Source organism: Epibacterium sp. ABZ3_068 (assembly GCF_056159265.1).
This window is the reverse complement of sequence record NZ_JBSWUV010000001.1, coordinates 1,770,254-1,825,608: the sequence shown is the minus strand read 5'-3', so window position 1 is coordinate 1,825,608 and position 55,355 is coordinate 1,770,254. Positions and strand designations below refer to the sequence as shown.

58 protein-coding genes, 2 tRNA genes, 1 pseudogene and 1 riboswitch (1 of these 62 cut by a window edge) are annotated in these 55,355 nt (G+C 57.2%); of the genes and pseudogenes, 28 read left to right on the top strand and 33 right to left on the bottom strand.

Features of this window, described 5'->3' with window-relative positions:
• The 9 genes and pseudogenes from ACXAEW_RS08760 to nrdF form a co-directional block, all read left to right on the top strand.
• Positions 1-284 carry the 3' portion of a LysR family transcriptional regulator gene (locus ACXAEW_RS08760; RefSeq protein ID WP_474940957.1) on the top strand. Its footprint begins 589 nt before the window's first position, so 284 of the gene's 873 nt are visible here — the last part of the coding sequence; its start codon lies beyond the left edge, outside the window; the stop codon is at positions 282-284.
• A 170-nt stretch (positions 285-454) separates the two neighbouring features.
• Positions 455-1,435, top strand: coding sequence for a DUF1852 domain-containing protein (locus ACXAEW_RS08755; RefSeq protein WP_474940956.1), 981 nt, complete (start codon positions 455-457; stop codon positions 1,433-1,435).
• A 36-nt stretch (positions 1,436-1,471) separates the two neighbouring features.
• Positions 1,472-2,515: a methionine synthase gene (locus ACXAEW_RS08750; protein WP_474940955.1), complete on the top strand. Its 1,044-nt coding sequence runs from the start codon at positions 1,472-1,474 to the stop codon at positions 2,513-2,515.
• A gap of 90 nt (positions 2,516-2,605) precedes the next feature.
• Complete coding sequence (locus ACXAEW_RS08745) at positions 2,606-3,094, top strand: flavin reductase family protein (protein WP_474940954.1); 489 nt, start codon at positions 2,606-2,608, stop codon at positions 3,092-3,094.
• Between the two features lie 265 nt (positions 3,095-3,359).
• Positions 3,360-3,755 (top strand): annotated as a pseudogene (locus ACXAEW_RS08740) (transposase); the annotation flags it as partial.
• Between the two features lie 377 nt (positions 3,756-4,132).
• Positions 4,133-4,324, top strand: a riboswitch (cobalamin riboswitch).
• An 85-nt stretch (positions 4,325-4,409) separates the two neighbouring features.
• Positions 4,410-4,634, top strand: coding sequence for a glutaredoxin-like protein NrdH (gene nrdH / locus ACXAEW_RS08735; RefSeq protein WP_474940953.1), 225 nt, complete (start codon positions 4,410-4,412; stop codon positions 4,632-4,634).
• 1 nt (position 4,635) lies between these two features.
• Positions 4,636-5,064, top strand: coding sequence for a class Ib ribonucleoside-diphosphate reductase assembly flavoprotein NrdI (nrdI, locus tag ACXAEW_RS08730; protein WP_474940952.1), 429 nt, complete (start codon positions 4,636-4,638; stop codon positions 5,062-5,064).
• Positions 5,046-7,169, top strand: coding sequence for a class 1b ribonucleoside-diphosphate reductase subunit alpha (gene nrdE / locus ACXAEW_RS08725; protein ID WP_474940951.1), 2,124 nt, complete (start codon positions 5,046-5,048; stop codon positions 7,167-7,169). The genes nrdI and nrdE overlap by 19 nt, the downstream gene beginning before the upstream one ends.
• Before the next feature lie 12 nt (positions 7,170-7,181).
• Positions 7,182-8,153: a class 1b ribonucleoside-diphosphate reductase subunit beta gene (gene nrdF, locus ACXAEW_RS08720; RefSeq protein WP_474940950.1), complete on the top strand. Its 972-nt coding sequence runs from the start codon at positions 7,182-7,184 to the stop codon at positions 8,151-8,153.
• Between the two features lie 315 nt (positions 8,154-8,468).
• Here the strand turns inward: nrdF and ACXAEW_RS08715 are convergent, their stop codons facing one another.
• From ACXAEW_RS08715 to hisI, 3 genes are read right to left on the bottom strand one after another with little or no spacing between them, the layout of a single operon-like run.
• Positions 8,469-9,806, bottom strand: coding sequence for a dihydroorotase (locus ACXAEW_RS08715; RefSeq protein WP_474940949.1), 1,338 nt, complete (start codon positions 9,804-9,806; stop codon positions 8,469-8,471).
• 14 nt (positions 9,807-9,820) lie between these two features.
• Positions 9,821-10,543 carry a bifunctional diaminohydroxyphosphoribosylaminopyrimidine deaminase/5-amino-6-(5-phosphoribosylamino)uracil reductase RibD gene (ribD, locus tag ACXAEW_RS08710; RefSeq protein ID WP_474940948.1) on the bottom strand — a complete coding sequence of 241 codons (723 nt, stop codon included), beginning with the start codon at positions 10,541-10,543 and terminating at the stop codon, positions 9,821-9,823.
• On the bottom strand, positions 10,518-10,991 hold the full coding sequence (gene hisI / locus ACXAEW_RS08705; RefSeq protein WP_474940947.1) for a phosphoribosyl-AMP cyclohydrolase: 474 nt from the start codon (positions 10,989-10,991) through the stop codon (positions 10,518-10,520). The genes ribD and hisI overlap by 26 nt, the downstream gene beginning before the upstream one ends.
• Before the next feature lie 154 nt (positions 10,992-11,145).
• Here hisI and cysS point away from each other — a divergent pair, with 154 nt between their 5' ends.
• Together cysS and yidD (ACXAEW_RS08695) are read left to right on the top strand one after the other, a co-directional pair.
• Positions 11,146-12,486, top strand: a complete 1,341-nt coding sequence (cysS, locus tag ACXAEW_RS08700) for a cysteine--tRNA ligase (RefSeq protein WP_474940946.1) — start codon at positions 11,146-11,148, stop codon at positions 12,484-12,486.
• Positions 12,483-12,737 (top strand): membrane protein insertion efficiency factor YidD, encoded by a 255-nt coding sequence (gene yidD / locus ACXAEW_RS08695; protein ID WP_474940945.1) that lies wholly within the window; start codon positions 12,483-12,485, stop codon positions 12,735-12,737. The genes cysS and yidD (ACXAEW_RS08695) overlap by 4 nt, the downstream gene beginning before the upstream one ends.
• Positions 12,738-13,000: 263 nt before the next feature.
• Here yidD (ACXAEW_RS08695) and ACXAEW_RS08690 read toward each other — a convergent pair.
• The 5 genes from ACXAEW_RS08690 to ACXAEW_RS08670 all read right to left on the bottom strand — a co-directional run bounded on the left by ACXAEW_RS08690 (position 13,001) and on the right by ACXAEW_RS08670 (position 17,006).
• Positions 13,001-13,077: transfer RNA gene (locus ACXAEW_RS08690), tRNA-Arg, on the bottom strand.
• A gap of 95 nt (positions 13,078-13,172) precedes the next feature.
• Positions 13,173-13,249: transfer RNA gene (locus tag ACXAEW_RS08685), tRNA-Arg, on the bottom strand.
• 113 nt (positions 13,250-13,362) lie between these two features.
• Positions 13,363-14,760 (bottom strand): sensor histidine kinase, encoded by a 1,398-nt coding sequence (locus ACXAEW_RS08680; protein WP_474940944.1) that lies wholly within the window; start codon positions 14,758-14,760, stop codon positions 13,363-13,365.
• 28 nt (positions 14,761-14,788) lie between these two features.
• The gene (locus tag ACXAEW_RS08675; protein ID WP_474940943.1) at positions 14,789-16,207 is read right to left on the bottom strand and encodes a dihydrolipoyl dehydrogenase family protein; all 1,419 of its coding nucleotides are present in this window, start codon (positions 16,205-16,207) and stop codon (positions 14,789-14,791) included.
• Positions 16,208-16,211: 4 nt separating this feature from the next.
• A complete protein-coding gene (locus tag ACXAEW_RS08670) occupies positions 16,212-17,006 on the bottom strand; it encodes a TVP38/TMEM64 family protein (RefSeq protein WP_474940942.1) in 795 nt (264 codons plus the stop codon).
• 366 nt (positions 17,007-17,372) lie between these two features.
• Here ACXAEW_RS08670 and rpmH point away from each other — a divergent pair, with 366 nt between their 5' ends.
• The 3 genes from rpmH (at position 17,373) to yidD (ACXAEW_RS08655) (ending at position 18,401) form a co-directional block, all read left to right on the top strand.
• The gene (gene rpmH, locus ACXAEW_RS08665; protein WP_005980833.1) at positions 17,373-17,507 is read left to right on the top strand and encodes a 50S ribosomal protein L34; all 135 of its coding nucleotides are present in this window, start codon (positions 17,373-17,375) and stop codon (positions 17,505-17,507) included.
• A gap of 35 nt (positions 17,508-17,542) precedes the next feature.
• On the top strand, positions 17,543-17,980 hold the full coding sequence (gene rnpA, locus ACXAEW_RS08660) for a ribonuclease P protein component (RefSeq protein WP_474940941.1): 438 nt from the start codon (positions 17,543-17,545) through the stop codon (positions 17,978-17,980).
• A gap of 142 nt (positions 17,981-18,122) precedes the next feature.
• Positions 18,123-18,401 carry a membrane protein insertion efficiency factor YidD gene (gene yidD / locus ACXAEW_RS08655; RefSeq protein ID WP_474940940.1) on the top strand — a complete coding sequence of 93 codons (279 nt, stop codon included), beginning with the start codon at positions 18,123-18,125 and terminating at the stop codon, positions 18,399-18,401.
• Between the two features lies 1 nt (position 18,402).
• Here yidD (ACXAEW_RS08655) and ACXAEW_RS08650 read toward each other — a convergent pair whose 3' ends face one another.
• A complete protein-coding gene (locus ACXAEW_RS08650) occupies positions 18,403-18,951 on the bottom strand; it encodes a DUF3833 domain-containing protein (protein WP_474940939.1) in 549 nt (182 codons plus the stop codon).
• Positions 18,952-19,087: 136 nt separating this feature from the next.
• On the opposite strand from ACXAEW_RS08650, the gene ttcA reads away from it, so the two are divergent.
• The 7 genes from ttcA to ACXAEW_RS08615 all read left to right on the top strand — a co-directional run bounded on the left by ttcA (position 19,088) and on the right by ACXAEW_RS08615 (position 26,812).
• Positions 19,088-19,975: a tRNA 2-thiocytidine(32) synthetase TtcA gene (gene ttcA, locus ACXAEW_RS08645; protein ID WP_474940938.1), complete on the top strand. Its 888-nt coding sequence runs from the start codon at positions 19,088-19,090 to the stop codon at positions 19,973-19,975.
• 85 nt (positions 19,976-20,060) lie between these two features.
• Positions 20,061-21,575, top strand: coding sequence for a putative bifunctional diguanylate cyclase/phosphodiesterase (locus ACXAEW_RS08640; protein WP_474940937.1), 1,515 nt, complete (start codon positions 20,061-20,063; stop codon positions 21,573-21,575).
• A gap of 145 nt (positions 21,576-21,720) precedes the next feature.
• Positions 21,721-23,541, top strand: coding sequence for a membrane protein insertase YidC (yidC, locus tag ACXAEW_RS08635; protein WP_474940936.1), 1,821 nt, complete (start codon positions 21,721-21,723; stop codon positions 23,539-23,541).
• Positions 23,538-24,287, top strand: a complete 750-nt coding sequence (locus ACXAEW_RS08630; protein ID WP_474940935.1) for an MOSC domain-containing protein — start codon at positions 23,538-23,540, stop codon at positions 24,285-24,287. Before yidC ends, ACXAEW_RS08630 begins: the two co-directional genes overlap by 4 nt.
• Positions 24,287-24,937, top strand: coding sequence for a ribosome biogenesis GTP-binding protein YihA/YsxC (gene yihA / locus ACXAEW_RS08625; protein WP_474940934.1), 651 nt, complete (start codon positions 24,287-24,289; stop codon positions 24,935-24,937). Before ACXAEW_RS08630 ends, yihA begins: the two co-directional genes overlap by 1 nt.
• A gap of 2 nt (positions 24,938-24,939) precedes the next feature.
• Positions 24,940-25,305, top strand: a complete 366-nt coding sequence (locus tag ACXAEW_RS08620; RefSeq protein ID WP_474940933.1) for a DUF2946 family protein — start codon at positions 24,940-24,942, stop codon at positions 25,303-25,305.
• A 79-nt stretch (positions 25,306-25,384) separates the two neighbouring features.
• Entirely contained in the window at positions 25,385-26,812 is a 1,428-nt protein-coding gene (locus ACXAEW_RS08615) for a PepSY-associated TM helix domain-containing protein (protein ID WP_474940932.1), read from the top strand.
• A gap of 337 nt (positions 26,813-27,149) precedes the next feature.
• Here ACXAEW_RS08615 and ACXAEW_RS08610 read toward each other — a convergent pair whose 3' ends face one another.
• Positions 27,150-27,878 carry an SDR family NAD(P)-dependent oxidoreductase gene (locus tag ACXAEW_RS08610; RefSeq protein ID WP_474940931.1) on the bottom strand — a complete coding sequence of 243 codons (729 nt, stop codon included), beginning with the start codon at positions 27,876-27,878 and terminating at the stop codon, positions 27,150-27,152.
• A 130-nt stretch (positions 27,879-28,008) separates the two neighbouring features.
• Here ACXAEW_RS08610 and argB point away from each other — a divergent pair, with 130 nt between their 5' ends.
• The 4 genes from argB to ACXAEW_RS08590 all read left to right on the top strand — a co-directional run bounded on the left by argB (position 28,009) and on the right by ACXAEW_RS08590 (position 31,873).
• Positions 28,009-28,869 (top strand): acetylglutamate kinase, encoded by an 861-nt coding sequence (argB, locus tag ACXAEW_RS08605; protein WP_474940930.1) that lies wholly within the window; start codon positions 28,009-28,011, stop codon positions 28,867-28,869.
• 88 nt (positions 28,870-28,957) lie between these two features.
• On the top strand, positions 28,958-29,617 hold the full coding sequence (locus ACXAEW_RS08600; RefSeq protein ID WP_474940929.1) for a ferredoxin: 660 nt from the start codon (positions 28,958-28,960) through the stop codon (positions 29,615-29,617).
• Positions 29,614-30,111, top strand: a complete 498-nt coding sequence (locus tag ACXAEW_RS08595; RefSeq protein WP_474940928.1) for a SixA phosphatase family protein — start codon at positions 29,614-29,616, stop codon at positions 30,109-30,111. Before ACXAEW_RS08600 ends, ACXAEW_RS08595 begins: the two co-directional genes overlap by 4 nt.
• 238 nt (positions 30,112-30,349) lie before the next feature.
• Positions 30,350-31,873, top strand: a complete 1,524-nt coding sequence (locus tag ACXAEW_RS08590) for an ABC-F family ATP-binding cassette domain-containing protein (RefSeq protein WP_474940927.1) — start codon at positions 30,350-30,352, stop codon at positions 31,871-31,873.
• 106 nt (positions 31,874-31,979) lie between these two features.
• On the opposite strand, the gene ACXAEW_RS08585 is transcribed toward ACXAEW_RS08590, so the two are convergent.
• The 14 genes from ACXAEW_RS08585 to ACXAEW_RS08520 all read right to left on the bottom strand — a co-directional run bounded on the left by ACXAEW_RS08585 (position 31,980) and on the right by ACXAEW_RS08520 (position 45,882).
• Complete coding sequence (locus tag ACXAEW_RS08585; protein WP_474940926.1) at positions 31,980-32,771, bottom strand: amino acid ABC transporter ATP-binding protein; 792 nt, start codon at positions 32,769-32,771, stop codon at positions 31,980-31,982.
• A 12-nt stretch (positions 32,772-32,783) separates the two neighbouring features.
• Positions 32,784-34,082 carry an amino acid ABC transporter permease gene (locus ACXAEW_RS08580; protein WP_474940925.1) on the bottom strand — a complete coding sequence of 433 codons (1,299 nt, stop codon included), beginning with the start codon at positions 34,080-34,082 and terminating at the stop codon, positions 32,784-32,786.
• Between the two features lie 2 nt (positions 34,083-34,084).
• Positions 34,085-35,320 carry an amino acid ABC transporter permease gene (locus tag ACXAEW_RS08575; RefSeq protein ID WP_474940924.1) on the bottom strand — a complete coding sequence of 412 codons (1,236 nt, stop codon included), beginning with the start codon at positions 35,318-35,320 and terminating at the stop codon, positions 34,085-34,087.
• A 128-nt stretch (positions 35,321-35,448) separates the two neighbouring features.
• Positions 35,449-36,465: an amino acid ABC transporter substrate-binding protein gene (locus ACXAEW_RS08570; RefSeq protein ID WP_474940923.1), complete on the bottom strand. Its 1,017-nt coding sequence runs from the start codon at positions 36,463-36,465 to the stop codon at positions 35,449-35,451.
• Between the two features lie 229 nt (positions 36,466-36,694).
• Positions 36,695-37,402, bottom strand: a complete 708-nt coding sequence (locus ACXAEW_RS08565; protein ID WP_474940922.1) for an ATP12 family chaperone protein — start codon at positions 37,400-37,402, stop codon at positions 36,695-36,697.
• 4 nt (positions 37,403-37,406) lie between these two features.
• Positions 37,407-38,069 (bottom strand): HAD-IA family hydrolase, encoded by a 663-nt coding sequence (locus ACXAEW_RS08560; RefSeq protein WP_474940921.1) that lies wholly within the window; start codon positions 38,067-38,069, stop codon positions 37,407-37,409.
• The gene (locus ACXAEW_RS08555) at positions 38,069-39,115 is read right to left on the bottom strand and encodes an RluA family pseudouridine synthase (protein WP_474940920.1); all 1,047 of its coding nucleotides are present in this window, start codon (positions 39,113-39,115) and stop codon (positions 38,069-38,071) included. The genes ACXAEW_RS08560 and ACXAEW_RS08555 overlap by 1 nt, the downstream gene beginning before the upstream one ends.
• 1 nt (position 39,116) lies before the next feature.
• Entirely contained in the window at positions 39,117-39,494 is a 378-nt protein-coding gene (gene crcB, locus ACXAEW_RS08550) for a fluoride efflux transporter CrcB (RefSeq protein WP_153215389.1), read from the bottom strand.
• Between the two features lie 139 nt (positions 39,495-39,633).
• A complete protein-coding gene (locus ACXAEW_RS08545; RefSeq protein ID WP_474940919.1) occupies positions 39,634-40,962 on the bottom strand; it encodes a replication-associated recombination protein A in 1,329 nt (442 codons plus the stop codon).
• A 15-nt stretch (positions 40,963-40,977) separates the two neighbouring features.
• On the bottom strand, positions 40,978-42,384 hold the full coding sequence (locus ACXAEW_RS08540; protein ID WP_474940918.1) for a trypsin-like peptidase domain-containing protein: 1,407 nt from the start codon (positions 42,382-42,384) through the stop codon (positions 40,978-40,980).
• A gap of 13 nt (positions 42,385-42,397) precedes the next feature.
• Positions 42,398-43,030, bottom strand: coding sequence for a hypothetical protein (locus tag ACXAEW_RS08535; protein WP_474940917.1), 633 nt, complete (start codon positions 43,028-43,030; stop codon positions 42,398-42,400).
• A gap of 150 nt (positions 43,031-43,180) precedes the next feature.
• A complete protein-coding gene (locus tag ACXAEW_RS08530) occupies positions 43,181-44,263 on the bottom strand; it encodes a 3-deoxy-7-phosphoheptulonate synthase (protein WP_474940916.1) in 1,083 nt (360 codons plus the stop codon).
• 263 nt (positions 44,264-44,526) lie between these two features.
• Positions 44,527-45,129, bottom strand: a complete 603-nt coding sequence (locus tag ACXAEW_RS08525) for a YitT family protein (RefSeq protein WP_474940915.1) — start codon at positions 45,127-45,129, stop codon at positions 44,527-44,529.
• Between the two features lie 129 nt (positions 45,130-45,258).
• Complete coding sequence (locus ACXAEW_RS08520) at positions 45,259-45,882, bottom strand: YitT family protein (protein ID WP_474940914.1); 624 nt, start codon at positions 45,880-45,882, stop codon at positions 45,259-45,261.
• Between the two features lie 269 nt (positions 45,883-46,151).
• Here ACXAEW_RS08520 and ACXAEW_RS08515 point away from each other — a divergent pair, with 269 nt between their 5' ends.
• Positions 46,152-47,261, top strand: a complete 1,110-nt coding sequence (locus ACXAEW_RS08515; protein ID WP_474940913.1) for a glycine cleavage T C-terminal barrel domain-containing protein — start codon at positions 46,152-46,154, stop codon at positions 47,259-47,261.
• Positions 47,262-47,279: 18 nt separating this feature from the next.
• Here the strand turns inward: ACXAEW_RS08515 and ACXAEW_RS08510 are convergent, their stop codons facing one another.
• The 5 genes from ACXAEW_RS08510 to rpsM form a co-directional block, all read right to left on the bottom strand.
• On the bottom strand, positions 47,280-47,687 hold the full coding sequence (locus ACXAEW_RS08510; protein WP_474940912.1) for a hypothetical protein: 408 nt from the start codon (positions 47,685-47,687) through the stop codon (positions 47,280-47,282).
• 178 nt (positions 47,688-47,865) lie between these two features.
• The gene (gene rplQ, locus ACXAEW_RS08505) at positions 47,866-48,288 is read right to left on the bottom strand and encodes a 50S ribosomal protein L17 (RefSeq protein ID WP_474940911.1); all 423 of its coding nucleotides are present in this window, start codon (positions 48,286-48,288) and stop codon (positions 47,866-47,868) included.
• Positions 48,289-48,429: 141 nt separating this feature from the next.
• The gene (locus ACXAEW_RS08500; RefSeq protein WP_474940910.1) at positions 48,430-49,446 is read right to left on the bottom strand and encodes a DNA-directed RNA polymerase subunit alpha; all 1,017 of its coding nucleotides are present in this window, start codon (positions 49,444-49,446) and stop codon (positions 48,430-48,432) included.
• Positions 49,447-49,560: 114 nt separating this feature from the next.
• On the bottom strand, positions 49,561-49,950 hold the full coding sequence (gene rpsK / locus ACXAEW_RS08495; RefSeq protein WP_474940909.1) for a 30S ribosomal protein S11: 390 nt from the start codon (positions 49,948-49,950) through the stop codon (positions 49,561-49,563).
• A gap of 15 nt (positions 49,951-49,965) precedes the next feature.
• Positions 49,966-50,334 (bottom strand): 30S ribosomal protein S13, encoded by a 369-nt coding sequence (gene rpsM / locus ACXAEW_RS08490; RefSeq protein WP_474940908.1) that lies wholly within the window; start codon positions 50,332-50,334, stop codon positions 49,966-49,968.
• A gap of 396 nt (positions 50,335-50,730) precedes the next feature.
• Between rpsM and ACXAEW_RS08485 the strand changes: the two genes are divergently transcribed.
• Both ACXAEW_RS08485 and ACXAEW_RS08480 read left to right on the top strand, forming a co-directional pair.
• Entirely contained in the window at positions 50,731-51,180 is a 450-nt protein-coding gene (locus tag ACXAEW_RS08485) for a BLUF domain-containing protein (RefSeq protein WP_474940907.1), read from the top strand.
• Positions 51,181-51,343: 163 nt separating this feature from the next.
• The gene (locus ACXAEW_RS08480; protein WP_474940906.1) at positions 51,344-51,775 is read left to right on the top strand and encodes a BLUF domain-containing protein; all 432 of its coding nucleotides are present in this window, start codon (positions 51,344-51,346) and stop codon (positions 51,773-51,775) included.
• A 27-nt stretch (positions 51,776-51,802) separates the two neighbouring features.
• Here ACXAEW_RS08480 and ACXAEW_RS08475 read toward each other — a convergent pair whose 3' ends face one another.
• The 4 genes from ACXAEW_RS08475 to ACXAEW_RS08460 all read right to left on the bottom strand — a co-directional run bounded on the left by ACXAEW_RS08475 (position 51,803) and on the right by ACXAEW_RS08460 (position 55,321).
• A complete protein-coding gene (locus ACXAEW_RS08475) occupies positions 51,803-52,387 on the bottom strand; it encodes an adenylate kinase (protein ID WP_474940905.1) in 585 nt (194 codons plus the stop codon).
• On the bottom strand, positions 52,384-53,748 hold the full coding sequence (gene secY, locus ACXAEW_RS08470) for a preprotein translocase subunit SecY (protein ID WP_474940904.1): 1,365 nt from the start codon (positions 53,746-53,748) through the stop codon (positions 52,384-52,386). The genes ACXAEW_RS08475 and secY overlap by 4 nt, the downstream gene beginning before the upstream one ends.
• Before the next feature lie 122 nt (positions 53,749-53,870).
• Positions 53,871-54,341: a 50S ribosomal protein L15 gene (rplO, locus tag ACXAEW_RS08465; RefSeq protein ID WP_474940903.1), complete on the bottom strand. Its 471-nt coding sequence runs from the start codon at positions 54,339-54,341 to the stop codon at positions 53,871-53,873.
• Between the two features lie 434 nt (positions 54,342-54,775).
• The gene (locus tag ACXAEW_RS08460; protein WP_474940902.1) at positions 54,776-55,321 is read right to left on the bottom strand and encodes a hypothetical protein; all 546 of its coding nucleotides are present in this window, start codon (positions 55,319-55,321) and stop codon (positions 54,776-54,778) included.
• Positions 55,322-55,355 lie beyond the last annotated feature (34 nt).

Below are 55,355 nucleotides of genomic sequence, written 5' to 3'. Positions count from 1 at the left end.
TGGCCAAAGAACGGTTGGATATCTACACGCAGTTTTTCGCCCCTGCACATGCCATGCCGCGCCGCCACCGCACGGTTGAAACCACCGATCTGATGTTGCTGCTTGTGGCTTCGGGGCAAGCGGTCAGTGCAACGCCAGATTGGCTGGTGCGAGAGGTCGCGGATGTGCGGGGCTTACGCCTCGGCACTGGCATCACAAAATCGATCAACCTTGGATTTCGTGAGGATGATGCTGCGGACTATCTCCAAGGGTTCGTGGATCTGGCGAGCACCATTGCAATTTGACAAATTTCCGCCTTTTCCGGCCGAAGCTGAACGGTCAACCTAAACGCATGACAAGGTGTCATGCTCACCCAAAGAGAAGTCATTTTTCTTAGCGACCTCCCTCCCTCATAAACAGCACAGGTCTCGCGGCACCCGCGATGGCGCAGAGTGGACTGTAAGAGGAATGAAATATGGGCAGCGGTTTTGACTTTATGATCAAGAGCATTCCCTTTGATGAAACCTATGAACCAACAGAAAACACGCGGCTAACAACAAATTTCGCCAATCTGGCGCGGGGCGCGCATCGTCAAGAGAACCTGCGCAACGCGCTCAAGATGATCGAAAACCGGTTCAACGATCTGGCCTATTGGGATAACCCCAAAGGTGACCGTTATGCTGTGCAGTTGGATATAATATCAGCCGAAATTCAGGTCCCGGGGCAAGAGGCGGGTTTTCCTGCGATCGAAGTGCTCAAGCCAACGATCAATGACAATCACACCGGAGCGCAGATCGCGGGCATCGTCGGCAATAACTTTTCGTCCTATGTACGCGACTATGATTTCAGCATCCGCCTGCGCGAATACAATGCAGGCAAAAGTGGCTTCAGCGTGCCGGATGATTTTGGCGACCTGCATGGCCAGATCTTCAAGGCTTTCGTGTCGTCTGATACCTACAAAGCTCATTTCGGTAAGACTCCGGTGATCTGTCTGAGCGTGTCAGACAATAAGACCTATACCCGCACGGCCAATACCCACCCTGTTCTGGGCGTGGAATACGCGCCCGATACCGTTTCTTTGACGGAACAGTATTTTCAGAAAATGGGCCTCAAGGTGCGCTACTTTATGCCGCCTGAGAGCGTGGCGCCCTTTGCGTTCTATTTTATCGGCGATCTGCTGAATGATTACACCAATCTGGAGCTGATCAGTACGCTGAGCACAATGGAAGCCTTCCAAAAGATCTACCGGCCCGAGATTTACAATGCGAACTCTGTTGCCGGGCAGTGCTTTCGGCCGAGCCTCTGCCATCAGGATTTCTCCCTCACACAGGTGGTTTACGATCGGGAAGAACGCACTGGACTGGCGATTGAACAGGGCAAATTTGCCGAAACCTATTTCATCAAGCCCCACCGCGCCGCACTGGACGCATGGTCCGCACAATTTGCGGCTCAATAAGCGCATAAACATACGAAACGCACGAGGTAATCTATCATGTCCAATCTTCTCCCCACTTCCACCGCAGGCAGCCTTCCCAAACCCGCTTGGCTCAGCGAACCACAAACACTCTGGTCCCCTTGGAAGCTGGAAGGCGACGCGCTTGTCGAAGGCAAAAAGGACGCGCTGCGTCTGATACTTGAGGAACAACAACGCGCCGGGATCAATATCGTTAGTGATGGCGAGCAAACCCGTCAGCACTTTGTGACAACCTTTATCGAGCACCTCACCGGCGTGGACATGAACGAGCGCAAAACCGTGCGCATCCGCGACCGCTATGACGCCAGCGTGCCAACGGTGGTGGGCGCGGTATCTCGCGACACGCCGGTGTTTGTCGACGACGTGAAATACCTGCGGTCGCTGACGGATGCCCCAATCAAGTGGGCGCTTCCAGGGCCGCTGACCATGGTGGACACCCTCTATGATGAGCACTACAAAAGCCGCGAAAAGCTGGCGATGGAATTTGCTGTTATCCTCAACGAGGAAGCGCGCGAGCTGGAGGCAGCCGGTGTCAATATCGTTCAGTTTGATGAGCCCGCGTTTAATGTGTTCTTTGACGAGGCCAATGATTGGGGCATTGCCGCCTTAGAGCGCGCCAGTGAAGGGCTCACATGCGAAACCGCTGCGCATATCTGTTATGGCTATGGTATTAAGGCCAATACCGATTGGAAAAAGACGCTTGGATCCGAGTGGCGTGAGTATGAGGAAATTTTCCCGAACCTCCAGAAATCCACGCTCGATCTGATTTCTCTGGAGTGTCATAACTCCCATGTTCCGCTGGAGTTGATCGCATTGCTCCGGGGCAAGAAGGTTATGGTGGGCGCTGTGGATGTGGCCACCCACACCATAGAGTCCCCCGAAGAGGTTGCAGGCACCCTGCGCGATGCATTGAAATACGTGGATGCGGACAAGCTTTACCCCTGTACGAACTGCGGCATGGCACCGCTGCCTCGCGATGTTGCCAAAGGCAAGCTGTACGCCTTAGGTGCAGGAGCGGAGATCATCCGCAAAGAACTCGCGGGCCACTCGGCCGCCGCCTAAGTGCGCCCAGCCAAGCCGCCCCTTCAGAAAAACACGCTTGCCACCCCACGTAGGCAAGCGCATCTCCCCGACCTGTCAAAAGTATGCACAATGTATGACGTTCCCACTCCTCGCTCCATTAATCCACGTGCATTTCGCGACTGTTGCGGGCGTTTTGCAACCGGTGTGACCGTCGTCACCACGCGCACGTTGGACGGTGTACACGGCGCAACCGTCAGCGCGTTTATGTCCGTGTCTCTCGATCCGCCATTGATCGCCATTTCGCTCTCCAAGCGGTCAAAGCTGCGTGAAAAGCTTCGGGGATCTGGCCGGTTCGCCGTGAACATCCTTAGCCATGATATGCGGCAACATGCTTTGCATTTTGCAGGACAAACCTACAGTCAAATGGAAAACCTCTTTGAGGACGCGGAGGGCCTTGCCACTTTACGCGGTGCATCAGCTGTTTTAAGTGCGGATATAGCCAATGAATGGGATGCCGGGGATCATACGATTTTTCTTGGGGCTGTTACCCATTTGAGATGCGATCAAGCCGCGCGGCCATTGGTTTATCACGCCGGGGACTTTGGAGATTTTCGCTGATATTTGGCCGGGTGCCACGTTCGATCTGTGGCATATTCTATCTCGGCATCGACACCGATCTCAGGTTCCCTTTCTACGCCAATGAACAAGGCGAAAAGCTCGCTTGAGGCTGACGAAAGCCATTGTCATCTTTAAGGCGAACGGCAGCTCAGTCCTGCGGCCTGAGAATTTGTCCTCTTGTCTAGCTGCATCTACCATAAATGGCCAAGTTCAAAGCCGCACTGCGCCACGCCAGACAATGCACCCGCAGATTTCTACGTTGCATAAACAGTTTTGCCGCAACTACTCTGACCCGAACCGGGGCCCAACCGGCAAAGCTGTCTCGCGATATCGCGCCCTTAAGCTGACCTGTCAGGCCTGCCCATCCAAAGCCAAGTGCTGTCCCACCGCCGACGCACGCAAGATCACTCACGAAGAATACGAAGATGCCCGTCAGGTCGCCCGCGACATTGCCAAAACAAAGCAATATGCGATCTCGATGCGACTACGAAAGAAGGTGGAAATGCTCTTTGCCCACCTCAAACGCATCCTCGGGTTGGGGCGGCTCCGATTGCGCGGTCCATGCGGCGCAAACGATGAATTCCTCCTCGCCGCCACCGCCCAAAACCTCCGCAAACTGGCGAAGATCTTTCCTGCACCGCAGCAAACGCGCAAAGCCTGATCAGAAAGGTACTCGCGCTTTGTTTGAAACGCTATTTTCTGCGCCAGCAACACGTTGTTTTTCCACAGAATCAACTGAAAGCGAAACCCTTCGCTGCGGCCTGCGCGAACGGTTGCTTCGCCTAGAGTTGTTTACCCGTATCACATGAAGACTCTGTTGAAAGCCCTACCGTTTCGAATTCGACTAAGCCATGTGCGATGTGTCTAAAATTACGGGCTGCAATTTGGTCGAAACGATCCCAAATCAGTTTTTTGCACTCGATTGTTTCACAAGCAATGTACCCAGTTCCGTTCTCTGTGTAGCTTTGGCTGCCTTCCGGGGTTAAAAAAGAAAATGTCAACCCAAACCTATATGTTGACGGTGGCCTTCCTATATACCCAATATGGTGTTGCTTCGGTTCCTTCGATTCTACTCGAAGGCTAAGAGGGAAGCCGGTGAAAATCCGGCACTGCCCCCGCAACTGTAAGCGGTGAGCAAGGTTGAACACGCCACTGAAAGTGCTGCTTTCGGGAAGGCCAGCCAAGCATAGATCCGCGAGTCAGGAGACCTGCCGTCAGCACAAAAAAGACCACGAACGGAGGGTTCGGGGGCGTGCAATGGGTTTGTCCTGCACTGTGTCCTCGACTTTGACAACAGAAAACAGAAAGAGGACAGATGAGCATCATCGTTTATTCCAAACCCGCTTGCGTACAATGCACTGCCACAACACGTGCACTAGATGCTAAAGGCATCAGCTACGATGTAGTGGATTTGACCGAAGATACCTCCGCGCTGACCCGTGTGACTGAACTGGGCTATCGCCAAGCCCCGGTAGTGGAAGCCAACGGAGCACATTGGTCTGGCTTCCGCCCAGACATGATTGCCCGTTTGGCCTCCTAACGTGGCGGGCCGCGATCCGGCACTTGTCTATTTCTCGTCCGCTTCTGGCAACACACACCGCTTTGTGACGCGGCTCGGTTGGGTTTCTATGCGCATCGCGATAGAGCCGGAAGCGCCGCTGCCGACGGTGGATGTGCCTTTTGTTTTGGTGTGTCCGACCTATGCGGATGGACAAGGCAGAGGAGCGGTGCCCAAACCGGTGATCCGGTTTCTCAATGACCTGCGGCGGCGCAGGCACATTTGTGGCGTGATCGGTACAGGCAATCGAAACTTCGGTACGACCTACGCGCTTGCGGGCCGCATCATCTCTGAAAAATGCAACGTGCCGCTGCTCTACACTTTGGAGCTGGCAGGCACTGAAACGGATATCGCCCGCGTCACAGACGGGCTGCGAAAATTGGGGGGCAACCTATGCTCGACCGTGAGCTGAGCACTTTGGACTATCACGCTTTGAACGCGATGCTGAACCTTTATGACGGGGACGGCAAAATCCGATTTGACGCTGACCGCATGGCGGCGCGCCAGTATTTCCTGCAGCACGTCAACCAGAACACAGTGTTCTTCCACTCGTTGGAGGAAAAGCTCGGCTATCTTGTCAGCGAAGGCTACTATGAAGAGGCGGTGTTGGATCAGTACTCCAAGAGCTTCATGCGCAAGATCTGGGATGAGGCGTATGCAAAGAAGTTCCGCTTCCCGACCTTCCTTGGAGCGTTCAAGTATTACACATCCTACACGCTCAAAACCCGTGACGGGCAGCGGTTTCTAGAACGCTATGAAGACCGCGTCGTGATGACATCTCTGACATTGGCGCGTGGCGACGAAGCGCTGGCGATGTCCTTTATGGAGGAAATTCTTGAAGGCCGTTTCCAACCTGCGACACCGACTTTCCTGAACGCTGGCAAAGCCTCACGTGGGGAGTTGATTTCCTGCTTCCTACTACGGCTGGAAGACAACATGGAAAGCATCGGCCGAGGCATCAACTCGGCGCTGCAACTATCCAAGCGTGGTGGCGGTGTGGCGCTGTTGTTGACCAACATCCGCGAACACGGCGCTCCGATCAAAGGCATTGAAAATCAATCGTCTGGAGTGATCCCGGTCATGAAGCTGCTCGAAGACAGCTTCTCCTACGCCAATCAGCTCGGCGCACGTCAGGGGGCCGGTGCGGTCTATCTGAACGCCCACCACCCAGACATCATGCGCTTTCTCGATACCAAGCGTGAAAACGCAGATGAGAAAATTCGCATCAAAACCCTGTCGCTTGGCGTCGTGATCCCGGACATCACCTTTGAGTTGGCCAAGAAAAACGCGGAGATGTATCTGTTCTCTCCGCATGATGTGGAAAAGGTTTATGGCGTGCCGTTTTCCGAGATCTCGGTCACCGAGAAATATGAGGAAATGGTCGACGATAAACGCATTCGTAAATCCAAGGTGAACGCGCGCGAGTTCTTCCAGACAATCGCCGAAATCCAGTTTGAGAGTGGTTACCCTTACGTGATGTTTGAGGACACGGTGAACCGGATGAACCCGATTGCGGGCCGGATCAACATGTCCAACCTGTGTTCCGAAATCCTGCAGGTAAACGAGGCGTCTGAGTTCAATGATGATCTCAGCTATGCCAAAATGGGCAGTGATATTTCCTGTAACCTTGGCTCGCTGAACATCGCCAAAACAATGGATGGCAACGACCTTGGCCGCACCGTGGGTGCTGCGATCCGCGCGCTGACCGCGGTTTCTGAAATGTCGGCTATCGACTCTGTGCCATCTGTGCGCAAAGGCAATGATGACAGTCACGCCATTGGTCTTGGGCAGATGAATCTGCATGGCTACCTGGCTCGGGAACGGGTGCACTATGGCAGCGCTGAAGGTGTGGAATTCACGTCGGTCTATTTTGCTGCTGTGGCCTATCATGCGATCCGAACGTCCTGTGACCTTGCCAAGGAACGTGGCACAAGCTTTAAGGGCTTTGAGTGTTCCAACTATGCCTCTGGCGTGTTCTTTGACAAATACACCGACCGCGACTGGTTGCCCGAAAGCGAAACCGTCAAAATGCTGTTTGACGGTGTTGACCTTCCAACGCGGGAGGATTGGGCGGTTTTGAAAGCCGATGTGATGAAACACGGGTTGTTCAACCGCAACCTTCAAGCTGTGCCGCCGACCGGTTCGATCTCCTATATCAACAACTCGACCTCCTCGATTCACCCGATCGTGTCCAAGATCGAGATCCGTAAAGAAGGTAAGATCGGCCGCGTCTACTACCCTGCCGCCTTCATGAACAATGAGAATCTGGAATACTACCGTGACGCCTATGAGATCGGCCCCGAGGCTCTGATCGACACTTATGCGGCGGCCACCGAGCATGTGGATCAGGGCCTGTCGCTGACCTTGTTCTTCCCGGCAGAGGCCACAACCCGCGACATAAACAAAGCCCAGATCTATGCTTGGAAGAAGGGCATCAAGACCGTCTACTACGTGCGCCTGCGCCAGGAAGCCCTAGAGGGCACCGAGGTTCAGGGCTGCGTATCCTGCTCGCTGTGATCGGAGAGAAACATGAAAGACCTGACTGAGACCCAGATCACCCGCGCGATCAACTGGAACCGGATGGACGATGAGAAGGACCTAGAGGTCTGGAACCGCCTGACCGTAAACTTTTGGCTGCCGGAGAAGGTGCCGCTTTCCAACGATATCCCAAGCTGGGCGACTCTGACCGATCAGGAAAAGCAGCTTACCATCCGTGTTTTTACCGGCCTAACGCTGCTGGACACTATCCAGAACACCGTTGGTGCGCCGTCGCTGATGCCCGACGCTGTCACACCGCATGAAGAGGCTGTGTTGACCAACATCGCTTTTATGGAAGCTGTGCACGCGCGAAGCTATTCTTCGATCTTCTCGACGCTATGCTCCACTAAAGAAATCGACGAAGCCTTCCGCTGGTCCGAAGAAAATCCGCACTTGCAGGCCAAGGCGCGAACCATTCTCGACACCTACGCGCCGGGCAACGACCCACTGAAGCGCAAAATCGCCAGCGTGTTTCTGGAAAGCTTCCTATTCTACTCCGGCTTCTACCTGCCGATGTATTGGTCAAGCCGTGCCAAGCTGACCAACACCGCTGACCTTGTCCGCCTGATTATCCGCGATGAGGCTGTGCATGGCTATTACATCGGTTACAAATTCCAGCGAGGGATTGAGAAACTGGAGGAAGTAAAACAGGCAGAACTGAAAGACTATGCCTTTTCACTGATGTTTGAGCTGTACGGCATTGAAAACGAATATACCGAAGAGCTCTATGACGAGCTTGGGCTAACTGAGGACGTGAAGGTCTTCTTGCACTACAACGCAAACAAGGCCCTGCAAAACCTAGGCTTTGAGGCACTGTTCCCACCAGAAGTGTCTGAGGTGAACCCGGCGATCTTGGCGGCGCTCAGCCCGGATAGCGAGAACCATGATTTCTTCTCTGGCTCCGGCTCGTCTTATGTGATCGGCAAGGCCGTTGCGACGGAAGACGAAGACTGGGATTTCTAACGTCCAACGGCAGGCTTTGCATCGTGCGTGATTGGTACAGAGCGCTTGGCGTGCGATTGGTTGTTCAACCGGCTGTCCCACGACACGCAGACAAATCTGCTTGGCGATTGCGAAGAGGAGGTCTCTGAACTGTGCGAAGAACCACAAACCGAGTTTGTGTCGTCGTGTCGGGCGTTGCTGTGCTGCTCCTACAAGAGTGGCAGATACATGATATCGTTTCGACTACCGTTCTGATCTTGGGTGACTTGTCGATCTTGCAGGCATAACGAATGGCCGGTTCCGTGACGGGAAGTAAGGCCCCAGAGTGCCGGTAAGCTAACGAGACACCGGGGGCAAAGCCTCAAGAAACCGCATCGGCTGCCCTTTACCTGGGGTTTTCAATTCGCCCTGCCACATCACGGTATGGCCGCGCACCACGGTTCCGACCGGCCAACCGGTGACACTCTCACCGTCGTAAGGGGTCCAGCCTGCCCGTGAGGCGATCCAATCATTGGTGATGGTTTCGCGACGTTTGAGATCCACAATTGTCAGATCGGCGTCGAAGCCCACGGCAATGCGCCCCTTTCCCGCGATCCCGAACAGACGATTGGGGCCGGCACTGGTCATGTCTATGAGCCGAGCCAAGCTCAACCGGCCTGCGTTGACGTGATCCAGCATGATTGGCACCAGCGTTTGTACACCGGTCATACCCGAGTGGCTTTGCGGATATGGCTGGTCCTTTTCCCCGCGCGTGTGGGGGGCGTGGTCGGAGCCGAGAATGTCGGCCACCCCATTGGTCACGCCGCCCCAAATCCGCGCGCGGTGATCCTTGCAGCGTATCGGCGGGTTCATCTGGGCGTAGGTGCCAAGGCGTGCGTAGGCCGTTTCGTCCAGCGTCAGGTGGTGAGGCGTGACCTCGACACTCGCCACATCCTTGTGATCGGCGAGATAGGCCATCTCCTCTCCGGTCGAGATGTGCAGCACGTGAATGCGTTTGCCGGTTTTATGGGCCAGTGCGATGAGCCGCTTGGTGCAGTTCAGGGCAACTTCGGGCGAGCGCCAGGCCGCATGGCTTGACGGATCCCCGGGAACACGCAGTCCTTTGCGCCGCTCCAGCATACATTCATCTTCGCTGTGAAAGGCCGCGCGGCGTGAAATGGCGTTCAGGATTGATTCGACACCGGCATCGTCCTGCACCAGAAGGGAGCCTGTGGAGGAGCCCATAAACACTTTGATGCCTGCACATCCGGGGAGTTTTTCAAGTTCGGGCAACTCTGCCACATTGTCATGGGTGCCGCCGATGTAGAATGCGAAATCGCAGTGCATGCGGTTGGTTGCAGCCGCGATTTTGGCGTCGAAAGACTCGCGGGTCGTGGTCAGGGGATTGGTGTTCGGCATTTCGAATACGCCTGTCACACCGCCCATAACCGCACTGCGCGAGCCGGTTTCAAAGTCTTCCTTATGCGTCAGGCCGGGTTCACGAAAATGAACCTGTGTGTCGATGACGCCAGGCAGGATGTGCAGGCCTTTGCAGTCCACGACATGATCCGCCGTGTCCGATGCAAGATGGCCGAGGCCCGCAATATGTCCATTGTGTACGGCAAGATCGGCCTCTGCGACGCCGTCGTGATTGGCAATCGTACCGTTTTTGAATATGACATCGTAATGGGCCATGCTTGTCTCGCTTTTTAGTTTTGGTATATGTTGGCAGGCTCACTTGCCCGCTGTATCAGGCGATCAGCAAGAGGATCGTCGCGGGCAATGGCCACGGAGGTCAGGCCCATCTCGGCCAGATGCGACAGCAGCCTGGCTTTCGGATAGGCTGACAAGTCAAGATCCGCAGACGGCAACTTGCGCCGTGTCACAAGATGAACTGTTTCACGGGACGAGCGCAGGAGTGCATCGATACCTATGGGAACTTCTTTTGTGGGCTGCTCGAGGGCAAACAGTTCTGGCTCACCAAGGCGCACACGGTGGAAAAAGCCTGACATCAGGCGTTCTGCCTCTTCCGCGCATAGGCCGACCTGCACCTCAATGCCAGCGCCCCGCAATTTGGCAAAGCCTCCGCCGTGGACACGAGGGTCGGGATCCTGAACGGCACAGACGACTCGGGAGAGACCGGCCTCTATGATTGCATCGGCACAGGGCGGTGTTTTCCCCCAATGACAACACGGCTCCAGAGTGACGTACAGCGTTGCACCTTTTGCTCCGAATCCGGCTAGTTCGATTGCCTTGCGTTCCGCATGAGGGCGGCCGCCGGGATGAGTGGCTGCTTCGGCGACGATCTTGCCATCCCTGACGATCACGCAGCCGACCGGCGGGTTCGGCCAGACATGGCCGCGCATCCTGTCGCCCAGGTTCAACGCCCGCTGCATCCAGAGAAGATCAGAGTTGTGTCGGGTTTGGGGCATCGCCGTAGACGTCTTGGGGGTCAAAGGTTTTGTGGTCTTCCTGAAACGTCAGCGGCTGCCCCGCATCCTTGCCGGCAGGGACCGCACGATAGAAACAGGAGCGATACCCCACATGGCAGGATGCGCCGGACCCGGCGACCTGAACCCGCAGCCAGAGGGCGTCCTGATCGTCATCAATGCGGGCCTCGATCACATTTTGCACAAGACCGGACGTGGCCCCTTTGTGCCAGACGGCTTGCCGTGAGCGGCTAAAGTAATGCGCCTCGCCGCTGGTGATCGTCCGTCGCAGTGCTTCGTCATTCATCCAGCCCAGCATCAGCACCTCGCCTGACACGGCATCTGTTGTGACGCATGGCAAAAGGCCACTTGCGTCGAACTTTGGTGCAAAATCAGTGCCTTCTTCGACTTGCTCGACCGATTTTCGGGGCTGAAATTCCAATTGTGGCATGGCTGTGTCTTGTGCCTCTTGTGATGTGATATGTTATAACATACATTCTTGTGGGTAAGAATGATGGCAATGTAAAGAGGCAAGCATCGTAATGAAGGTCTACATCGTCGCTCAAGATAAGGCGGGTCAACGCGCCGGGATGGCGCTCTAAGCCATGCTGCATCTTTTCAATTCCATGGGGCGTAAGCTCGAAGCTTTCGTGCCTGAAGATCCGAACCATGTGCGAATGTATGTTTGCGGGCCGACCGTTTATTCCTTTGCCCATATCGGCAACGCCCGTCCGGCGGTCGTTTTCGATGTCCTGACAAGGCTTCTGCGGGCAAGGTTTCCAATGTTGACATATGCGCGCAACATTACGGATGTGGATGACAAGATCATCGCTGCGGCATCCTCTGCAGGTGTGAGTTGTGATGATATCGCAGCGCGGTTCACCGAGGCTTATCATGCCGATCTGAGCGCCTTGGGGGTTCTGCCGCCGGATATTGAGCCGCGCGCGACAGGTCATATTTCGGAGATGATCGCGATGATCACCGATCTGATTTCTGCCGGGCACGCCTATGCAGCTGAGGGGCATGTTCTGTTTCATATTCCAAGTTTTCCGGCCTATGGGCTCTTGTCCGGTGCTAACCCTGATGAGATGCTGACCGGAGCTCGGGTTGAGGTCGCTCCTTGGAAGCGCGATCCGCGTGACTTTGTGCTATGGAAACCTTCCGGCGCGGGACAGCCGGGGTGGGACAGCCCGTGGGGCTTTGGCCGTCCGGGGTGGCATATTGAATGCACGGCGATGGTCCGGGCGCATCTTGGGGCGCGGATTGACATTCATGGCGGCGGGATCGACCTGCGCTTTCCGCATCATGAAAATGAAATTGCGCAGGGTACAGAGGCGCGCTTTTGGGTTCATAATGGGCATGTCACCGTTTCGGGAGCGAAGATGTCCAAATCCCTCGGCAATGTGCTTTTGGTACGCGACCTGCTGGCCGACATGCCGGGGGAGGCGATCCGCTATGCGCTGTTGAGCGCTCATTATCGGCAACCTCTGGACTGGACGCCAGAAACCCCGCGGGCCGCGCGGGCGGCGCTTGACCGTCTTTACGGTGCGCTGCGCGATCAGCCGCCATCCTCTGCGCTGGACGAGGATATGGCCCCTGTGATCGCCGCTCTGGACGATGATCTGAACACGTCGGCGGCTTTGGCTGCGCTGCACGCGCTTGCGGGGCAAGTGCATGCGGCGGCCGATCCGCATCGCCGGGCGGAACTGGCGGCAGCTCTGCGCAAAGCCGGGGCATTTCTGGGGCTGCTCGGACAGGATGCGGTTGTCTGGGCACAGGCCGGGGCAGGGAATACGGACCGGATTGAGGCGCTGGTGGCCGAACGCAGCGGTGCCCGTACAGCGCGCGATTGGGCGCGTGCGGATGCACTTCGCGATGAACTCACAGAACTGGGGATCGAGGTCGAAGATGTGAATGGCGAAAGCCGCTGGAGGGTGCGCGCATGAGAGCCCTTGCTGTCTGGCTTCTTATCCTACCGATCCGGGCCTACAGGTCGTTTCTGTCGCCCTGGCTTGGCCATGCCTGCCGGTTTCAACCCAGCTGTTCCGCCTATGCGATCGAAGCGCTGGAAACCCATGGTCCTCTGCGCGGTCTGTGGCTGTCCGTCTATCGTATCGCGCGTTGCAATCCATGGGGCGGCTCTGGTTACGATCCGGTGACGCAACACAGGGCATCGGTACATTCGTCGTCAAAGTAACCCTATTAGACAGGGCCGTGTCCTCGGCTACGCCTGCGGGCCGCACCACCCCTGTCGAATAGCATTGCCTCGCCCCCTCCCGCGTTCGCCACGTGGCAGATCAGCAGGAACAGGCGGCTTTGCCGTCTGATCTGCAAATCAGCCCTGATTTTCCGAATGGGAAGTCAGATCAAACGAAACCGCTTGCAGGAGCATGAAATGAGGAAATTGGGTCAGTTTGTGACGCAAAGGTCAAAGTTGTCTGACGTTCAACACAGACAGAATGGCGGACCGAGGAGGATTCGAACCCCCGACCCCTTGATTCGTAGTCAAGTACTCTATCCAGCTGAGCTATCGGTCCATTCTGCCGCAGATCCATAGGGAAAACCCGGTTCTGCCGTCTGACGCCCCCTATCCGCGTCATTTCAATCGCCTGGAATTGCGATCAGAGGGAAGTGGCGGACCGAGGAGGATTCGAACCCCCGACCCCTTGATTCGTAGTCAAGTACTCTATCCAGCTGAGCTATCGGTCCACTGTGGAGCCGGGGTTTAAAGCGAGCCGACAGGAGTCGCAACCCCAAAAACGAAATAAATTACAAAACCGTCCCGCAATTTTCATCCGCCCTGCCAAACAGCCAATCGGCGGTTAAACAATCGCCCCCAATGCACCGTCTCCTTTGGGCAGGATTATCTCAAACGATGTGCCGTCAGCACCGGTTCGGTTCAGACGCACCTGACCACCGTGACCCCGCGCCAGCTCCGCTGCAATGGCCAGGCCAAGACCGGAGCCTCCCTTGCGCGTACCGCCCTGAAACGGCGTAAAGAGGTTCTCCTGCGCTTTCATCGGCAGGCCGGGGCCTGTGTCAACAACCTGGATACACCAGTCAGAGCCAATTTCCCCGGCTTCGATCAGCACTTCGCCGTCCTTGCCAGTGGCAGCAATCGCCTGACGGGCATTGCGGACCAAATTCATAATGACGCGGAACAATTGTTCAGGATCCGCGCGGACCACCAGATCACCTGGCACTTTTGAGGCGATGGAGACCAGCCCGCTGTCCTCGGCCAGGGTCTCACCGGCGACGACGTCATCTACCACAGTGTGCAGGGGAATCATGGTCAGCGTCGGTGCCGGTTCTTCTGCGCGGCCAAAAGCCAGCGTGCCTTCGCACAAGGACACAGCGCGGGTGATCGAGTTGACCAGCTTGGGCGCAAGGCGGCGCACCGTTGGATCTTCGCTCATCTCGATCCGATCGGTGAACAGCTGCGCGGAGGTCAGTATGTTGCGCAGATCGTGGCTGACCTTGGCCACGGCGCCGCCAAGCTGGGCGAGGCGTTCACGCTGTTTCAGGGCATGCGTCAACTCCACCTGCATCTGCTGCAAGGCCTCCTCGGCTTCGCGCAGCTCCACCACGCGGGCATGAGGCGTGATAATGCCGCGCGCGTCCTCGGGGGCCTGAGCGTAGCGCTGCATATAGCCAACCACCCCTTTGATGGGGCGTACCAGAAGAAGCCGCACCGCCCAGAACAGCAGGATGGCCGTAAACACAGAGATCACCGCGGACAGAACCAGAATGCGCAGGCCATAATCCAGCATCGCCATACGCAGAGGCTGGGTTGCAATGGTAATCTCAATCAGCAGCCCCGCATCCCGGACTGGTTCGCCAATGACCCGGATGACCTCGTTCTGGCTCCTGACCAAACGCATCATCGCATCACGGATAAGCACCATCGCAGTGGCATCACGCAGATCAAAAGTTTCCGCAATCGGCTCTGGTATCGGTGAGGCTAGCATCAGCTGGCGCAGCTTGTCCCGTCGCAGCACAACGTTATAGACGCCGGCATTCTGCAACAGTTCGGCTTCCAGCTCTGTATCCAGCATATCATCCGCCAAAAGCGCCAGCGATGCGATCTGCGCGCGCTCCAACCGGTCCTGCAAGTACTCTTGGCGAAAACGAGCAATGGATGGGACAAAGATCAGTACCTCGGCCAGCATCACAAAGACCGTGGTCAGGATCAGAAATCTTCCTGAAAGCGTATTGAGCATTCTGCTCCCTTTGGTCCTGTCTTTAAATTCAGGGAATCCATCGCTGAACAAACCCTACCATGCGCTTAACAAACGGACTTTCAAATAACTTTGGAGAGAAATAGGCCCCCGCGACCCGTTTGTTAAGTTCCGATACTGTTGGATAGGGCGCTATCATTGCCGCAATCTGGCTCATCTTCATATTATTTGCCAGAGCCATAGACCACAGCGCGCATTGTTCCCCGGCCTGATGTCCCGCAAGTGAGACACCCACAGGCCGCCCTTTGACCACCATCACTTTGATCAGCCCTTTGGTCTTACGCTCTGCTATGGCGCGGTCATTGTGGTGATATTCAAACCGCGCGACCTCCAGTTTGGTCCCGTAGGCCTCGCGCGCCTGGGCTTCGGTCAATCCGATCTGCGCCAGTTCGGGATCGGTATAGGTGGCCCAGGGGATATGATTGATCTTCGCCTTGGAGGGCATGCCAAACAGCGCGGATTTGATGATCACGCCAGCATGATAACCCGCCACATGCGTGAACTGCAGCCCGCCTGCCACATCACCGATCGCATAGACTTTCTTGTTTGTGGTCTTCAGGCTGTCATCGACCTTGATCCCGGTGCGCGTTGTTTCGATCCCGGCGGCATCGAGGTTCAATTTGTCGATATTGGGTGAGCGACCAACCGCTATCAGAAGATGCGACCCCTTGTAGGTCGCGCCATCCCGGGTCAGAACCTCAATCGCACCAGCCTCGCCCCGGACTTCGGCGGCCATTGCGTTTTCGACGATCTCAACCCCTTCAGCGCGCAGACACTCCAGCACCACAGCGGCCATTTCAGGATCGTCTTTCCCCAGCGCCTTGGCCCCTTCAAGCACGGTAACCTTACACCCAAGACGCACATGCGCCTGGGCCATCTCCAACCCGATGGGGCCGCCGCCGATGATCAACAGATGCTCTGGCTGATCTTGCAGGTCAAACAGTGTTTCGTTGGTTTCATAGGGCACGCTGTCCAGCCCCGGGATCGGCGGAACAAGCGGCGAGGAGCCGGTTGCGATCACCACCCGACGGGCGGTGATACGGTGCGCGCCTGCCTGAACCTCCGTTGCCGACACAAACCGGCCAAATTCGCGGATCACCTTGACGCCAAAGCCCTCGAACCGTTCCTGGCTGTCCATCGGTTCAATCTGGGCAATCACCTCATGCACATGTGCCTTGGCGGCTGCATAATCCACCTGTGGCTGTTGATCCGCCACTCCAAAGGCCGCCGCATGGGCCTGACCATAAGCCGCCTTGCCCGCTGCCAACAGCGCCTTGGACGGGACACAACCAAAGTTCAGGCAATCCCCGCCCATTTTGTGCCCTTCCAGAAGGATCACACTTGCGCCCATCTGGCTGGCTCCGGCGGCAACGGACAGCCCCCCGGAGCCGGCACCGATTACCAGTATATCGCAGGTCAGTTGTTCCATCGCCTTACTCCGCCTTATCCGACACGCCTTGACCGGATGGGCCTTGGGCGCCCCCCTTCCCGCACGGCGGGCGAATGGCTTTGATCACAATAGGCATTGCCGCCAGGACACACAGGCCCAGAATCGGGCCAATTACATGTGGCTCCCACAGGAGGCTGAGATCAGGTTCATCACCGCGGTCAAAAACCTCTCCCATGCCGACACCGATCCAGGTGAAAACGACACCGCCGGGAATGATGCCCACAGCAGTGGTCCACAGGAAATTGCGCAGCTTTACCCCAACCAGCGCAGGCAGCAGATTGGCGACAAAGAAGGGCACCGCAGGAACCAGTCGCAGTAGCAACAGAACCTCAATCTCGTTCTGGCGCAGGGCGTTCTTCAGACTTTGGACCCGCCCGCCAGCGTTTTCGATCTTGGCGTTCAGATATGTGCCCAGCCCCCAGCGCGCCGCCAGAAAGATACCTGTGGCCCCGATCGTGGCCGCCACCACATTGGCAAAGGTGCCTGCCGCAAGCCCGAACAGGAACCCGCCCGTAACCGAAGCCACCGCAGCGCCGGGCAGTGAGAAGGCCACAATCGCCACATAGATCGCCATAAACAGCCCCAGCATGGTCAGGAAGTTCTGATCCCGAAACGCCACCAGCGCCTCGCGGTTGTCGCGCAGCGTGTCAAAACTCAGATAGTCTTTCAGCGTCATGGCCCCGATTACGGCCACCGCCAGAACTGCAATCAGCGGCAGGTGACGTGTAAGCCCGCCCTTCCTGGTCGGGTGCGTTTGGGCTTCGGTTGTGTCGCTCATGGCGGTCCTCATCGCTTGGCTGGGATGATCTGGCTCATCTTGCTTGGAGTGGGTCATAGTTGGTGTTTACTGTGCTACGTGCTAAATATGTCCAAAGCGAGAGGCGCGCGCTCTGCCTCACGCCCCCTTGATCCCTGCTTTCCATTTCGTGAGATATGCAACAGTTTACCGGGTCTTGGGGGCGTTGGAGGCGGTATTTTGAAACCTTTTTGACAGAAATATTGCAGTTTTGCGGGGATTCCCGAAAGAAGCACGGGAAAGGGGTTTGACTTGGGACGCGATCACTTCTAAAGACCGGGCTTCGAGATTGACCCCGGGCGTGTGTGATTCCGCACTGTTCCCGCAACGAATATGGAGACCGGAGCGATGAAACGCACCTATCAGCCTTCGAACCTGGTTCGCAAACGCCGCCACGGCTTCCGTGCGCGCATGGCCACCAAGGCAGGCCGCAAGATCCTGAACGCACGCCGCGCACGTGGCCGCAAGTCGCTGAGCGCGTAATTCTACGCCATTGGTGACGTCCGTCAGGAACGGAATTGAAACCGCCGGAGGCTCCCATGGACGATGATCACATCGCAGGGAATACGCCTCCGGCGGTTTCCGTTTGCGCTGAAGCCAGCGCCAAAGAGGTCAAGAACCTGGGTGGCGTGGAGATCATCACCAAACGCAGTGACTTCCTGCTGGCTGCCCGAGCCAAACGTCAGGGCACCAAGGCGATGATGCTGCAAGGGCGCAACCGCGGCGATGACAGCCCTGCCCGGGTTGGTTTCACCTGCTCCAAAAAAGTCGGAAACGCCGTGGCCCGGAACCGCGCCAAACGCCGCTTGCGGGAAATCGCCAGGCTGATCCTGCCGCAGTATGGGCGCCGCGGCTGGGACTATGTCTTGATTGGCCGCGCCGAGGCCACCGCGACACGCGATTTTGACAGCCTGCAACATGACCTGATCTACGCCCTGAAAAAGATACACGGCTAGCGCGAAGCCGACGCGCGCGCATTTGCCCGTGGTTCTCCCGCCCGTGTCGGAGGCTTCACAGAAGCCGCCGCCCCCGGTGGGCCCAGCGCCGCTGACGCGGCGCGGATTGCGCTGCTGACGTTCTGCGCCTATTGAACAGGGCATGACACCTTTGGCCTTTGTCCTTTCCCTGCCCGTGCGCGCCTATCGGCTGATCTTCAGCCCTTGGGTTGGGTTTAACTGCAGATATCAACCAACGTGTTCGGCTTATGCGCTGGAAGCCCTGGAAAAACACGGCGCCATTAAAGGCAGTTGGCTGACCCTGCGCCGCATTGGGCGTTGCCACCCTTTTGGTGGCAGTGGTTTTGACCCGGTTCCTGACAATGAGACCCCAAAGGGCTGCAGCTGCCAGGGTCACAGTCACAGCCACGACCAGAAGTGACCTATTGTTTTTCAAAGACCAGCGTCACCTCACCCAAGGTTACCCCGAAGCGGCTGACATAGGCACGATTGAGAAGACGCCCGTCTTCCAGAAGCCACATCCAATCGTCAAACTTCACATTGAGCGTTCCGCCATTCGGCTTGGGCAGTGCAAACCCATACCGCCAGTTGAACGTATCTCCCCGCTCTTCTCCCCATGCAACACCGCGAACCCCATCTGCAGTTCCTGTCCAAGTCTGATCCTTTACAACAGCGCCGGTCTTCTCCAGCGTCCAGACCCGCCTTTCTGTCTGTCCGTCAGAGTAGAAAAACCGTTCATCCAGCGTTAAGAACGTCCCATCCCAAGTGCCTGCAATCTCAACCTTGAAGCGGCGACGGATCGTTCCGAAACGATCCTGAAACTGCCCATAGGCAATTGTTTCACCCGCAAAATACTCTTCCAGATTCAAATCCCTCGGGCTGAGCTTCTCATCCGTCAGTGCAGGTTTTCCGCAACCGGCCAAAAGGCCAATCCCCAATAGTCCAAATACGCGTAGAATCGATCTCGGCATCGCAGTCTCCTGTTGTGAGCGCACTTGCCCTACAGAGTGCATACGGGCCGCTGAGCCACCTGGATCACTGAGTCTCGCGACGGATAACGCGCCTTTTGTCTTGGCAAAACCGCATACCTCGGCTACGGGGGCGCACATGCTTGATGATGATCTGGACGAAATCCACCCGCTTTTTGCCGGAGCCCCTGCCACAACTGCGTTCAAGAAACTGCGCAAACGGATCGTGCGGAACACGCGCGAGGCGGTGGAGCAGTACGGCATGGTGGAAAAGCGCGACGACGGCAGCCGCCCCAAATGGCTGGTCTGCCTGTCCGGCGGCAAGGACAGCTACACCATGCTGGCGGTCTTGTATGAGCTGCAATGGCGCGGCCTTCTGCCGGTGGATTTGCTCGCCTGCAACCTGGATCAGGGGCAACCGGGATTTCCAGCCACTGTGCTGCCAGAGTTTTTGGAAAAAATGGGCGTGCCAAACAGGATCGAATATCAGGACACCTACTCCATTGTGATGGACAAGGTGCCTCAGGGACGAACATACTGTGCGCTTTGCTCCCGTCTGCGTCGCGGCAACCTGTATCGGATTGCACGTGAAGAAGGCTGTTCTGCGGTTGTACTCGGTCACCATCGGGACGACATTCTGGAAACCTTCTTTATGAACCTCTTTCACGGGGGACGGCTGGCCACGATGCCACCCAAACTGGTCAATGAGGAAGGTGATCTTTTTGTCTATCGTCCACTGGCCCACGTGGCCGAAGCCGATTGCGAAAAATTCGCACGTGACATGAATTATCCCATCATTCCCTGTGATCTATGCGGCAGCCAGGACGGGCTACAGCGCCAACAGGTCAAACAAATTCTGGACCAGTGGGAATCAAACAGTCCCGGACGCCGACAGGTGATGTTCCGGGCCCTCATGAATGCGCGCCCGTCCCATTTGCTTGACCCCAAGCTGTTCGATTTCGTTGAGCTGACCACAAAAAAAGCGGAGAATTTGACTGAATCTGAAGAGATTCCCGCTCTGCGTTAAAGGTTCAGTCAGAACAGCCCCCCTAGTGTGGACCCAAGCCGTTTAGAAGGTGAAAGGTCCGCAAATGAATACGTCGAACTCAGGCATGCTAGCAAAACTGCGTAATGCGCTGGCGCCTGTCCTATTGGGTCCCCCTGTGCTGGCCTTTTTGCCTGCCGTGACGTTGGGAACCTATTGGATGGGGGGCGAGTACGCATTGCTATGCGCCGCACTGGGTCTGCCACTCTTCTTTGCCGGCATCGGCATGTTCTCCCGCAGCGGCAATGTCCCGCAGGATGCAACGACCGGCCTTGTGCTGCGCGACGGGTTTGAAATGATCGCCCATGATGTATTCAACGCATCCGGTCGAAAGGGACAGAACTCCGCTGTCTTTGTTATCGAGATCGAACAGTTTGACGAACTCGAAAGCGAATATGGCTCCCAGTCAGCCGAAACCGTCCTGCGTGAGCTTGGTCAGCGTCTGCGTGACGCTACACGGACCCGCGACTGCATCGCCCGCATCGCGGACAATAAATTCGCAATTTGCCTCAGTCCAATGCCGCATCTGGATCTGGAGCTGTGCATTCAACTGGCAAGCCGATACCAGACAAAACTGGAAGAACCGATTTCGCTGGATGGCATATCGGTTTACCTGACCTGTTCTATCGGCTTCTGCAGCCGACGCCACGCTCCGGAAGACCAGGCCGACGCCTGGATTGGGGCGGCTTTTGCGGCTTTGGAAGAGGCAAAGCACAACGGCCCATCTGGAATGCGTGCCTATTCGGCGGAGCTGCACCATCGCACCAATCGCCGCCGCAATTTGCATGGCGAAGTTGTCCAAGCGCTCGAAAGCGGACAGATCCAAGCTTGGTTCCAGCCGCAGATCAGCACGGACACCGGCCAGATATCCGGGTTTGAGGCCCTCGCGCGTTGGGTCCATCCGGTCCACGGAATGATCCCCCCCAGCACCTTTCTTCCTGCGCTCGAGGATGCGGGCCTGATGGAACGGCTGAGCGAGGTGATGGTCTATCAGGCATTATCCGCAATCAAGGCCTGGGATGCTGCTGGTGTATCCGTACCGCAGGTGGGTGTGAACTTTGCCGCAAACGAACTGCGCAAACCCGGACTTGTGGAACGTATCAAGTGGGACCTGGAACGTTTTGGCCTGGAACCTCAGCGCCTGTGTATCGAAGTCCTTGAAACCGTCGTCAGTGATGCACCTGATGATATGATCGTACGCAATATTGTCGCCCTGGGTGAACTGGGCTGCGGTATCGACCTGGATGATTTCGGCACCGGCCATGCCTCTATTGGCGCAGTACGCCGCTTCAAGGTCCGCCGCATCAAAATTGACCGCTCTTTTGTCACCAAATCGGACCGCGATCCCGAGCAACAGAAAATGGTTGGTGCAATCCTCACCATGGCGGAACGGCTGGAGCTTGAGACATTGGCCGAAGGGGTGGAAACTGTCGGCGAACACGCGCTGCTGGCTCAGCTGGGCTGCGGCCATGTACAAGGCTACGGCATCGGCCGCCCCGTCCCCTTTGACCAGACGCTGGACTGGATCTCTGCACATCTGTCCAAACTTAAAGAACCGCCGGCAATTGGTGGCAACGGATAATATCCTTCGATTTTACCCCTTTTAATCCGAGAAACCGGCGAATAGGGCCCGCGGATCGTCGCGGCGGCCCGGTTTCCACTTGACCTTTGGGAGCCATGTCTGTTGAACCACCCTGTCATTTGCATGCACGAGGTGGCGGTCCCACATGGACGATCAGAATAAAAATCTTCTTCTAGCAACCGCACTCAGCGCCGTGGTGCTGCTCGGTTGGTACACTTTTTTTCCCCCGCCCGCGGAGGAACCCGCGCCGACGGAGCTCGCTCAGTCAGAGTTGACGCCGCCGGCAAACGGTCCGGTATCGGCTCCGAGCGCGGTCAGCGCAGACGCAGCTGAAGCCGAGGCGGTCACGACCACAGCTGACACAGAGGACAATGCGCCACGAATTGTGATCGACAGTCCGCGTCTGAAAGGTTCGATCTCGCTCAAGGGCGGCCGCATTGATGACCTTGCACTCAAAGATTATCACGTCACCAATGATCCCACGTCCGACATCGTCAAACTGCTGACACCGGTTGGTCAGGCCAATGCCTATTATGCGCTTTATGGCTGGGCGCCGGGTGCTGGTCTGGGCATCGAAGACGTTCCGGGCGCCAATACGCTTTGGTCCGCACCGGCGGATGTGACGCTGACCCCGGAAACGCCCGTCACGCTCAGCTGGGACAATGGCAAAGGCCTGACCTTTACCCGTACCATCTCGGTTGATGCAGATTTCATGTTCAAAATCGACCAGGCCGTGACCAACGCGTCCGGCGCGTCGGTTGCGCTTGCGCCTTATGGCACGCTGGCCCGTCACGGCCAGCCGGCGGATCTGAAGAACTTCTTTGTTCTGCACGAAGGTCTGGTGCGCGAAGCCGATGGTGAACTGTCCGAAGTCAAATACGACAAGATGCAGGATTTCGACGTCGACCCGCGTGATGGCGCGGCAACCGACTCCATCGCGGTCGAAGACAGTGGCTGGATCGGTTTTACCGACCACTATTGGATGGCGACGTTGATCCCGGCAAATGGTCAGGCTTTCCGTTCAATCGCCAAGTTTGACCCGCGTCGCGATATTTACCAAACCGATGTGGTCATGCCGACTGTAACGCTGGCCGATGGCACATCCGCTGCGACCACCACCCAGCTGTTTGCTGGCGCCAAGGAATGGGCAACCATCAAAGCCTATGAAAAAGGCGGCATCGCGGGTTTCCTTGACAGTATTGACTGGGGTTGGTTCTACTTCCTGACCAAACCGATCTTTGCTGTTCTGCACTGGCTGAACCAGATAATCGGCAACATGGGTATTGCGATCATCGGCCTGACCGTACTGATCAAGGTTCTGGTGCTGCCGCTGGCGTGGAAATCCTACTCCTCCATGGCAAAGATGAAGGAACTGCAACCCGAGCTTGAAAAGCTGAAGGAGCGCGCAGGCGACGATCGCCAGAAGATGCAAAAGGAGATGATGGAGCTCTACAAGAAGGAGAAGGTAAACCCGGCCGCAGGCTGTCTGCCAATCCTGATTCAGATCCCGATCTTCTTCTCGCTCTACAAGGTGATCTTTGTCACGTTGGAACTACGCCATGCACCTTTCTTTGGCCCGTTCCAGGACCTGTCCGCACCGGATCCGACATCGCTGTTCAACCTGTTTGGCGCCCTGCCCTGGGCCTCCCCGGCACCGGACAGCGTCCTTGCGCTGGTCTTCATTGGAGTTCTGCCGATCCTTCTGGGTATTTCCATGTGGCTGCAGCAGAAACTGAATCCGGCACCAACAGATCCGACCCAACAGATGATCTTTGCCTGGATGCCATGGGTCTTTATGTTCATGCTGGGTGGTTTTGCGTCCGGTCTGGTGGTTTACTGGATTGCGAACAACACCATCACCTTCTGCCAGCAGTACATCATTATGCGCAGCCACGGGTTCAAACCGGATGTATTTGGCAACATCAAAAGCAGCTTTAAGCGCAAGGCGAAATCGGAGACCGAATGAGCCACACAGTTACAGAGATCTGGCGTCACACGATCAAAGCACACGGTCGTGAGTCGTTGGAGCAGGTAACCCTGACCGCCGGGCAAGCTTTGCCCGGCGATCGTCTTTGGGCGGTTGCGCATGAGGAGGCCAAAGATGTGGATGGCTCTGAATGGGCGCCCTGCCGCAACTTTACCCGCGCGGCCGGCTCGCCCCAACTGATGGCCATTGCCTCGCGCTTTAACGAAAAAACCGGTGAGCTGACGCTGACCCATCCAACCGCCGGGCAAATCACCTTTTTGCCAGATGGCAATGCGTCCGGTTTTCTGGAGTGGGTTCGCCCCCTGGTGGCGGAAAACCGTCCGGCGCCCGCCCGCATCGTCCGCGCCAATACACAGGCGATGACCGATACGGATTACCCTTCGGTGACGCTGGCCAATCTGGCATCACACCGCGCGGTGGAAGATGCCATTGGCACGTCCCTGTCGCGTCATCGCTGGCGTAGCAACCTCTGGTTTGATCTGGGTGACGCCTGGGCCGAAGAAGACTGGATCGGACGCGAAGTCCAGATCGGCAGCGCCGTCTTTGCCGTGCGCGAGCGAATGCAACGCTGTATGGCGACCACCGCCAACCCGGAAACTGGCGAACGCGACGCCGAGACCCTGAAAACACTCAAAGAGAACTTTGGCCACCAGCATTTCTCGGTTGGTGCCGAGGTTGTTCGCCCCGGCGCAATCCAACTGGGCGACCCTGTGAAAGTCCTGTGATGCAGATGCAATTTACCCTGGCCGAAGCGCCGGATGAGATCTCAACCGAAGAAGGCCGCAAGCTGTTTGCGGGCCAGTCCGAGTTTCTGAAAGGCGTGGTGGCCATGGATGGCCTGCCTGAGGCCGACCGAACCGAGGTGTGCTTTGCCGGGCGCTCAAACGTGGGCAAGTCCTCATTGATAAACGCGCTGACCGGAACCAAAGGGTTGGCCCGTGCTTCCAACACGCCTGGACGCACACAAGAGATCAACTTTTTCACGCAGGGCCCCGAGCATTATCTGGTCGACCTGCCCGGCTATGGCTATGCCAATGCGCCGCTGGATGTGGTCGAGAAATGGCAGAAGCTGCTAAAGAAATACCTGTCTGGCCGCCAGAACCTGCGCCGCGCCTTTGTTCTGATCGACAGCCGCCACGGGGTAAAAAAGGTGGATGAGGACATCATGAAGCTGCTGGACACCTCGGCGGTGACCTTCCAATGCGTGATGACCAAAGCCGACAAGGTAAAGGCAAAAGAGCGCGAGGCAGTGATCGAGCAGGTCAAAGGCGCGCTGGCAAAACACCCTGCTGCCTATCCTGAGATCGTACTGACCTCGTCGGAAAAAGGCGATGGGATCTCGACATTGCGAGCCATTATCGCCAACCTCCCCTAAGAATGAATCATCTGTCCACATATCTCCTTTTGATTGCCCTGGCTGTTGCCGGGATGATCCCCGCTGGATGGATGCCAGCAGTGGGAGAGGACGGAAAAGTCCTGATGGTCATCTGTACCTCTGAAGGGGATGTGGAACAGTGGGTGGACCTTGACGGGGACACCCCGGACCACGACACGGGCGATCTCGACAGCGACCGCATTTGCCCCTTTGGCGCGCTCAGCCACTCCGCCATGCTGATGGCCGGTCCTGAGCTGCCTCTGGACCTGTCCCCGCGCCGTTCCCCCTGGGCGGATGAGGCATTTACCCACCACAGTGCCGGGTTTCACTGGCGCTATGATGCGCGCGGCCCACCCACACTCTCCTGATATCTTGACCCATTTGTTTTGATTTCACCGGCGCCTACTGAACAAGGCCCGGACCTATTTGGTATGGAGAGTTTTCCGCATGGAACCCCAATTGGCACCTCGCCACCCGCAGTCTGTGGACGCACAAATGCATGATGCGTCCAAACTGTCGCAAAAATTCTATTTCGCCGCCTGGCGCTGGCATTTCTATGCTGCACTTTATGTGGTCCCCTTTATGATCATGCTTGCTGTTACCGGGCTGATGATGATGTTGATCACCCAGTTTGACGGCCGCGACGGTGAAAAGATCCAGCTGACAACCATAACCGAGCAGGCGCTACCCTATGATGTGCAGGCTGCCGCCGCGCTTGGCGCCCAGCCCGGAACATTGGCTGAATGGATCGGCCCAAAATCCAACACGCTGGCCACAGTTTTCCGGATCAAGACCGAAGACGGACAGCGTCTGGTTGCCCTGAACCAATACACCGGTGAGGTGCTCAAGGTCTGGGACCGCCGCGCCGGTTGGTACGATTGGGCCGACAATCTGCACGGCTCACTTCTGATCGGCGATACCGGTGACCGGCTGATTGAGATCGCAGCCGGTCTGGGCCTCTTGCTGGTTCTGACCGGGCTTTATATCTGGTGGCCGCGCGGCAACTGGCGCGCTGCTCTTCTGCCCGACTTTTCCGCGCGGCGCCGCGCCCTTTGGAAAAATCTGCACGGGGTGGTTGGGTTCTGGATGTCCGCACTGTTGATTGTTTTCCTGATCTCAGGTCTTGCCTGGGCGGGTATCTGGGGCGGTAAGTTTGTGCAGGCCTGGTCGACCTTTCCGGCGCAGAAATGGGATGCGGTCCCCCTGTCGGACACAACCCACGCCGCACATCTGAACCACGGCCACACCAATGATGTGCCCTGGGCGCTGGAGCAGACGCCAATGCCTGCCTCGGGCTCGGAGGCCGGGATCACCGGCACTGCCGATGGTGAACCGGTTACAGCCGAAACCGTCATCGCCCTGGGACGCGCCTTGGGGATGGAAGGCCGTTTCCGCCTGGCCTATCCCGGCAGCGACAAAGGCGTGTGGACCATCAACCGCGACAGCATGTCATCGGACAGTGATGATCCTTTCATCGACCGAACCATCCATGTGGATCAATACAGCGGAAAGATCCTCGCTGATGTGGCCTATGCGGATTATTCCTGGGCCGGCAAATCCATGGCCGTTGGCATCCCCTTCCATATGGGGCTGATGGGCACGTGGAACTTTGTCCTGAACCTTGTGTTCTGCCTCTCAGTCATCTTCATCAGCGTCTCGGGCATTGTCATGTGGGTAAAACGCCGCCCGAGCGGCGCAGCACGTCTGGCTGCTCCGCCTGTGCCCGCAGACCTACCGTTCTGGAAAGGTGCCCTTCTTGTTGGTCTGTTCTGCGCACTGGCCTTCCCGCTTGTGGGGGTGACACTGCTGGTCGTTTTGGCACTGGACGTACTGTTGCTGAGCAATCTGCCGGTTCTAAAACGAGCGCTTAGCTAACCTTTCGCTCTGCTATGTCGGCCTGTTTCACACCAGGCCGACGGGCACGGATGCTCTGCGTCGACGTCCCTTCCCAGTCAGACCAATGCAGGCCGACTTTGGTGCCCTGCATGACGCTTGCGACAGGCATCCATGCCCGAAACTGGCCCGCAACCCATGCGGTATGCGGGCCTTTTTTAACCTTGGTTCCAAGTCCTTAGGACACGCATAAGTATTTTCAAAAAGATGAAAGCAAATAGCCTCAGCATAGAACAGAGGCATTCTAAGGGAGACTCTTTTTCATCTTTTCCCAAATACTTAAAATCCCACCCCCGCAACAGGCACAGGCGGCGGCGTTTTATACGTGCTGGGCACCGTTCACTTCGATCTCTGCACCCGAAATATAGGAGCTTTGATCGGAACAAAGGTAAAAGATCGCATCCGCGACTTCCGACGGCTGGCCCAGACGCTGCATCGGCAGTTTCTCGACGATTTTATCGGTTCCCGGGCTCAGGATCGCGGTTTCAACCTCACCAGGGGCAATTGCATTGACCCGCACCCCCATAGGGCCAAAGTCATGGGCCATTTCACGGGTTAGCGCCGCCAGTGCGGCCTTGGAGGTCGCATAGGCCGCGCCCGCAAAAGGATGCACACGGCTGCCTGCAATCGAGGTCACATTCACCACCGATCCTTTGGCCGCCGCCAGTTCATCCTTGAGACCACGCGCCAGCACAACCGGGGCAAAGAAGTTCACGTGAAACACGCGCCCCCAATCGGCCAGATCTGTGTTCAATGTGTTCAACCGGCCGCCATCGTCGGCCTTGGGTGAAATGCCCGCGTTGTTCACCAGCGCATCCAATTTGCCATCAATACGCTCTTGAATCAGCCCCACCGCATTGATCGTATCGGCAGGGTCACCCAGATCCAGCTGAACGTGATCCTCGGCTCCGCCACCCCAGGGGCATTCTTCTGGATGGGCCTGACGAGAGCAGGTGATCACCCGCCACCCCTCATTGTGAAACCGGCGCACGGTGGCATGACCGATTCCCCGGCTTGCCCCCGTCAGCAGTAGAGTCTTTTGCCGCATATGGTCTCTCCTGTCTGGAATTATCGGAAATCTACCAATTGCGGGGGGCGCTGCAATGGAATAACGCTCCCGGCCCTTGGCAGCGGTGTGAATTATCCCTAAACCCACCCGTCAAAGGGATGATAGAGCGATGAAGAAACAGGATATGAACCGGGATTGGATTGCTACCGCCGAAACACTCTCCAGCGCATTGCCGTATCTGCAGCGCTATGATGATGCGATTGTTGTTGTCAAACTGGGCGGTCACGCCATGGGCAGCGACGAAGCCATGGACAGTTTTGCCCGCGATATCGTTCTGTTGCGCCAGGTCGGCGTGAACCCCGTGATCGTCCATGGTGGCGGACCAATGATCAACGCGATGCTGGAAAAGCTCCAGATCCAAAGCACATTTGTAAACGGCAAACGCGTCACAGATGCGGCCACCATGGAAGTGGTCGAGATGGTTCTGTCGGGCGTTGTCAACAAGCGGATTGTTCACGCGCTCAACCGTCAGGGTGGTCGCGCCGTAGGGCTCTCGGGCAAGGACGCCAACCTGATTACCTGTGATGTGCCAAACCCTGAGCTGGGCTTTGTCGGTCAACCCGCCGAAATGGATCCCACGGTTCTGAAAAACCTCTTTGACAAGGACATGGTACCGGTCATCGCCCCCATTGGTGTGGGAAGGGATGGGGCCACGCTCAATATCAACGGGGACACAGCTGCCGGCGCCATCGCGCAATGTCTGCAAGCCGATCGCCTGCTGCTGCTGACCGATGTCGCGGGTGTAAAGAACGCCGACGGAGATGTTATCACGGAGCTCAAAGCCGCAGATGTCGAGGCGATGACGGCCGAAGGCGTGATTGCTGGGGGCATGATCCCCAAGACCGAGACCGCTCTTCAGGCGGTGCGCGGCGGGGTCCGGGCCTGTACCATCGTGGATGGCCGGGTGCAGAACGCAGTCCTGCTGGAACTGTTTACTGACCACGGCGCAGGCTCCATGATCCGCGCCTAACCGCACGGATTAGCGCATTAACCTAAATTCATTTTGGCCCCCGGCCTTGGGCTGCTATCCTGTTGGTATTCCTTCGACAGGGCAGCCCATGACGCGTGATCTCTACAGCCGGATTGACGCCGCAGCGCAGGCTGTGGGATTGGTCATCTATGGCGCTTTGCATCCACGCTCGGGACCGGTCACAGGGGGCACTCTGATCCTGCTGGGGGCGGCCGGTGCGTTCTGGCCGCAGCTTCTGCAGGCGCCGGAATGGCAGGACGGCGCGCCGCATCCTGTTGATCGCTGGTCCATACGCATCATCAGCGACCTTGCCCGCCAGTTCGGTGCTGATGTCCACTTCCCTTTTTCAGGCCCGCCCTATGCGCCCTTTGTTGACTGGGCCCTTGCAACAGGGCGCGCCTTCACATCTCCGTCGCAATTTCTGGTGCATGATCAGGTAGGTCTGATGATCTCCTACCGCGGAGCGCTCCACCTTGAGGATGAAATTCCCATACCCCAGCCGCCGCTGGACAGCTCCCCTTGCTTCAGCTGCACCACTTATGCATGCATTAATACTTGCCCGGCGCAGGCAATGGTTGACGGCGGTCCCTATAAGGTGGCAGCCTGCCATAACCATTTGGAAACTAAAGAAGGAACTGAGTGTCTGGACCAAGGCTGCCTGGCCCGTCGCGTATGCCCGTTATCGAACGGAGCAGACCGCACCCCAGCCCAATCCGCGCACCATATGAGGTACTTTCACACGCCATGACCTGCACCCTGATCCTGACCCGCCACGCCAAATCCGCTTGGGACACCAATGCACCCAGCGACCACGCCCGCCCGTTGAACAAACGCGGTATCCGGTCTTCGATCGCACTTGGTGCCTGGCTCAGAGACGGTCGCCATGTGCCGGATCTGGTGATCTCATCCTCGTCGCAGCGCACCCGCGAAACCTATGAGATGATGGAATTGGGCGCACCTGCCACCTTTATCGAACGGCTCTATCACGCCAGTTCAGAGGTGATTTTCCAGGTTCTCCGGGAAGCCGAACACCCCAACGTCATGCTCTTGGGTCACAACCCCGGCTTAGCGGCCTTTGCCCATGCGGTCCTGCACCATGCCCCGGTCCATTCCCGGTTCGAGGATTACCCAACCGGCGCTACGCTGATCGCCGAATTCCCCATCGATAGCTGGAGCGCCCTCAGCTGGAACAGCGGTCGCACTGTCGATTTCGTTGTTCCACGGGAGTTACTGGGGGAATAAGACTGCCTCCGCTGCGCGCCGCACTTGCGCAAAGGGACGGTGTTTCCTAACATCACTCCAGACAGTCACATTCTACAACGGGAGGGCACAAGCTGAACATGCGTATCATCCGCCGACTTCAGCATGGTCCCCGTCTGGCCCTGTAAATCCGTTTACAGGGCGGACCCGAGGCATAATATCTCAATCGGTCTGCTCAAAAGCCGCGCTGCGGCACCTCTATCTATGAGTACTGACTGCGATGACTGTTATGAACATCAACGCCTTGGGCGTAATACTTGGTGAACCCCTCTTTGAAAACCTGAGCCTCACAATTTCAAAGGGCGACCGTATCGGGCTGGTCGCCCCAAATGGACAGGGGAAAACTACCCTGTTGGAGTGTCTGGCCGGTGTTTCTGAACCCACAAATGGCAACATCACCCGTGCCCGCGGTTTGCGGATTGGTTATGTCACGCAATATGTCCCAGAACATGCGCTGAACCAGACCCTCTACAACTGGGTACAAAGCAACCTCCCTCCCGAACAGGCCGAATATGAAAGCTGGCGGGTGGACGTCGCTCTGGGCGAGCTCGCGGTTCCCTATGAGCTGCAGACACGTCTTCTGAAGGAACTCAGCGGAGGCTGGCAACGCACTGCACTTCTGGCCGCCACCTGGATCAGAGAGCCGGATCTTCTGTTGCTGGATGAACCAACCAACCATCTGGACCTGCGCCGCATCGGGCTATTGCAGAACTGGCTGTCAGCCCTGCCGCGGGATGTCCCCGTTGTCATCACCTCTCATGATCGCGCGTTTCTGGACGCAACAACCAACCGGACGCTTTTCTTGCGGGCCGACTCTTCGCGTGTGTTTTCGCTCCCCTTCTCGCCCGCCCGCACAGCCCTTGATGACGCCGATGCGGCTGACCAGCGGCGCTGTGCAAATGATCTGAACAAAGCGGAGCAGTTGCGCAAACAAGCGGCCAAGTTAAAGAACATCGGCATCAACTCAGGCTCTGATCTTCTGGTCACCAAGACCAAGCAGCTCACCGAACGAGCCGAAAGGATTGAAGCCACGGCCAAACCGGCATATCGCGACCGCAGCGCCGGGGAGATCAAACTGGCAAACAGCGGCACACATGCAAAAGCGCTGGTCACGCTGGACAACATTCCAGTGCAAAGCCCGGATGGCCGGATGCTTTACCAGACGGGTCAAAAATGGATCCTACCCGGCGACCGTATTGTGCTCCTCGGAGCCAATGGAACCGGGAAAACACGGCTGGTTGAAATGATCCAGAACGCGCTGAATGGCCACGGCGGGCCTGTCAGATGCGCGCCATCCGTTGTTCCCGCCTATTCGGATCAGCATCTGGCTCAGCTGTCCGGCCACCCGACACCGATGGCCGCAGTCACAGGAAATTGTGCCATTGGAGATCAACGGGCCAGGGCCGTTCTGGCTGGCGCGGGCCTCAAGGTACAGATGCAGGATGCCCGTATTTCTGCCCTCTCCGGCGGTCAGAAGGCACGGTTGGCGATGTTGCTGTTGCGCCTGAAGAACCCGAATTTCTATCTCCTTGATGAGCCGACCAACCATCTGGACATCGAAGGGCAAGAAGCGCTCGAGGCGGAATTGATTACGCATCACCTGTCCTGCCTGCTTGTAAGCCACGACCGCAGTTTCTTGCGAAACGTCGGCAACCGGTTTTGGCTCATCAACCGCGGGAAACTGGAGGAAATCGAAAGCCCTGAACCGTTCCTGACCGGTGAAATGAGCGCCCAACAGACGTAGCCCCGCAGAAACGCCCGCCCCAAACGCCAACCGGAGCGCAAGCGACTAAACCAGAAAGGCCGGGCAAACGCCCGGCCTTCCCGTTTAATAACAGCTGTGTTGCAGATCAATGACCCAGAATCTGGCTCAGGAACTGCTGGGTACGCTCGGATTTCGGATTGTTAAAGAACTCTTCCGGCTCGTTCTGTTCCACGATCTGACCATCAGCCATAAAGATCACCCGGTTCGCTACCTGACGGGCAAAGCCCATCTCGTGGGTCACACAGAGCATGGTCATCCCCTCTTCCGCGAGTTCAATCATGGTGTCCAGCACCTCTTTGATCATCTCAGGGTCCAGGGCCGATGTCGGCTCGTCAAACAACATGATGCGCGGCTTCATACACAGGGAGCGCGCAATCGCCACCCGCTGCTGTTGACCACCGGACAGCATGCCGGGGTATTTATGCGCTTGATCGGGGATCTTCACCTTTTCCAGGAAGTGCATCGCCAGCTCTTCGGCTTCCTTCTTGGGGGTTTTACGCACCCAGATTGGTGCCAGCGTGCAGTTTTCCAGGATCGTCAGATGCGGGAACAGGTTGAAGTGCTGGAAACACATGCCCACTTCCGAGCGGATCTTGTCGATGTTTTTCAGATCCGAGGTCAGCTCAGTCCCATCGACGATGATCTGCCCTTCCTGATGCTCTTCCAGAGCGTTCAGACAGCGGATCATGGTGGATTTACCCGACCCCGACGGGCCGGCGATCACAATCCGTTCGCCCCGGTTGACGGTCAGGTTGATATCCCGCAGCACGTGGAACTGGCCGTACCACTTGTTCATGCCGGTGATTTGAATGGCCACCTCATCCGAGACGGACATTTTCGAGCGGTCGATTTCACGTTCAATTGCCAATTCAGACATGGGTTGAACTCCTTAACGATGATCGGTGGCGAGGCGACGCTCGAGCCACTGCGAATATTGAGAGATGCCATAGCAGACGACGAAGAACAGGAGAGCGGCAAAGCCGTAAAGCTCCCAGTAGACGCCATTCCAATCGGTGGACGCCAGGATCGGGCCCCGGATCATCCCCACCAGGTCGAACATCGAGATAACAGAGACCAGCGTGGTGTCTTTGAACAGACCCACGGCCACGTTCACGATGCCGGGAATGGAGATCTTCAGCGCTTGGGGCAGAATGATCAGACGCATCGCCTGCGCGTAATCCAGCCCAAGACTGTCTGCTGCCTCATACTGACCTTTCGGCAAAGCCGCCAGACCGCCGCGGATCACCTCGGCGATATAGGCCGCCGAGAACATGGTGATCATGATCACCACACGCAGGAAAAGGTCAACATTTGCATCCGGTGGGAAGAAATAGCTCAGCATCACCGAGGCCACGAACAGAAGTGTGATCAGTGGCACGCCCCGAACGAACTCGATAAAGATGACGCAGATCCACTTGATCAGCGGCATATTGGACTGACGCCCCAGCGCCAGCGCAATGCCCAAGGGCACCGACAGCGAAACGCAGGTCACACCCAGCATCATATTCAGCATAAAGCCACCCAGATCCCGCGAGGGAACCGCCTGCAACATGGCATTCTCGGACGCGCCATCCGGGATCAGCGCCCCACCGATGAACCAGATCACAAAGGCCGCAGCGATCGCTCCAAAGAAGCCGATTGCAAAGCTGCCTTTGCCAAAGGTTTGAAACACAATTGCTCCGGCGGCCACACCCAGGAACGCGACAATCGGCGCCAGGATGGTACCACCCCAGATCAGCCAGAAGGCCAGGAAAGGGTAGATCGCGGTAAAGGCCAGCATCTTGCGCGGCAGGTCAAAGAACAGCACCGGTGCGGCAGCAAAAGCCAACAGCACAAAGGCCAGACCCGGACGCCAATATTGATCCGAAGGGTAGTTGAACCCGAACAGAAGCTGGTTCCAACGTTCCGCCAAGACCGAGAAACAGGCCCCAACCTTGCCGTTGAGCACCTCACGACACTCAGACAGGCTGGAGGTGGTCCAGATGCCGTTCCAGATCCAGGGCAGCGCATCCGACAGTACCATGTAGATGACAAGGATCGCAGCAAGGGTCAGGGCACCATTCGCCCAAGTGGAAAACAGGTTCTCCCGCATCCATTTGATTGCCCCTCTTTCGCGCGCCGGAGGCGGCGACTGGGGGATGTTGCCATCGGCGACAAAGGCAACAGAGTTTGTAGTTTGCTCAGTCATCCTCAACGCTCCTTCAGCTTAACTGATGCGTTATAGACGTTCATCACGGCTGAGATCAGCAAGGATGCGGTCAGATAGAACGCCATCAGCAACAGAACACATTCAATCGCACGGCCGGTCTGGTTCAGCGTGATCCCGCCCAATGTGGCCGTGATATCCGCATAACCCACCGCAATCGCGAGGGACGAGTTCTTGGTAATGTTGAGGTATTGAGAGATCAGCGGCGGAATGATAATCCGCATCGCTTGGGGCAGAACCACAAGGTTCATGACCTTGCTGGGACGCAACCCCAGGGCCGCGGCTGCCTCGGTCTGGCCTTTGGACACGGCCTGAATACCAGCGCGGACGTTTTCGGCAATAAAGGCACCAGTATAGATCGACAAAGCAAACCACAGGGCGATCAGCGGGCCGCCAACTTTGATGCCACCTTTGAAGTTGAACCCTTTGAGCTCTGGATATTCCCAGGTCAGCCCCATGGTCAGCATCAGAATAACAAATGGAACCAGCCAGACACCCAGCACCATCGGCAGAGTATTTGGACGCTCACCGGTGTCTTCCTGCTTATGGTTAGCCCAGAGTTTGATCTTGCGCGCAGCAAACCACGAGCCACCAGCAACGAACAAAACCAGCAGCCAGTTCAGGCTCTGATTTGCAAACAGACCGTTCTGGAACCAGGGCATCGGCGTATAGATACCGCGGTTGGTAAAGGCAAACGCATCCAGCACCATGCTCGCCGTTGCATTATCGCCCTTAAAGGCGCGCGGGGCCGGCATGACCGCAGTCATGATCGTGAAAATGATGATGATCCAGATCAGAACCGGAATGTTCCGGAAGATCTCGACGTAAAAGGCCATCAGCTTGGACACCAGCCAGTTCTTGGACAGGCGCAAAACCCCCGCAATCACCCCAAAGACAGTTGCAGTGATACAGGCAAGGAAGGCGACCAGAACCGTGTTCAACAAGCCAACAACAGCGGCGCGCGCATGGCTATCCTGGTTGGTATAATCCAACAGTCGCTGGTTGATGTCATACCCGGCGGTGTCGCCCAGGAAACCAAAGTTGATGTTCAGACCAGCGGCCCGCAGGTTTTGGACCAGATTGTTACCAAGATACAGAAAAGACAGTGCAAGGGCGAGAAACGCCAATGCCTGAAATGTCAACGAACGGTATCGCGTATCGTTGATCAGCATCGACAGCCGGAAGGTGGAAGCCTTCGGCGGGTCAGTCAAAGTTGACATATTGTGAAATCCCCGAAGCTAGCGGTAAAAGTGTCCTGTCGGGGTATGTCCCCGATCCGTAGGTTCCCGCAGCGTTTTTTTGATGAGAAAAGGGCGCGGAGTGAAACCGCGCCCTGTCCCAATAGTTCTTAGCGGAACGGCGGTGCGTACTGCAGGCCGCCTTCGGTCCACAGAGCGTTCAGACCGCGTGCCAGACCAATCGGAGTGTCTTCGCCGATGTTCTTGGCAAAGACTTCACCGTAGTTGCCGCCAGCAGCAATTGCTTTGGCGCCAAAGTCAGCGTCCAGACCCAGCATCGCGCCCAGGGTGCCTTCGGAACCCAAGAGACGGTTGATTTCCGGGTTGTTGGTGCCCGCAGACATCTCAGCCAGGTTGGCAGAGGTGATGCCCAGCTCTTCGGCTGCAACCAGCGCATTCATGGACCAGCGAACGACGTCACCCCAGTTGTTGTCGCCGTGGCGAACAAGCGGGCCGAGCGGCTCTTTGGAGATGATTTCCGGCAGCAGAACATGTGCGGACGGGTCGTCAAAGGTTGCGCGCGTTGCCGCCAGACCGGATGCGTCTGTGGTGTAAACGTCGCAAGACCCAGCCAGATACTGCTGCTGCGCTTCTGCGTTGGTTTCGATCGGCACCGGCTCATAGCTGATGTTGTTGATGCGGAAGAAATCCGCTAGGTTCAGCTCGGTTGTGGTTCCGGTCTGGATACAAACAGTCGCGCCGTCCAGTTCCTTTGCGGAGGACACGCCCAGTTCCTTGGGAACCATGAAGCCCTGACCATCGTAGTAGTTCACGCCAACAAAGTCGAACTTCAGGTCGACATCGCGCGAGAAGGTCCAAGTGGTGTTACGGGCCAGCAGATCGATCTCACCAGAGGCCAGCGCGGTGAAGCGGGTTTTGCCGGTAGTCGGAATAAATTCAACTGCGTTTGCGTCACCCAGCGCCGCTGCTGCAACAGCGCGACACACGGCTACGTCAAAACCAGTCCACTCCCCATTCGCATCCGGTGCGGAGAAGCCAGCCAGACCAGTGGACACACCGCAGTTCAGTTTACCGCGGGACTTGACGTCATCCAGGGTACCAGCTGCAGCCGCACCGGCAGCCAGACCAGCAACGGTCATAGCACCAAAAAATACGGATTTTTTCATTTTAACCTCTTCCTGATTTTCCGCCCTGTTGGCGGTTATTTCCGGGACAAAATTGCTCCCCCCCGGATCAGATTGAACCTGAGTTTGCCCCAAATTCGATCCGAGTGTGTGATTAATCATCAACAAACGTCAAGTGCGTGATCAGGATTTTCGATGTTTCAATGAGCATTTTGCATCGAGAACGACCACAGACGTCAGAGGAGTCCGCAAGGTATGAGGTATCTATGGTTTACGATGCCATATCAAAAAAACGTTTTGCGTGCAGGAATTCGCCTTCTTTATGCGCGGCCAATTCCGCAGCTTCTTCATCAATACCCCATTGTTCTTCCTGCCATTTTTCGTCCAGACGCGACAGCGTCCAGATCTCGGCGGCGGGTCGCCAATCCAGTGCCGCAGCAAAGCCCAGAACCAGAGAACCCGACAGAGACACAAGATCGTGAAACGCGGCCAGCTGGAACGGGGTCAGCGCATGGGTTTTCGCCTTCAGCACGGCCAGAGCTTCGGGATCCTGGCCTGCGTGAAGGATGCCGTTACGGCAAGCAAGTCGCGCCCCCAGGGTCTCAGCCGCCCAATCCAGAGCCGGGTCCCAGGCCTCGGCCTGACGTTCGGCCAGTTCTACGGGGCTTTCGGCCCGATAACACAGCAGATCCGAATCACCGTATTCTGCCAGCATGTCAGCGACTTCCGCGTGCTGAACTGCAACCTTGTCGATGGCGGCATTTGCCGAGCGGGTACAGGGCATCGTGCGCGGATCAACAGTTTCAACCTGCGCCTCCCATTCCGCAGCAACCGCCTGTGCCATTGTCTGGGTTGGCAGAATCAGCGCGGCCTTGGCAGGTGTCTTCACCTTGCGCCCGTCCAGCAAAACGGTGAACCCCGCAGCTTCTTCTGCGGCTGTGGCCTGTGTCCAGAACCGTTTCTGTTTCCACTCGCTCATCTGTTCAGCCTTTCCAAATCTCGTTCAACAGGGGCGGCAATTGATCAAAGCGGCTGACCACATGATCCGCACCCAGACGGTCCGCCGGGTGGAACCCCCAGTCGACCGCAATCGTCGTCACCCCCGCCGTACGGCCCATATCGATGTCATAGGAAGTGTCACCGATCATCACAGTCTGTTCCGGTGCAACACCGGTTTCCGCCATCGCGGTCATCACCATCGAAGGGTGTGGTTTCGACGGGTGGTGATCGGCCACTTGCCGGGTGACAAACATATTGAGCTGGTGTCCCTCAATCAACGCATCGAGCCCGCGTTTGGACTTACCTGTAGCAATGCCCAACAGATACTCAGGCACCGCATTCAGTGTCTCCAAACACTCTCTAGCACCGCGGAATAGAGGAGCGTGGTTCGCTCCTTTTTCAGCTCTCGTTCTAAAGAAAGCCTCTTTGTAGAGTGAAATAACAATCTCACGACTTTCAGAATCAAGCTCAGGCGAAAGCTTTTCCACTGCCTCTGGCAACGACAACCCAACTATGGACAAGATTTCTTGTGGAGCGAGACGCTTCTCATAGAGATCGAAAGCTTGTTGCATACAGCTAATGATGGTCGATTCGCTGTCCACCAGCGTGCCATCGACATCAAACAGAACCAGCCGCAGGTCCGACATTACCGCAGGCTCTCAAACGGATCATCCGCCGCCAGGTCCTCGGTCCAACCAAAGGTGTCCCAGCTTGCTTTCATGTGCTCCGGCAGTTCGGCCACGATAGAGACCTGCTTTTTGGTGTCCGGATGTTCAAACGCCATGCGACGGCAATGCAGATGCAGCTTCTTGGAGATCACGCCACCGATCTGCGCGCCCCAGCCGTCCCCCATATTATCCTGCCCCGAGCCACCGTATTTGCCATCCCCAGCAATGGGGTGGCCAATCTCGGCCATATGGGCGCGCAGCTGGTGGGTCCGGCCGGTGATCGGCTCCATCGCCACCCAGGACGCCCGGCTCGCCACACGATAAAGCGTTGCATATTGCGTGTGGGATCGCTTTGCGCCCGGCGTGCTGTCCACTTCGTTCAGATGCACGGCGATCATCTTCTCACCTTCACCGCTGCGCCCATGACCACCCGCCTTGACCAGCCCGCATTTCACCTCACCCAAGTAAGGTGTCGGAACGCCGGCGACCAAGGCCCAGTAAATCTTTCGCGTCGCATGATGGCGAAACGCCGCCGTCAGCGCCTGCGCCGCCAGACGGGTGCGCGCCAGGATCAGAACACCTGATGTATCCTTGTCCAACCGGTGCACCAGACGTGGCTTTTCGTCCAGATCGAACTTCAGCGCCTCGGCCAGACCGTCCACATGTTTCGTCGTGCCGCTGCCGCCTTGCACCGCCAGACCTGCAGGCTTGTTGATCGCAATCACTGCGTCGTCTTTGTAGATCACGCAATCGCGGATCATCTTGGCCTCCGCTTCGGAAATCCGCGCCTCTCGCGGAGCGGCAGGTTTCAGATCGCTTGCAGCCAGGGGCGGCACACGCACGGTTTGTCCCGCTTCCACCCGTGTGTTGGCCTTGACCCGACCGCCATCCAGCCGCAGCTCGCCTTTGCGACACATCTTCTCGATCCGGCCCTGATTCACATGGGGAAACAGCCGCCGCAGCCACCGGTCGATCCGCTGGCCCGCATCATCCTCGGAAACGGTAATATTCTGCACGCCGCTCATCTCACAGCACCCCTCTGGCCAACATCAGGCCCAAAAACAACGCCCCGATCGAGAGGCCAACAGACAGCGCGACATACACGGCCGCCTGCCCCAAATTCCCGCGTTCCACCAAAGTAACCGCTTCCAATGAAAAGGCCGAAAACGTCGTAAAGCCTCCCAGGAGCCCGGTCATCACAAAGGGCGACAAGTGGGTTACCCCCCGCTGCGCCGCCACAACAACAAAAACCCCCATCAAAAAGGAGCCAAGCACATTGACGCTCAGCACCCCCAGCGGAAAGCCAAGCACGCCAAAGGCGCGGGTAATCCACACACCCACCAAAAACCGGAACGATGCGCCAATCGCGCCGCCCAGCGCCACATATGCCACTGTTGAAACCATAAGGCCGGTCAGTCGCGCAGGTGGGCCCAGATGTCAAGTTTTGCCTGCTCTGCGCCACACACATGACGGCGCGGCTATGCGGCCCGCTTTCATCTTTTCCCAAATACTTCCGCCGGAGGCCGCGCCCCGCAGGGGCGCTTTAATCGCCGCCCCTCTGTGCGCGCAGGCGTTCGAAATATTCCAGACGTTTCTTCAGATCGCGTTCAAACCCGCGCTCCACGGGTTTGTACAATTGCGGCCGCTCCATCCCGTCGGGGAAGTAATTCTGCCCGGAAAACCCATCCTCGGCATCATGATCATAGGCATAGCCCGCACCATAACCCTGATCTTCCATCAGTTTGGTCGGCGCGTTCAGGATGTGTTTGGGCGGTGGCGCGCTGCCGGTTTTCTTGGCCAGACGCCGGGCCGCCTTATAGGCCATGTAATGAGCATTGGTCTTGGGCGCGAGCGCCAGATAGACCACCGCCTGCGCCAGTGCGAGCTCCCCTTCGGGGCTGCCCAGCCGTTCATAAGTCTCCCAGGATTGCAGGCAGACCGCCTGCGCCTGCGGGTCGGCCAGCGCAATATCCTCCACCGCCATCCGGGTCAGCCGCCGCGCCAGATACCGCGGGTCTTCGCCGCCCTCCAGCATCCGCGCGAACCAGTAAAGTGCCGCATCCGGGTCCGAACCGCGCACGGATTTATGCAGTGCCGAGATCAGGTTATAGTGCTCATCCCCGCCCTTGTCGTATTTTGCGGCGCGTTTCATCAACCGGCTGGCCAGCTCATCCCGTCCCAGATCCGCAGCCGTGCGCCAGGCCGCAACCTGTTCAATCAGGTTCAGAAGCGCGCGCCCGTCGCCATCGGCCATCTCTAACAAGGCCTCCCGCGCGTCTGCCGTCAGCGGCAAGGCACGGCCCAGCTCATCCTCGGCCCGCCGGGTCAGCTTTTCCAGATCTTCTGACCCCAGCCGCTCCAACACTAGAACCTGTGATCGGGACAGAACCGCGGCATTCAGCTCGAAGCTCGGGTTTTCGGTGGTGGCCCCCACCAACAGGATGGTGCCATCCTCCATATGCGGCAGAAACCCATCCTGTTGCGCCTTGTTGAACCGGTGTATCTCGTCGACAAACAACAAGGTCCCCTGCCCGTTCTGGCGGCGGATCTTGGCGGCCTCAAAAACCTTGCGCAGCTCCGGCACGCCGGTAAAGATCGCTGAAATCTGGACAAAATGCAGATCCGTTTCCGCCGCCAGAAGCCGCGCGATGGTGGTCTTACCCACGCCCGGCGGTCCCCAGAAGATCAAGGACGACAAAGACCCCGACGCCAGCATCACCCCCAAGGGCGCCTCGGGCCCCAGGACCTGTGCCTGGCCGATTACCTCTCCCAGAGTTTGCGGGCGCAAGCGATCCGCCAGCGGGCGCGGCGGTTCGGGTAGGTCCCTTTCGGGGATGCCTTCGGGGGGCGGGCTGTCAAAGAGGTCTGCCATAACACCCCATCTGGATCACAGGCGGAAGCGCAAGACAACCCGTTGCCCGCGCCGCATCAGCTCCACCTGCATCCAGCGGGTCTTCTCGCGCAGAGCCTGTTCCACATCCGTGGGGCGTTCAATGTCCCGGCCGTTCACACGCACCAGAATATCCGCCTCTTGGATTCCAGCCCGCGCCGCATAGGGTCCTGCATGGGTCACCACCACACCATCTGCGGTAAAGGGCAGCCCCATGCCAGAGGCAACCGCAGGGTTGATCCGCGCGATCTCAAGCCCGGGAAAGACCGACCGCTCGCCTAGCGCCAGCGCCTCGGCTGGGGGATCATTGGGCGCTGGCAGCATCGCCACCTCGACGTTTTCGGCAACCCCGTCACGCAGGCGGGTAAAAACAGCTGTCTGTCCCAACCCGGCAACGGTCATGCGAAACACCATTTCTGGCGGAGAGTTCACAGGCTCCCCGTCCACCTGGGTAATCACATCCCCCACCTGAAACCCGGCACGACCAAAGGGGCTTTGGGGATGCAGGTCGGAAATCATCATACCTTCCACCAGACCCAAGCCCAGGCTCTCGGCCAGATCCGCATCCATCGGTTGACCTGACATGCCCGCCCAGGGGCGTTGAAATCCTTCGACGCCTTCCTGAGCCTGACGCATAAATTCGCGCACCAGATTGGCGGGGATGGCAAAACCAATCCCGTTAGAGCCCCCTGATCGGCTGAGGATCCGCGTGTTGATCCCAATCAGATCGCCGTTCACATCAATCAGCGCCCCACCCGAATTGCCGGGGTTAATCGGCGCGTCGGTCTGGATATAGTACCCGCGCCCCGCTCCCGTTGCAGTGCCAGACCGCGCCAGACCCGAGATAATGCCCGAACTCACCGTCTGCCCCACCCCAAAGGGGTTGCCGATCGCCAGCGCCAGCTCACCGACTTCCACACGATCACTGTCCCGCAAGGTCAGGAACGGCAGGTCCTCCGCCTCATCCAACTGCAGGATCGCCAAGTCAGACTCTTCATCGGCCAGCACCACTTGCGCTTCGAACTCGCGCCGATCATTTGTCACCACCCGGATTTCCGAGGCGGTGCCCACCACATGGTAATTCGACACCACATAGCCATCTGCCGACAGGATCACCCCGGACCCCAGCGAGTTCTGCACCCGTGGCCGACGCTGCTGGCCAAAGCCCCGGAACAGATCGTCAAAAAACGGATCATTCATAAAAGGCGAGCGCGCCTGCGTTTCCGTGATGATCTTGGCATAGATATTGACCACCGCCGGAGCGGCCTCTTTGACCAGCGGCGCAAAGCCCAATGCGATCTCCGCCTGCGAAGCTGGCACCCGCGTTTCCGCCTCCAAAGGCCCAGCTAAGAGTCCAACCCCGGCCAAAACAACAGCCAACGCTCCCAATACCTTCCGCACCATTCAAACTCCCCAATTACTTGGAGCGGAATATGTTCATCAAGTTGCGGATATTCAAGCCTTTAGACTGGTCCGGCACGACCAGTTCACAGTCATCCAAGTTCACCATTTGCTCGTCGCGTCGCACCTCGTAGTACCGCAGAACCTCCGGCTCACACAGCAGCACATCATAGCTCATCCCAATCAGCGATTCCAACAAAGCCTCAGGGATTTCGCGCCCCCAGTCCGTCGGATCTGTCTCGCCATGCTCGTCCAAAAGACTGTGATATTCTGCGACGATAGCATCCAGTAATTTGGGCGGAGTGCCGTCAATCTCGAGGTGGTATCTACACCCGGACGCGCCATCATGGGCCACCGACCAAACACATTCCCCGCCTTCATAATAAGCCACCCGGCTTTGATCGCTGTCCAAAAACGCCGAAAACGCGATAAACGGACCATCAAAATCAGCTGCGTTGTCTTTGACGAACCGATCCGCAAAGGTTGTGTCGCGCGTATTGATGACACTCCACCCGGTCACTTCATGTTTTGCCACCCAAGAGCCCCCATCAGGGGCCTCTTCCTTTGGTGGCATGACCTTTCCACCGAAATAAACACCGAACTCTTGCGGCTCCATTTGCGCTGCGACAATTGAACTTCCAGAGGCCATAAAAAACCATCCCCAAAATTAAAAATCTAAATTCCCTCAGAATTAAGGAGGCCAACGCATCTGGTCCAATCAACAAAAAGAGCGCGCCGTGATCGACGCGCTCAAGGTGCCCCATTTTCCTGGGGTCAGGGGGAGAGAGAACGGCAGCGCCTATCCCGCCAGACGGGACAAGGCTGTGCGGCGATTGCGGACGGCTTCGGCCAGCTTTTTCAGCTCCACCTCTGTGGCCTCCCAACCGATGCAGCCATCGGTGATCGACTGGCCATAGGTGAGTTTTGACAGGTCGCCGTCTTTGGGCAGATCCTGACGACCGGCGACCAGATGGCTTTCGATCATCACACCGGTGATCCGGCTGTCGCCCACCGAGATCTGTCCACGTACATCGGCCAGAACCTCGGGCTGTTTTTCCGGATCTTTGCCAGAGTTGGCATGGCTTGCGTCAATCATCACATGGCCGCGAATGCCGTCCTTTTCCGCCATACGGCAGGTCGCATCCACCGAATCCGCGTCAAAGTTGGTGCCCCCGCCGCCGCGCAGGATCACATGGCAATCGGGGTTGCCTGCGGTGCCGCCAATCGCTGCCCGACCAGAGGGCGCAAGCGCCATGAAATGATGCGGGCGCGCGGCCGAGCGCACGGCGTCAATCGCGATCTGTACATTGCCACGGGTGCCGTTTTTGAAGCCCACCGGGCAGGACAGACCCGATGCCATCTCGCGGTGGATCTGGCTTTCGGTTGTGCGCGCGCCAATTGCGGCCCAGGCCACCAGATCGGCGATGTATTGTGGCACATGGGCGTCCAGGAATTCAGTCCCGACCGGCAGGCCCAGAGCGTTGATATCCTGACACAGCTGACGCGCCCGGTGCAGACCCAGGTTGATGCGGAAGCTCTCATCCATGCCAGGGTCGTTGATCATCCCCTTCCAGCCACCAATGGTGCGGGGTTTCTCGAAATAGACGCGCATGACGATTTCCAGCGCATCCTCCAGTTCCGTGCGCAGGGGCGCCAGACGGCGGGCGTATTCCATCGCTGCCGGCACATCGTGGATCGAGCACGGACCCACCACAACCACCAGCCGGTCGTCACGCCCGTGCAGCACGTTCTGGATGGTGCGGCGGCTTTCAACAACCGTCTCCAATGCCTCGGCGGTGGCCGGGATTGCCTCTGCCAGCTCCTGCGGCGAGGTCAGTTCTTTCATCTTGGTGATCCGCAGATCCTGGGTTTGCTGTGTCATCTCGGGGCTTCCTGTATCGTGGTGTACGGAGCCTCGGGTCCCTTGGGCGGCGGAAACAAAAAAACCGCCTGCGGGAGCGAGGCGGTTTGGTGTGGATGGTGCGTTTCCCTGAGTATATTCAGAACGCGACAGATCCTCCGACCGCCTGTTGGCGCGGATAATAAAAGTACCAGAAGGAGGCAAAGGTCTGTGTCATGCGGCAAACGCTAGCGGAGATTCGCGCGCCTGTCGACAGGAAATTTTCCCAATGATTTCAATGTCGGTCAGGTTGCAGTCTTGCGCTGCGCCTGGCTGATGTCGAAATTCCAGGCGATCAGCATGTTGGTCACCGCCGCCCCCAGGAAGGAGACGATCAGCAAATCCCAGGACAGTACAAAGGCCGCGCCCAGGAAAATCGCCCCATCCACACACAGCTGAAACCACCCGGCTTTGAAGCCGGTTTTCTGCTCCACCACCAGTGCCAAAATAGTGCCCCCGCCGGCCGATGCCCCATGGCGGAACAAAGCAATTACACCGATGCTGCCCAATGCTCCGCCAACTGCCGCCGCCACCATCGGATCAAGGTTGTCAAAGCTGATGAACCGCGCCAGTTGCGGTGCCAGAAGCGAGATCCCGACAACCGCAGCAATGGTCCGCAGAGTGAAATCCGGCCCGCGTTTGAACCAGGCCAGAACAAAGAACGGCAGGCCCACCAGAAAGAACAGCGTGCCAAAGTTCAGCGGCAGAACATAGGACAAGAGCAACGCCAGCCCTGCCAGCTGCCCGGTGACCAGCCCTGCCGATTTCAGGAACAGCAGCGTTAGGGAACACATCAAAATGCCAAAGGCGATGCCTTGAACATCATAAAAGGAAATTGGTGAACGCATGGGGCGGCCTCATCAAATCTGTGCTGTATTCGGGAGTCGATATAGGCCCTACGTCTCTCTATTTTGTTGACATGTCAACTTAGTTGCGGCCTGCGCGACCGGTTTGGTGAAAATTTCCGCGGCAGAAGCTCAAGTCTTGGCATTGTCTTCCACCAGGGGCCCTCCGCTGCGGGCCTGTCTGATGTCAAAGTTCCAGATAATGATCAGGTTCATCAGCGCCGCCGCCACAAAGGAATAGATCACCTGCCCCGGTGACAGTACAAAACAAGCCGCCATAAAGATCAGCCCATCCACTCCCAGCTGCACCCAGCCCGCCTTGATCCCGGTCTTTTGCTCGATCACCAGAGACAGGATCGATAGCCCTCCGGCCGATGCATTGTGGCGAAACACGGCCAGAACACCAATTCCGATCAACACACCTCCCAAAAGCGCCGCAAGGGGGCGTCCAGGGTCCGCAATCAGCACCACACGGCCCAAAGCTTCCACCGAAAGGGAAATCCCGATCACAACGATCAACGTGCGAAGGGTAAACACCGGCCCGCGACGCCCCCATGCAAGCACAAGAAACGGAGCCCCAACCGCAAAGAACAAGACCCCGAACTCCCAGGGCAAAACATAGGACAACAACAGGGCCAACCCCGCCGCCTGCCCGGTCACCAAACCGGCCGATTTCAAGAACAAGATGCCAAGCGCACAGAGGATCACCCCAATGGCGAGCCCCTGGACGTCAAATAGTCCACGTTTTCCTGTCATGGCTGATCCTTTTGAGGAGGAGGAAAATAGGTCAGCAATGCTGATCTACATACCTCGCTCCCTTGGCCAGCGCAAGCGTCCTCCGCAGGATTGCTCATCCCGTTGTGCGGCTCGGCGCCGGACGAACCTTTTCACCCCATGATCTGCCCGCATAACAGGCATTTTATTAACGCAATGAGCAGGAAACAGGCAGCGGACAACTTGCAGTTTCCCCCCACAGGTGACAGAGAACGCCCCTGACACATCAGCCCATAGAACCGGAGATCCCCATGGCTTTTGCAATCGGAATTGGCCCCAATATCCGCAAATCCGCCTATTTCGACGCCACCGTTCGCGACGGGGTACGCAGCTTCTCGGTCTATAATCATATGTATATCCCGGCGCATTTCGGTGATCCCGAGGCGGAATACGACCGGTTGATCAATGGCGTCGCCATGTGGGATGTGGCCGCCCAGCGTCAGGTGCAGATCGCCGGACCCGATGCCGAAAAGCTGGCGCAATATCTGACACCGCGCGACCTGTCTAAGACTCAAATCGGTCAGGGGCGTTACGTGCCGATCTGCGACCACGACGGGTGGCTGATCAATGATCCGGTGCTGCTGAAACTGGCCGAGGACCGCTTTTGGCTCTCTGTCGCCGATTGTGACATCCACCTATGGGCCGCTGCCATTGGCCGCGAGAAGGGCTGGGATGTCGAAGTGAGCGAACCCGATGTCTCTCCGCTGGCCATCCAGGGCCCCAAGGCGGTTGAGGTGGCATCCGCCCTGTTTGGAGACTGGGTGCGCGACATGAAATACTTTGGTTTCAAGGAATGCACGCTTGAAGGCATCCCCCTTGTTCTCGCCCGCTCCGGCTGGTCAAAACAGGGCGGGTATGAGCTCTATCTGATGGACCGCAGCCAGGGGACCGCGCTTTGGGACATTGTAAAAACTGCTGGTCAGCCCTGGGACATCGGCCCCGGTGCGCCCAATGATATCGAACGCCTTGAAAGCGGCTTGGTGTCATATGGTGCGGATATCCGCTGGCAAGACCACCGCGCGACCCCTTATGAAATCGGCCTGGGGGCTCTGGTCTCTCTGGACAGCCATGAATTCATCGGCCGCGACGCCCTGCGCGCGCACGCCAGCAAAGGCCCGGCTCGCCAACGGGTGGGGCTGGTGATTGCGGACAATCCCCCCCTGCCCGGCCACCCGCTGCCTTTGCTGCAAAACGGGGTCGAGGTCGGCCATGTGGCGGAGTTTGCGTATTCAAAACGGTTCGGCGGAACCATCGGCCACGCGCTGATCCGCTCTGATCTGGCAGAGGCTGCCGAAGGTTTGGAAGTCATCGTGGAGGACAAGACCTATGCCGCCACGCTCCACGCCATTCCGTTTGTCTAACAAAGCGCTCGAAGCGGTTCACCGCTTCAGCTCACCCCCGCGCGAAATGGTCAGGAATCCAAGGCCCAGAAGCCCGTGAATGACCATCGCGCCCCAGGTGTGAAAACTGATCCATAGGGCGGGCGAAAAAAGGGCGGTAAACGCTGACCCCGCCAATCCGATCAGATGAAACCCGGCCAACAGAAGCGCCATCTGACGCCCCACGGGGCTGCGCACACCTGGCCAGAAAATCACCCAGGCCCCCATCAGACCCAACGACAGCAAAGCCGCCCCCAGAAACCGCGCCGACACCCGAACCTCGGGCGGCATATTTGCCAGCTGCTCCGCTGACAACGACGAAAACCCGCCGGAAATCAGCGCATTGAGGCCAAAGAACACCTCCAGAACCGCGTGGATTGCAAAAACAACAAGGGCCAGGGATTTCATTGGACAACCTTTAAATTATGACAATATGCCCTTGGGGTATCCCTGATTTCCCCATCGGCAAAGCGTTTCCGCACGTTTCTGACAAAATGACTTAAACCGGCGAACATAACCCAACGAAAAACCCCGCCCTGTTGCCAGAGCGGGGTCACAAGTTGAGATCGCGCGATCTCAGACGTTATTATTCGTCAGCAGCAACTTCTTCTGCGGCCAGGCGTGCTTTGTCAGCTGCGCCTTTGGCGTCGCGGTCACGATCAACAAATTCGATGATCGCCATCGGAGCCATGTCGCCATAGCGGAAGCCTGCCTTCAGGATACGGACATAGCCGCCCTGACGGTCTTTGTAGCGGGGGCCGAGAACCTCGAACAGTTTCTCAACATACTGCTCCTGCTTCAGCTTGGACGCGGCCTGACGACGTGCGTGCAGATCACCACGCTTGGCCAGGGTGATCATCTTTTCGATGATCGGGCGCAGTTCTTTTGCTTTGGGCAGGGTTGTTTTGATTTGCTCGTGCTCGATCAGCGAGCCGGCCATGTTCGAGAACAGGGCTTTACGGTGCTCATGAGTACGGTTCAGGCGGCGGTAACCACGTGCGTGACGCATTGTTTAATTCCTTATCTTGCGTGTTTTGCTTTGTCAGGCAGCTGATGCGTGTCAGCCACTCACCTTGGGGCAGATGCCCATATTGTCCCCGGCCAACCCCGGGAATTTGTGAAGGGGGCCATTGGCCCCCCTCGGATTGGATTAGAAGCTGTCTTCGAACTTCTTCGCCAGATCTTCGATGTTGTCCGGCGGCCAGTCCTCGACGTCCATGCCGAGGTGCAGCCCCATGCCCGACAGCACTTCTTTGATTTCATTCAAAGATTTGCGGCCAAAGTTCGGGGTGCGCAGCATTTCTGCTTCGGTTTTCTGGATCAGATCGCCAATATACACGATATTGTCGTTCTTCAGGCAGTTTGCCGAACGTACAGACAGTTCCAGTTCGTCCACTTTCTTGAGCAGAAGCGGGTTGAACTCAAGACCATCGTCCTCGTCCTGGCGGCCTGCGGATTCCGGCTCGTCAAAGTTGACGAAGATCGACAGCTGATCCTGAACGATACGAGCTGCGTAAGCCAGCGCATCATCAGGGGAGATCGAACCATCGGTTTCAACCTTCAGGGTCAGCTTGTCATAGTCCAGAACCTGACCTTCACGGGTCGGTTGAACGTCATAAGAGACCCTCTTGACCGGAGAGTAGATCGCGTCGATCGGAATCAGACCAATGGGCGCATCTTCAGGTTTGTTCTTATCGGCAGAGACATAGCCCTTACCGGTGTTGACGGTAAGCTCCATGAACAGATCCGCGCCATCATCAAGGTGGCAGATCACGTGTTCGCGGTTCAGAACCTCAATACCGGCGGTTTCGGCGATGTCACCTGCGGTCACAACAGCCGGACCCTTTGCAGAGATCGACAGGCGCTTGGGGCCTTCGACTTCCATGCGCAGGGAAACCTGCTTGAGGTTCAGGATAATGTCGGTCACGTCTTCACGTACGCCAGCGACGCTGGAGAACTCATGCAGAACGTTATCGATTTGTACGCTCGAAATGGCCGCGCCTTGCAGCGAGCTCATCAGAACGCGACGCAGAGCGTTGCCCAGCGTCAGACCAAAGCCGCGTTCCAGCGGTTCGGCGATAATGGTGGCTTGACGTGCGGGGTCGTTGCCTGGCTTGATCTCAAGCTGTGTAGGCTTGATCAACTCGGCCCAGTTCTTATGGATCATGCATTCCCTCCATTCCTGTTCACCCCCCATGTCCCAATAGGGGCGAACGCCCGAGGTTTATGTGAAGCGCACAGGGGCCCGGCACAAACGCAGGACCCCAGCAGTTTTATGTGATTATACGCGACGGCGTTTCGGCGGGCGGCAGCCGTTGTGTGCAATCGGAGTTACATCACGGATAGAGGTGATGTTGAAACCAACTGCAGCCAGCGCACGCAGGGCCGATTCACGTCCGGAGCCTGGGCCCTGAACTTCGACTTCCAGTGTCTTAACACCATGCTCTTGCGCTTTTTTGCCTGCATCTTCAGCAGCCATCTGTGCAGCATATGGTGTCGACTTCCGCGAGCCTTTGAAGCCCATGGAACCTGCGGAGGACCAGGAAATCGCGTTACCCTGAACGTCAGAGATCAGGATTTTGGTGTTGTTGAACGAAGAGTTCACATGTGCAACGCCAGAGGCGATGTTCTTGCGCTCTTTACGCTTTGTACGAGTCTTTTCACGTGCCATTGATCAAACCCTCCCTTACTTCTTCTTACCAGCGATGGCCTTTGCGGGGCCTTTGCGGGTGCGAGCGTTGGTGTGGGTACGCTGACCGCGAACGGGCAGGTTACGGCGGTGACGCAGGCCACGATAGCAGCCAAGGTCCATCAGGCGCTTGATGTTCATCTGAACTTCACGACGCAGGTCACCTTCTACGGTGTAGGTTGCGTCGATGTGCTCACGGATGGCCAGAACTTCGGCGTCGGACAGTTCGTTTACACGACGGGTCGACTCGATGTTTACAGCTTCGCAGATGGCTTTGGCCGATGCAGGGCCGATACCGGTGATATAAGTGAGGGCGATTGGAACCCGCTTTGCAGTCGGGATGTTTACGCCGGCGATACGTGCCACGTTATACGTTCCTTTTTCAGTTGCGGTTCCGTAGCTCCAGAACCTTTTTTCACAACATAAGCCCGAAGGCGATGCGCCGTCGGGCCTAACGAATCTTTCCCAGCTCTCCGTGAGGATCTAAAATGCTGGTTAAAAATGATTCTTATTGAGGAATTCTGCTTAGGAGGTTCAACGTAACCCGTCAAGGGTGAAATCGACTCTTCCTGCGCGACCCTCATTATCGGCGGAACTTGTCCCATTTCCAATAGCAGAGTGTGCAAAATTCGGCACATGGTCTGTCAACAGCATTGTGATGCGATACAGCGTCAGTTTTAGTGTTGAGACAAAGCACAACTTACGGTAATCCTACTAATTAAGTAAGTTAACTAAGTTTACCGTTAAACAGGCGATTTCAACGTGATTAGGTCTTTCTTCAAAGCCAAGGCACGCTTTCCAATTTTCTCGGTCAGCGATCTTGAGATAATGCGCGCGGCAATGCGCAACAATGAACGCGACGGGATCACAGGGTTCCTGCTGCGCGATAAAAACACATATCTGAGCGTTGTGGAGGGGGAGGACGATAAGGTCGAATCCCTTTTAACCCGCGTTCCGCAGGATTATCGCGCCTTTGGGTTCCAGATCCTGTCCTATTGTACAATCCGCGAACGCCAGTACCCCGCCTGGTCGATGGGATATCACGAGCAGGCGCCTTTTAGATCGAAGCAAGACGCAATCGACGCCTTCCTGAAATCGCCTGGAAATCTTTCGGTTGAACCCGTTCTGGCTGAGATGCAGACCTTGGGCCTGCGCCAGATCAAGAATGATCAGCAGATCCCGACCACACAAGAGTTTCGTCATTCCGCCTAATTGATCAGCAGGCACGATTTCTCTGCCTCAGAACCATCGAAAAGCATTGGGCATAGCCTGACATTGGCATTATCCTTCGTTGGTTTTCGGGAAAATTGAACGCTAAGGCGGAAAACCTATACACTTGGAACGATACCAGTGATTCCATCAAGGTCAGCGCGTTATGCTGTTTCGCCTTTTATATAGAGCCAAGGCAAATTATCCGCCGTTCACCGTCCATGATCTGGACATTATGCGGACATCGACTGTGTTTAATTCCGCTAATGACATTACGGGTTTTTTGGTCCGCGACGAGTATGAGTATTTTCAGATACTCGAAGGGGAGCGCAGCACGGTGCTGGATCTGTCACAGAAGATCGCAAAAGACGGTCGGATCTACAGCTATTCGGATATCTGGTCGGACGAGATTGAAGCGCGATTGTTTGGGTACTGGCGCATGGGATTTCACCTGTTGGGTCATCAGGACAATGGCCTGCCCTATCGTCTGGCACAGCTTAGCCCCGTCAGCCCCCGAACGATAAAGTTACAGGCCATCCGGGATATCGCACAATTGGCGATCGACAAAAACAAAAGGGCCGCCAACAGCAGCCCTTGAAATGTTTCATCAAAGCAGAGCTTTGTCTTAGCGGTCACCCAGGATCCAAGCGATGGACTTTTGCACTTCGTCAATCGAAGCCAGACCGTCGACCCGTTGCAGGTTGCCCTTGGCATAGTAGTAGCCAATCAGCGGCGAGGTCTTCTTGTAGTATTCCATCAAGCGGATCTTGACGCTGTCTTCGTTGTCATCAGCGCGCACCGGCTGACCCGCAGCGCGGGCTTCCTCGGCGCGGTTGACGATCCGCTTTACCAGCGTGTCATCGTCCACCTGCATCTCGATGACGCTGTCGATCTTCAGCTCCATCTCAAGCATCAGTTTTTCCAGAGCATCCGCCTGCGGCAAGGTGCGCGGGAAACCGTCAAAGATGAAACCACCCTCGGACCCCTGCTGCATCTTTTCGCGGATCAGCCCAATTACAATCTGATCGGTGACCAGTTTGCCCTCGGCCATAATGGCCGCGACCTTCTTACCCATCTCGGTCCCGGAGGCCTGCGCTTCACGCAGCATGTCCCCGGTCGAAAGCTGAACCATGTTACGGGTGTCGACCAAGTTTTTGGCCTGTGTCCCCTTGCCCGCTCCAGGCGGGCCCAAAAGAATAATATTTGTCATCGACGTGCCGGTCCCCGTCTCGTCCGTTTCTTGTTGCGCCCACGCAGCTGGCTCTTCTCGATGAGACCTTCATATTGATGCGCAAGCAGGTGGCTCTGCACCTGTTGAATGGTGTCCATTGTAACCGAGACCACAATCAGAACCGAAGTGCCACCAAAGTAGAACGGAATTGTGAACTGGCTACGCAAAATCTCCGGCAAGAGACAAACTGCCGCAAGGTAAGCGGACCCCAGGACCAAGATACGATTGACCACATATTCAAGATATTCGGCCGTCTTTGCACCTGGACGGATACCGGGAACAAAACCGTTCTGGTTCTTGAGGTTACCCGCCACATCCTCGGGCTTGAACGCCACGTTAAAGGTGTAGAAATAGGCAAAAAACACAATCATCGACACGAAGAACAACAGGTACAGCGGCTGTCCGGGACCGAAGTTCGCCAGAAGCCAGGACATAACCGGACCTGTGGCTGCGTCGGATGAGAATGTCGCAATCGTCGTCGGCAGCAACAGCAGCGAGGACGCGAAGATTGCAGGAATCACGCCGGCCGGGTTGACCTTGACCGGCAGGTGAGACGATCCGCCGTCATAGACTTTCATGCCAACCTGACGACGCGGATACTGGATATGAATCTTGCGGAGCGCCCGCTCCATAAAGACCACAAACATAATGATGCCCACGACCATGAGCATGACGCCAACGATCACCGCAGGGCTGAGCGCACCGGAACGGCCCGATGCAAAGAACTGCGCCAATGCGGCGGGAACTTCGGCGATGATGCCGACAAAGATGATCAGAGAAATACCGTTGCCGATGCCGCGGTTGGTGATCTGCTCACCCAGCCACATCAGGAACATGGTGCCCCCGACCAGGGTGATCATACAGGCCAGACGGAAGTACAGGCCCGGATCATGCGCCAGATCACCGGATTCCAGCGACACGGCCAGACCATAGGCCTGTACGGTTGCAAGCGCCACGGTGCCGTAACGGGTGTATTGGTTGATCTTCTTGCGACCCTGCTCGCCTTCTTTCTTGAGCTGTTCAAGCGAAGGCACCATGGAGGTCAGCAGTTGGACGATAATCGAGGCCGAGATATAGGGCATGATGCCCAGGGCAAAGATGCCCATCCGCCCCAGCGCACCGCCGGTGAACATGGAAACCATGCCGCCAATGCCCGCACCTGCGGATTCCATAAATTGACGCAAGGCATTTGCGTCGATGCCCGGGACCGGAATGAATGTGCCAAGCCGGTAGACGATCAAAAGTCCGATGGTGAACAGGATGCGATTACGCAGATCTGTGGCCTTGCCCAAGGCGGCCCAGCTGGTGTTCGCGGCCATTTGTTCAGCTGCTGATACCATGAAATTGGTCTCTTCTTGCAAAAACGCCGCCCAGAACCATTTTCCGGCTCGGACGGCGTGATGGAAAACTTAGGCCCTTATGTAAGCGGCATTGCCACCGCCCACAAGGTTCATAAGCCGGTTCACTCGGCCGCAGCCGCGGTTGCCACGGTCAGAGCGCCGCCAGCTTTTTCTACGGCCTCAACGGCTGCTTTGGACGCGCCGGTGACTGAGATGGTGGCTTTTGCAGTGATTTCACCTTTTGCCAGAACGCGAACGCCGTCCAGCTTGCGACGGATCAGACCGGATTCGACCAGAGTGTCCTCGGTGACGTTAGCTGCGTCCAGTTTGCCCGCGTCGATGAACTTCTGGATCAGACCCAGGTTGATGACAGCGTATTCTTTGCGGTTCGGCTTGTTAAAGCCACGCTTTGGCAGACGCTGGTACAAAGGCATTTGGCCGCCTTCGTAACCATTGATGGCTACACCGGAACGGGATTTCTGACCTTTGATACCACGGCCACCCATTTTACCTTTGCCGGAACCCGGACCACGGCCAACACGGGTCCGTTTCGGGGAGGCGCCAGGATTGTCGCGCAGTTCATTCAGTTTCATATCGCTTCTCCATTGCCGGATGTGACCCAATGAAGCGTAAGCAGGTCAACCACGGCTTTTCTTGCTTGTTGATTCTTGTGATGCCGAAACACCACCGGGGGCGTATAGACGGGATGGCCGCGCGGATCAAGGTCTGAGAGCGGGAAAGACAGTTGACCGCTTTGTGAACCTCTACCTGCCATGAGACCAACGCCCTTTGCCCGCGGCTTCCCTATCGAAAGCGCGGTTGCGGATGCATGATCTGTGTCTGGTTTGGGCTGGACCGCATTCTATAAAGGGTGGCGGCGCCGCCGGGTGGAAAGTGGGATGGGGTCAACCATCGCAAAAGACGTCTTTTGACACCCCGGGTTGTCAGGCCGGGGTCCGTATCCGGTGGCCGGGGATGTCAGGCCCGACCGGTGTTCATGAACAGGTGTAAATTTATGATGGACCCCTTAAAGCTTTGAAAATCCAGCGTACGCATAGGAGGCAACGGGCGCTTCGAATTTTCTGTCCAGCAGGCTAAGGGCCTGTTCTTTGCAAGCCGGACATACACACCATTGCGCCTGCTGCGCCGGGTTTTCTACTGGTTCAACCGAATACCAGACTTCGTCAATATTGACTTTCAAACACTGAGAACACCGTTTCATATCACCCGTGTCATAAACCACGGGATGGGGGTGGGCGGCCAAGAGGTTCTCGGGGGAATGGGCGATATGGAGACCGCGATCATGGAGGGGCTCAATCCGCATGCGAAAGAAAGAGTTCCCGCAGATACCATCCAAACGATATGGCAGCACCACATGGCGGTTCTTATTGCGCGCCCAAAAGAACATCGCCCGCAGGAAGCGCTGCGTCTCTTCGCCTTCTACGAAATCCCATACTGGTCTGAATTTGATTGCTTCGAACATATTCGAAGGAAGGTCTGCTGTTGCAGATAACAAATCCCAATCATCACTTACCGCTATAATACGGTCATTTACATCCAACTCATACCACATAAAGGCTGCCTCCCCTCGCCTTCTTAGAGCTTAC

Excerpts from the sequence above, each read along its gene's own strand:
- ACXAEW_RS08475 (WP_474940905.1), bottom strand. The coding sequence starts at position 52,387 with ATGACAAATATTATTCTTTTGGGCCCGCCTGGAGCGGGCAAGGGGACA.
- ACXAEW_RS08580 (WP_474940925.1), bottom strand. The coding sequence starts at position 34,082 with ATGACTGAGCAAACTACAAACTCTGTTGCCTTTGTCGCCGATGGCAAC.
- ACXAEW_RS08715 (WP_474940949.1), bottom strand. The coding sequence starts at position 9,806 with ATGGCCCATTACGATGTCATATTCAAAAACGGTACGATTGCCAATCAC.
- hisI (WP_474940947.1), bottom strand. The coding sequence starts at position 10,991 with ATGCCACAATTGGAATTTCAGCCCCGAAAATCGGTCGAGCAAGTCGAA.
- ACXAEW_RS08515 (WP_474940913.1), top strand. The coding sequence starts at position 46,152 with ATGGCTTTTGCAATCGGAATTGGCCCCAATATCCGCAAATCCGCCTAT.
- ACXAEW_RS08610 (WP_474940931.1), bottom strand. The coding sequence starts at position 27,878 with ATGCGGCAAAAGACTCTACTGCTGACGGGGGCAAGCCGGGGAATCGGT.
- yidD (WP_474940940.1), top strand. The coding sequence starts at position 18,123 with ATGACACCTTTGGCCTTTGTCCTTTCCCTGCCCGTGCGCGCCTATCGG.
- yidC (WP_474940936.1), top strand. The coding sequence starts at position 21,721 with ATGGACGATCAGAATAAAAATCTTCTTCTAGCAACCGCACTCAGCGCC.
- ACXAEW_RS08585 (WP_474940926.1), bottom strand. The coding sequence starts at position 32,771 with ATGTCTGAATTGGCAATTGAACGTGAAATCGACCGCTCGAAAATGTCC.
- secY (WP_474940904.1), bottom strand. The coding sequence starts at position 53,748 with ATGGTATCAGCAGCTGAACAAATGGCCGCGAACACCAGCTGGGCCGCC.
- ACXAEW_RS08615 (WP_474940932.1), top strand. The coding sequence starts at position 25,385 with ATGGAACCCCAATTGGCACCTCGCCACCCGCAGTCTGTGGACGCACAA.
- ttcA (WP_474940938.1), top strand. The coding sequence starts at position 19,088 with ATGCTTGATGATGATCTGGACGAAATCCACCCGCTTTTTGCCGGAGCC.
- ACXAEW_RS08530 (WP_474940916.1), bottom strand. The coding sequence starts at position 44,263 with ATGACACAGCAAACCCAGGATCTGCGGATCACCAAGATGAAAGAACTG.
- argB (WP_474940930.1), top strand. The coding sequence starts at position 28,009 with ATGAAGAAACAGGATATGAACCGGGATTGGATTGCTACCGCCGAAACA.
- nrdF (WP_474940950.1), top strand. The coding sequence starts at position 7,182 with ATGAAAGACCTGACTGAGACCCAGATCACCCGCGCGATCAACTGGAAC.
- nrdE (WP_474940951.1), top strand. The coding sequence starts at position 5,046 with ATGCTCGACCGTGAGCTGAGCACTTTGGACTATCACGCTTTGAACGCG.
- ACXAEW_RS08755 (WP_474940956.1), top strand. The coding sequence starts at position 455 with ATGGGCAGCGGTTTTGACTTTATGATCAAGAGCATTCCCTTTGATGAA.
- ACXAEW_RS08750 (WP_474940955.1), top strand. The coding sequence starts at position 1,472 with ATGTCCAATCTTCTCCCCACTTCCACCGCAGGCAGCCTTCCCAAACCC.
- cysS (WP_474940946.1), top strand. The coding sequence starts at position 11,146 with ATGCTGCATCTTTTCAATTCCATGGGGCGTAAGCTCGAAGCTTTCGTG.
- ACXAEW_RS08510 (WP_474940912.1), bottom strand. The coding sequence starts at position 47,687 with ATGAAATCCCTGGCCCTTGTTGTTTTTGCAATCCACGCGGTTCTGGAG.
- ACXAEW_RS08670 (WP_474940942.1), bottom strand. The coding sequence starts at position 17,006 with ATGAGCGACACAACCGAAGCCCAAACGCACCCGACCAGGAAGGGCGGG.
- ACXAEW_RS08565 (WP_474940922.1), bottom strand. The coding sequence starts at position 37,402 with ATGAGCGAGTGGAAACAGAAACGGTTCTGGACACAGGCCACAGCCGCA.
- ACXAEW_RS08460 (WP_474940902.1), bottom strand. The coding sequence starts at position 55,321 with ATGTGGTATGAGTTGGATGTAAATGACCGTATTATAGCGGTAAGTGAT.
- rpsK (WP_474940909.1), bottom strand. The coding sequence starts at position 49,950 with ATGGCACGTGAAAAGACTCGTACAAAGCGTAAAGAGCGCAAGAACATC.
- nrdH (WP_474940953.1), top strand. The coding sequence starts at position 4,410 with ATGAGCATCATCGTTTATTCCAAACCCGCTTGCGTACAATGCACTGCC.
- ACXAEW_RS08540 (WP_474940918.1), bottom strand. The coding sequence starts at position 42,384 with ATGGTGCGGAAGGTATTGGGAGCGTTGGCTGTTGTTTTGGCCGGGGTT.
- ACXAEW_RS08745 (WP_474940954.1), top strand. The coding sequence starts at position 2,606 with ATGTATGACGTTCCCACTCCTCGCTCCATTAATCCACGTGCATTTCGC.
- ribD (WP_474940948.1), bottom strand. The coding sequence starts at position 10,543 with ATGCCCCAAACCCGACACAACTCTGATCTTCTCTGGATGCAGCGGGCG.
- yihA (WP_474940934.1), top strand. The coding sequence starts at position 24,287 with ATGCAGATGCAATTTACCCTGGCCGAAGCGCCGGATGAGATCTCAACC.
- rplO (WP_474940903.1), bottom strand. The coding sequence starts at position 54,341 with ATGAAACTGAATGAACTGCGCGACAATCCTGGCGCCTCCCCGAAACGG.
- ACXAEW_RS08570 (WP_474940923.1), bottom strand. The coding sequence starts at position 36,465 with ATGAAAAAATCCGTATTTTTTGGTGCTATGACCGTTGCTGGTCTGGCT.
- ACXAEW_RS08500 (WP_474940910.1), bottom strand. The coding sequence starts at position 49,446 with ATGATCCATAAGAACTGGGCCGAGTTGATCAAGCCTACACAGCTTGAG.
- rplQ (WP_474940911.1), bottom strand. The coding sequence starts at position 48,288 with ATGCGTCACGCACGTGGTTACCGCCGCCTGAACCGTACTCATGAGCAC.
- ACXAEW_RS08555 (WP_474940920.1), bottom strand. The coding sequence starts at position 39,115 with ATGAGCGGCGTGCAGAATATTACCGTTTCCGAGGATGATGCGGGCCAG.
- ACXAEW_RS08675 (WP_474940943.1), bottom strand. The coding sequence starts at position 16,207 with ATGGAACAACTGACCTGCGATATACTGGTAATCGGTGCCGGCTCCGGG.
- ACXAEW_RS08620 (WP_474940933.1), top strand. The coding sequence starts at position 24,940 with ATGAATCATCTGTCCACATATCTCCTTTTGATTGCCCTGGCTGTTGCC.
- ACXAEW_RS08520 (WP_474940914.1), bottom strand. The coding sequence starts at position 45,882 with ATGACAGGAAAACGTGGACTATTTGACGTCCAGGGGCTCGCCATTGGG.
- ACXAEW_RS08560 (WP_474940921.1), bottom strand. The coding sequence starts at position 38,069 with ATGTCGGACCTGCGGCTGGTTCTGTTTGATGTCGATGGCACGCTGGTG.
- ACXAEW_RS08600 (WP_474940929.1), top strand. The coding sequence starts at position 28,958 with ATGACGCGTGATCTCTACAGCCGGATTGACGCCGCAGCGCAGGCTGTG.
- ACXAEW_RS08575 (WP_474940924.1), bottom strand. The coding sequence starts at position 35,320 with ATGTCAACTTTGACTGACCCGCCGAAGGCTTCCACCTTCCGGCTGTCG.
- ACXAEW_RS08525 (WP_474940915.1), bottom strand. The coding sequence starts at position 45,129 with ATGCGTTCACCAATTTCCTTTTATGATGTTCAAGGCATCGCCTTTGGC.
- ACXAEW_RS08535 (WP_474940917.1), bottom strand. The coding sequence starts at position 43,030 with ATGGCCTCTGGAAGTTCAATTGTCGCAGCGCAAATGGAGCCGCAAGAG.
- crcB (WP_153215389.1), bottom strand. The coding sequence starts at position 39,494 with ATGGTTTCAACAGTGGCATATGTGGCGCTGGGCGGCGCGATTGGCGCA.
- ACXAEW_RS08590 (WP_474940927.1), top strand. The coding sequence starts at position 30,350 with ATGACTGTTATGAACATCAACGCCTTGGGCGTAATACTTGGTGAACCC.
- ACXAEW_RS08595 (WP_474940928.1), top strand. The coding sequence starts at position 29,614 with ATGACCTGCACCCTGATCCTGACCCGCCACGCCAAATCCGCTTGGGAC.
- ACXAEW_RS08545 (WP_474940919.1), bottom strand. The coding sequence starts at position 40,962 with ATGGCAGACCTCTTTGACAGCCCGCCCCCCGAAGGCATCCCCGAAAGG.
- ACXAEW_RS08630 (WP_474940935.1), top strand. The coding sequence starts at position 23,538 with ATGAGCCACACAGTTACAGAGATCTGGCGTCACACGATCAAAGCACAC.
- ACXAEW_RS08680 (WP_474940944.1), bottom strand. The coding sequence starts at position 14,760 with ATGCTCAATACGCTTTCAGGAAGATTTCTGATCCTGACCACGGTCTTT.
- rpmH (WP_005980833.1), top strand. The coding sequence starts at position 17,373 with ATGAAACGCACCTATCAGCCTTCGAACCTGGTTCGCAAACGCCGCCAC.
- yidD (WP_474940945.1), top strand. The coding sequence starts at position 12,483 with ATGAGAGCCCTTGCTGTCTGGCTTCTTATCCTACCGATCCGGGCCTAC.
- ACXAEW_RS08480 (WP_474940906.1), top strand. The coding sequence starts at position 51,344 with ATGCTGTTTCGCCTTTTATATAGAGCCAAGGCAAATTATCCGCCGTTC.
- ACXAEW_RS08640 (WP_474940937.1), top strand. The coding sequence starts at position 20,061 with ATGCTAGCAAAACTGCGTAATGCGCTGGCGCCTGTCCTATTGGGTCCC.
- ACXAEW_RS08650 (WP_474940939.1), bottom strand. The coding sequence starts at position 18,951 with ATGCCGAGATCGATTCTACGCGTATTTGGACTATTGGGGATTGGCCTT.